The following is a 52,764-nucleotide window of genomic DNA, read 5'->3' as shown; positions in this document are numbered from 1 at the left end:
GGGATTTATTTTAATATTGAATGATTTTATACAATAATAATAGCTTAAACGTGCATTTTTTCAGAAAATGAAAACGTTTAGGACACTATTGATAATAAACATAATTATTATAAGATTTCATTGTATTTATCATTAATCAATTTGACTTATTCATCTAGTGTTATTTAACATTGCAACAAATAAATTTCGAAGGCTATAACGATTTCTAATTAAAGCTAACAAACCAATAGTCTACTTGAAGAAACTTTCAATATCAAAATGCAACTTTTTAAAGAACAACGTATTGAACTTGAAAAATTGATTGAAGCAAAACTTCCCAAAAAGATGATTGCTTTAGCTCTTGGTGTACATATTTCTACCATCTATAGAGAAATCAAAAGAAATAGTATGGACGGTAAATACGATGGCAAAAAAGCACATGAATTAGCATTGGCAAGAAAGAAAGTTATCGGAAGTTTTAGAAAGTATAAAAGGAAAAACACCCAAAAAAGGAAAAACGAATATGAGCTTTATGCTGATCGGAGATATATTTATTGGTACTCTGATACTCCTCGAAGAAGACAAAAATACTTCTTTTTGATCTATCCTAAAAAGTACTGGAAATTGAATCGGTACAAACTTAGATTAGGGTTGGAAAAGATATTTCATTATAAAAATGATATCGAACTTTTAGATCAGTTGGTGAGATTCGAAGAGAAACGTTGGGAATTGGAAAAGAAACAGATTCAACAACGAAAAGAGTTATCAAACACAAAACCTAATTTAAAAACAATCAAAATACATACACGTAAAAAGGTGGTGGCTTAATTCTCATACCCCATTTTTAGATTTACTGTAAAAATTTCAAAAAACAACTCTCCATAAGTAGTTACAAAAACTATTTTATGGAGAGTTTTTCATTTTGCCTGTTTTCATACATTCATTTTTTTGAAGATTTTGTTTAAAAATCCATTTTATCGACTGTTTTCGCATTTGCTCACGATTTCTCGCGTAATTTTTTTTCAGAATTATTTTTTTGAGTGTTGAAGAGAATTGCATTAAACATTTTCTTCATGATTTATACTCAATTCTGTCTTGGGTTAGTTTGAATATTTACTGATAATTAGGTTTTTACTCTATGAAAGGTTTGTAAATGAAACAAGCAAATCTATGTAAAAGTAGATTGGCTTTTTTTGTTGTTTTAAGTTGGAAATTTATTCAATGTGCTAGTTTGTAGTTACGCTTACCCCCACTGTTCTAAGTAACGCCTACGGCTTGATACTTAGATCAGTGGGGATCAATAAAGTTATTTCAGGACTTTACATTATACTTTTCTCTAAAGATATTAAATAAATCTTGTTGACTTTCTGGGTTAAAAATAATGTTTGCTATTTCTTCCTTTCGAAATTCGTTATATAAACCCTCAAAAACTTCATAGCCAAGTTCATAACAATATTTTTTGAATAATTTAAAGTCTATTTCGTCGTTTTCGTAAAAAAAATTTATAAGAATTTCTATTACCAAATCAGAAATATTTTTACTAAAAAATTGCTCCTCATCTCCAAGAGCAAGATAATTTATTGAATTATTATTTTTAGAATAAAAATAAAATAGATCAAAGTTAGAGTTTCTTGATATTAATATTTTGTCATTATTCATATTAACATACCCTTCTACTTCTTCAGTTTCTAAAACAGGGTAAAAATCCACCATATCATAGAAATCTGAGCTCATCCCTTTGAATTTTATTATAAAATCTGAAATTTCTTTTTCCATATTATTCTATTTTTTGGATCAATTTCCACCACTATTCTAAGTATGAAGCCGTAGGTGTTAGCTAGAACTGCGAGGGAGAAATTACATTGATATATCTTCTACTGACAACAAGGAATAGGTGGGGGAAAATGATCTGCCTTTTATTCTTTTGCCTTAATATTGTAATGTTTCTTTTTATCAACAGTTACATATTCAATATACCTTAGATAATCTAAATTACCATCTTCGAAATAAGATTTTCTAATCACAGTCAATGTGGTTAAATTAGGTAATTCTTTTACGAAAGAAGCTGATGGCACTATTGAACTATCTATAAATAGTAAAACTGTGTAATTTCTTGATAATCATCAGTACTTTCATGAACTCCAGATAAGTCATTTTTCATATCATGTTCAAGGCTTGAAGGCTCTACAGCTCTCCAAAAGATTATTTGTAATCTAGGATATGAATAAACATATGGATATTCATGATCATTCTTATCAATCTTTCCATATTGATTTAGATGGCTTTGTATCTCAGTATCTTTTAGATTAAATAAATTAAGTTTATCAATTATAATTTCTAGATCGGGGTCATTGGAGAATTGAATAAAACAGATTTTATTTTTACTATTCATTTCGATACTTAAACTATTATTCAAGTAATAATATGTATTATTAAGGCTATGAGAACATTCACCAAGTATATTATCTAATTCTGATTTATCCATACCTAATTTAATAGGTCCAAAGCCTTTTGTTAATTCAATTATAAATTTTTTCATGAAAATATATTCGATTTATTAAGGAAGTTTTTTTTTAAGAAAATTCTCCTTTCTTAAAATTCCAATCATTTGTTCCATTTGGTAAAGATTCATCATCAAAGTATTTTACGAAATCAAATCTCCCCATATTGTTAAGAGTAGTTTCTATTTTATCTAAAAATAACTCAAAATAATCTTCAAATGAATTTGATATAAAAGTTATCTGATCTTTTTCTCTGACTGCAATTTTAATATATTCATTATTTTCATCAATATGAAATCCATACTCTAAACCAATAGTTGTTGTAATAAAAGCAATGTATTTACCTTTTAAACTTGGATGTTCCTTCCACAGCGATAAATTGTATTGCAAAATATTAGCCATTTTCCTATTGTTAATCGACATAAAACAATAATCAATAAAGCTTATTCCATTACTATAGATAAAAATTTCTTTTAATAATCCATTAAATTTCATCCCTAGTATGTTTTCTATTTTTTCAAACAATTCAACATTATCTACCCCATTATAGGTCTTTATTCGATTCGCGTGAGTGAGATGAAGACTTTTAACCTTATTTATTAGTTTATTCATAAATAAAAATTTTATAAAGAATTGATACTATTACCATAATGTTCTATTATATCATCCAACAATTTAGTAAAACTTTGCACTTGTTTATGAGTTGGATTTGGATATTTTGAACTCCTCATATCCCAAATCAGTATGATAACAGATTGATGAAAATCTTTAGAAGGGAGCTAATCTTGAAAAAATTGAGGACTTATTTCCTTTAATTTATTAAATGAAGATCTTAAATCTTTAATAAATGTTGAAATATCTTCACTCCTCAAATCTAAAATTAGTTTTTCCCAATTATTGTCTCTTATTAAATAAACAATAAACCCACCATCAATATCAAAATCTGGTTTCCATCCAAAATCAATAATATATTCTTCTTCATTATATTCAATCCAACCCATATCTTCTCTAAGTATATCAATCTGAGAATCTATAGATTTATTAAGGTCAACAAAATCATAACACCTTACTATCCTTTCCCTACTTCAAAAAATTGTTTTATTATCTCTTCCTTATTTCTTTCCATATTTTGTAGAACAACTTTCTCTGAAACACTTCTAACTATTATTAATATCCAATAAAAATTCACAAAAAAGACACCAAAGAGATTTTCCTTAATGCCTAATTTGATCTTATTAGTGTATCTATAATGCTTTTTTTACATTGATATCACTTTTTACTCTTTTACCCCAGCCTCTTCCATCGAGTGGTAACACATTGTTTTGTATTGCCCATAAATCCCATTTCTTTTTAAGGTTTTTGACGATGTCAGGTTTTTCTTCTGAAAGATCATGTTCTTCTGTTCTATCTACGGATAAATCGTATAATCTCCATTTACCTTCATACGTAGGTTGTTTTCCTTTTAGGGCTACTAATTTCCATTGACCATCAATGATCGCTCTGTCTGCCTCGTGTTCAAAATACATTGGACCTCTTTCGAAAGTTTCCCCTTCAAAAGCTTTTGTAATACTTCTTCCTTGATAATCTTTGATCAAATGTCCATTAAATTTATCAGGATATGAAGCTCCTGTTAGTTCCATCAGCGTTGGCATAATATCCAATACATGCCCCTGTTGTGTTGAGATAGTAGAAGCTTTGATTTTAGCAGGCCAATGTACAATCAATGGTGTACTAATACCTCCCTCGTGGTTGGAACTTTTGTATAATCTAAATGGAGTGTTACTCACATTTGCCCAGTTACGTCTATAACTTTGCTTGAATGTCTTCCCTCCTATATCTGTCATTTCACTTGCCTTTGTCAGCTTTCCTTCTGGCTCTTTGTTACCACCGTTATCGGATAAGAACATCACAATTGTGTTGTCTAGATCTCCTTTTTCTTTTAAGAAATCAATAATTTGACCTACACCTTGATCCATTCTGTCAATCTGTGCTGCATAAACTTCCATGTAAACTTCCCACATTGCTTTTTCTTCATCTGTCAGAGTATCCCAAGCTGGTATATCTGCAGGTCTTTTACTTAAAGCCCAAGCATCAGCCAGGCCTTGTTTCTTCATTTCTTCATAACGTTGTTGTCTGAAATGATCCCAACCTTTGCTGAACTTTCCTTTGTACTTTTTAATATCTTCCTTTAAAGCATGTAGCGGACGGTGTGGTGCATAGTGCGCTACATAAAAGAAATATGGTTGATCTCTTTTTGTTTCATAATGTTCCTTTAAAATATCAATTGTAGAAGTATTGATTGCTTCTGTAAGGTAAAAATCATCGGCAGGCTCTACAATTGTGTTTCCAGAAGTCAATGTATTAGGGTCATAGTATCCTCCACCTCCAGCAAGAATACCTTCGAATTCATCGAAACCTCTTTGCATTGGCCAGTTTGTACTATCACCACCTTTTACCATTGTTCTGTCATAGGTCAAATGCCATTTACCTGTCATATAATTGGCATATCCTGCTGACTTCAAAACTTGAGGGATTGTTACGCTATTTTGGCTAATCGCTCCTCTGTATCCAGGACGACCAAAATCAGAAGCCGTCATCCAACCTAAATCAGCTGCATGTGCATACAATCCTGTCATCAATGTTGCTCTTGTTGGACAACATCGTCCTGCATTATAAAATTGATTGAAGGTCATCCCTCCTTTTGCCAATTGATCGATGTTAGGTGTGTTTATCCCTGAACCCATGAAACCAAGGTCAGAGAATCCCATATCATCGGCCATGATTAATATAATATTAGGTTTCTTTTCTTTCTGCTCTGTTTTTACTGTTTCAGTCTGTGAAGATTTACAAGAAAAAACAAACCATGATAGTAAAGTAAAAAATATAATTCTTTTCATTTCTATTTCGATTGAGTGAAATTTAATTCTCAATGTAATGATAGCGGTTTACTTCTTGAATTTTGTGTACAAATTCGTCATTTTATTGTCGAAAAAGAATAATTAAAAAAATAGTAGGTATTTCGATCATTTAAAAATGGTTTATTCTTGTAAGCATTTGTTGAAAAGCTATTATTAATAATAAAAACAATCCACAATAAACTTATCAATTAATTTGTTAATAAATATTTAATATTTTTTTGGGTTTTTCTTGCATAATAAAAATACATTTTCAATATTTGAATATGAATCGTTAAGCAGTGCATCCCCTGCGGGGGATGTTCTATTAGAATTTCACAATTTTTTTGTGAAATTCTTTTTTTTTTGCTCATTTTTAATGAGTTAACTTCTATCTATACCTTATGAATACGTAATTAATTTCGCTATGAAATTATCTATTAATATCGCATTACTATTTATTATTCTCATTCTTCAGACTTCTAATTCATTTGGGCAGAAGTTTAAAAAAATGGAAAAAAATATTAAAGAGAAAGAATCCATTCCAAATGCTTACAATAACGATAACGAAGCTGATAATTCTTCTATGGAAGTCATTACTGAATTGATCACTATGTTATTGTATAGTTTTCCCAATGAAGATGACCTAAGAGAAGTATATGGCACTCCTCTACGTTTGTCAAAATATACCTATTCTGGAGCTTCAGATGGTAGATATACAAGAAATCCAGAAGAGAAAAGTTTCTTCGCTTGGGATCTTCAAGCCAATTATTTTTATGAAAGTAATTCGATTCAAGGCTTTCAAGCATTTACTAGAATCCAATTTATTCCAAAATTTAGTTTTGATATCAACTACTCTCATCTACAAGAAAAAGTCGTTAATGAAGACCCCTATTATTTTGACTTTTTACATGCTGATATAAGTTTTCATCGTTTTGCATTCACACGTTTCGACCTTTGGATAGGCACAGGTTTAACGAGTTTATGGTTAGAAGACAATTATACAGGATGGAATTTTAATATAGGATCTGAAATTTTCATCAAGAAACCTGTCAGCATTTATACGCACTGGTATTTTGGTGGATTGGAAGAAGTCAACTTTACAGAAGGAGCTATTGACCTTAAGGTTTACTTAAATCGTTGTAATTTATTTATCGGTTATCAATATTTTGAAGTGGCAGGTGTTGTCGTCCAAGGAGGCAGGGCTGGTCTAGGTTTTACATTCTAATTATTCTCAAATTTGATTATTAAATGTAATAGAAATCTTTTATTTTTAATAAAGAACAATGTACAACCAAAAACGTAACTTATGACTATTCAAGAAATTGCAAGTAGACTTGTAGAACTTTGTAGAAAAGGTGAATTTGATAAGGCACATGAAGAGCTTTATGCAGATGATTGTGTGAGTATCGAACCTGATGGTGCGCCTGTGAAAGAAGTAAGAGGTCGTGAAGGTTTAGCTCAAAAAGGGCTACAATTTATGGAAATGATGGAACCACATGCTTATGAAGTGTCAGATCCTTTGGTAGCAGATGATTTTTTCTCTTGTTACATTATGATGGATGCTACTTTCAAACCCACAGGTCAACGTTCACAAAGCAGCGAAATTGCGGTCTATGAAGTGAAGGATGGTAAGATCGTAAAAGAAGAATTTTTCTTTAAACCCGGAGGTGATATGTAAGATAAATGGCTACTTTATTTTTGAGGATAAAGTAGTCATTTTTTATAGACTAATTCCCACTCCAAATGATAAAGGATTAGCACTAGAACAACCTAATTTAATAAGAAGGAATTGATACTTCATGATTAAATCACCACCAACATCTGCCTTGGTAGTAGAGCCATCTTCACTTGAAAAGCGTTCACTATGAACACCTACTTTTGGTGAGATGAAAAATGATTTTCCCTCTGTATCATTAAAGACAGGAAGATAAATTGCATACCCCAAATGAGTAGACCACATTTCACGTGCATCTCCAAATAAAAAAGTACCATCCAATACAAAGTTTCTATACAATAATGATAGCGTTGGACCATACCCTTTAGGTGCTACTCCATCAAGGTTTTGGTTATTAGTACTCACATAAGATCCTCCTAATATAAAACCATTTAATTTAGTATGTTTTCTTATCGGATTGCCATCTAAACTTTGTGCAGAAGACGACAATGATAGAACTACTGTGATAATTAACAGAACGTATTTCATTAGTTTACTTCATTGATTTACAATAAACAGTAGTCGGATAAATGGATCGAAAGTCGTTTGCTTAGTTAAAGGTAAAAATAAAATAAATTATTATTTCTGTTTTAAAATTTATTCACAAGAAATCAATTTGAAATAAAAAAAGGATTAGACTTTTGCCTAACCCTTCTTTGCTTTTATTTACTTAAAATTAATATCCTAAAGCATCTAATACTTTAGCATTTAATCGTCTATTTTCACCTTTATAAGGATAGCAATGTATATGAATTGCCGGATTAAAATTCATTTCGATAATGGCATAATTTGAATCATTTGCATCCTCATTTATATCATCAATCATCATGTCTAATCCTGTGATTTTAACGTCCATTGCTTTAGCTGCTTCTACTGCAATTTTCTTATATGAATCAGGTATATCATCCGTAAAATCAATACTATCACCTCCCGTAGAGATATTTGAATTTTCTCTTAGATAGACTATCTCGTCTTTTTTAGGTACATAATCAAAATCAAATCCTTGTGTTTTCAAGAACATTTCTTCTGCTTCGCCTAGAGCAATTTTTTCTAATGGAGTTTTATATCCTTTTCCTCTTAGAGGATCTTTATTTTTCTCGATTACTAATTCTCTAACACTTGATGTACCATCTCCTAACACATTAGCAGGAACACGATGTAAAATACCAACTACTTCATCATTAATAATAAAAATTCGATATTCTTTACCTGTTACAAACTCCTCCACAAGGATAGAATTGTCATGCTCAAAAGCAATTTCAACGGCTCTATTGTAAAGGTCTACATCGTTATTGTCTTTTAAAATACTTATCCCAAGACCAAAATTGGTTGATTTTGGTTTGATTACAACAGACTGACCTTCATAAAATAAGAAATCACTTTTTGCCCTTTCTGCAGTAGTATACTGCTCCCCTTTTGGTGTTCTAATACCCACTTTTTCAATTACTTTCTTGGTCATGACTTTGTTTTCCATCATCAAAACACTTACGTAATTATCCAAAGAAGTTCGAGTGGCCTGCATTACATATTCTTCCTTACCACTTTGTTCTAATCGAACAAAATTTTCAGTACGATCCATGATTTCAAAATTGATCCCTCTTAATACCGATTCTCTTAAAATCAGTTGAGTCGAAAGCTCCATATCTTCCTTACCATGGAATTTGAATTGTACACCATCAGATGCTTTTTTATATTCTTTTGCTTTGCCTAAATGCCATTCGATGTATTCATGCCCTCGGATTGCTTTTAGTGTTTCACAAGCAGGTCTACTTTTAATATCTTCAGATAAATCCATTAATTTCTTGAAAGCAGAGCCATACGATTTCGGAGCAATGGCAATAAATGCATCTAATAAGTCAGCCGTTAACGATTTGATTTCCTCCTGTAAGTTTACTTCTTTCCCATCTACTACAATCTTTGCTTCTTCCGATAGTCCCTCTGAAGCTACCACCTCTTGATTATCAATGGCAGTTTTTTGTTCTTCAGCAGATAAGCTATTGTTTTCTTTAAATAAACAGTACAACAAGAACAAGTGAATGATTTTGGCTGCATCAACACTAATTCCAATTTTTTCATGCGGATCAAGATCAATCAAACGTACTTCTACATATTGTAATTTACCTTTGATTTCTTTCATACGAATTGGTGTATAATTTTCTTTCCAACTCGTAATAACCCCCTCTTCAACAGCTTTATTGATACTTTCTTTATAGCTCTTGAACGAAGTATAATCTAAAACTAAATCTTCATTATTTTTATAACCACAAACAGTTGAACGCATTGAAGTGGCATTATCAAAATGATGACTATCTTTTGTTGCTTTAGGTAATTCATCAATACAGCACTTCAAATATGAATTGTGTAAAGCAGGACTATTCCCTAAAATTGCCACTAAAAACCATCTATATTTTAAGAAATTTCGAGTGAGTTTAAGGTATAATTCTTCCTTAAAATCTTCATAAGAGATACTTTCCCCATGTTGTTGATATAAGAATTGTATGTTCTTTTCTTCTAAAGAAAAATTATAATGAATTCCTGATAACAACTGTTTTTTCTTCCCGTATTTTTCTGCTAAATGATTTCTATAATCTTCATTTTCCTTACCTTCTTCACCATAATTCGCAATTTGAATATCATCATCATTTTCAGGTAATTCTGGAGGTGTACTTTGCGGCCATAATAATTCATCTCCTAAATTTTCAGTAACCACATCATGAATTGTCTCTAAAAACCCGAGTGCTTCATCAATTGTTGGTAAAGCTGGAGTAATCATTTCGATTTGGCTCTCTGAAAAATCAGTCGTGATGTAAGGGTGTGTTAATTTATTTCCAAAAATAGCAGGGTGAGGTGTTCTCGCCATTTTGCCATCTGCTGAAATTCTAACGTTTTCTTTTTCTAATCCGAAATTACCATCAAAAAGTCTTTCCGATTTATTGTCTTTTAATATTGATTGTATCTTGTTCATAATATTTTGATTTATATTACGGTTGTAAGTGTCATTTTATTTTTAATGATATGATAGGCGATGGTTAGGGATAGGCAACGTAAAAATGTACTAATTGCGATAGCCATCCATATTCCATCAATACCAAATAATTCTTCTTGTGATAGGTATATTGCCATAGGTACACGTATCACTGTCATGGTAATATTTATAGAAGCTGGAATTTTTGTTTTTCCTAAACCATTGATAATGCCTGAAGTGACCATCTCTATACACATCAACATTTGTGATAATCCAATAATCTTTAGATAACTCACACCAATGGCAATAGTTGTATCCTCTGTTACAAACCATCTGACAAAAATTTCAGGCAGCGTATAAAATAATATCGTCATTGTCGTCCCCAATATTACAGCAATCATCATTGCTTTTTGATATCCTTCATTGACTCTTTTATATGCTTTAGCACCATAGTTTTGGCCTGTAAAAGATAGCATAGCTCCAGATAATCCACCTGTGATCATAAAGGTCATTGACTCGATTTGTAAACCAATTTTCTGTGCTGCAATTGCATCACTTCCCCATTGAGCAACAATTCTTGCCATGATGATACCTATCATTGTGAAGATGATACGTTGGATAGACGGGGGAATGCCCAAACGGACGATATTTTTTATTTCATCAAAAGAAACTTTAAACGGTTCTTCCCCAAAAAAGGCTTTTGAAGATCTTCTATAAAATAAAACAAAGGATAAAAGTTGTGCTAAAACTGTAGAAATTGCAGCACCTAAAACACCAAATTTGAAGACAAAAATGAATAAAGGATCAATGATAATATTGACCAAAACTCCAATCATTGTAATCTTCATCGGCGTTTTACTATCTCCCCTACTATTACTTATAGATGTAAATAAAAATACGGTATGAGAGAAAAATACGCCAAGACCTGAAAATCTTAAATAGGAAATTGACAAGCTTTCAACTTCCGTATTATTCAGGTTAAAAAAGCCAATTAAATAGTTCGGTATCAACTCTATCATCGTCAACATTCCAAGGAATAAAATACCTATCCCGATGTAGGACTCTCTACTAATTTTTTCAGCTCGTTTAAAGTTTTTTGCTCCAATTTGTTGAGAAACATAAATCCCTGTCCCAAGTATAAATACAGAAGAAAAGGCCCAACATAATTGTAGGAAAAAAGCAGCCGTTCCAACAGCGGCTACGGAGTTACTTCCCAGTTTACCTACCCAAATCATATCGGTGAAATTATAGGCAAACTGTAAGAAAGAAGTAGTTATAATAGGCAAAGCTAAGGTAACAATATTTCGTAATACATTACCTTTCGTTAAATCTTTCTTCATTAAAATAAATGATACACAATAGCAGAAACACTATTGCATCAGTTATTGCACTCTGCTACATTTAAAAATATGCACAGAAATAGACTTTCAATATTATTAAAATACGAAGATTAAAAGCAATAACCTGCTAACTAGAAATTAAATATTGGAAATAGAAAACTAAAAGTAATATATGTACAATTAAACATATAAAACCCTAGTTATTTAGGAGATAAATAGATTTATAGCAGTAGTTGACAAATCCAAAAGAGATATCCTTGATACTTTTTGGAGAGGACTTTATGGAAATCATCAAAGTGGGAACATTGAGGTGAAATACACGATGTTAAATGTCCAAAATAGTCCCATGAAATACCATTTGTTTGAAAATTAGAAATGAAAAAGGATGACGTACTTGAATTGAAACCTAATTCTGCATTTCTAAAAGGTAGCGGGTTGTTAGGTTGACAACATTTAGTACTTCCTTCTTTAGAAATTAGGAGTAATTCCTTTTCGATTTTTTGAGTATTATTTATTTTACAAGTAGAAGCACATCCTTTCTTTTCTACTTTTTCTTGAGAAAGAAAAAATAGCAAACATGATAGGAATACAATAGCTGTACTTGCAATATGGAATACTCGTTTATTCATCATTTCTAAATTGAAACGAAAGTAGTGAAAATATGTTCAATTTTGAATCTCATTTACGATTATTAAGTCAATTTAAATCGCATATAAAACAAACTCATCAGAAGATAAAAGAGAGTGTTGTCTTACATAAAACTTATAATCATCTCTTAATGATTTAATGTATTCAAAGATACTCGTTAGATGATCCAATGTATGATAAATGCAAATGGCCAACTTTGGTTTGTTTTTCAAAATTGTCTTTTTTGCCCCTTGTAATGCCTCTAACTCTGCACCCTCAATATCCATTTTAACAAAGGTAGCGTCACTACATATTTTGTCTATTTTCACTACTTGAATGGTTGTGTTCCCCACTTTTCCAATATGAGACGATAAGCCATTCCCATCATCAAAATATAATGTATCACTCTTTGAATAAAGGCCAAATTGAAGACATTCTATATTTTTCAACTCTTGACTAAATACAAATTTCTTTAAAGCCCGATTATTTGCTGTATCAGGTTCAAATGCATAATATTTATTGTATTTTGAATTCACAGCTTCTAAAAATTGCTTTAAGGTATCACCTGTATAAGCTCCTCCATCTACCACAATTTCATCCTCATTTAACGTTAAAATTTCAGGATCAAAATATTCCTTTTCATTGTAAACTTTTTCCAAAAATGAAAGATCCGCTGTCAACCTAGTATTACATATCGCAAGCAATGAATCTTTAGACTGTTGATCTTCTAGACACTTGTAGAAGTTTTCAAAAATAGTTTGATGTTCTATTATGTATTCTTTAGAAAGTTTTGGAGAAGTAAAATGAACAGGCGCATTGTCCCAAATTACAATTTGCTTTACTTGATCATTCGTAATAATTTCTTGCTTTGTTTTTAATAAACGAATGGCTATACCAGAAGCAGCTATGACAATAAATTTGGGGTATTTATTTGTGATGTCATGAAAAGTGAGTACTCCATCAATTTTATTTTGTGGACTATCAACATAGGGATCATCTACAAAGTAATCAGCTACTTCAAGTTCATTTTTACGTAGAAAGTCAGTAATATTAATAGCAACTTGTGTGGCACCATACAACACAAGTGGCAATTTTTCATTACTCATCTTCATTTCTTCAATAAAGGTATCTTGAAGATTACTATTTGACGTTAATTGATCTAAAAAACTCATTTGTAGACAACTTAATCGATTACCACTTCTAAAGTACTTACACCTCCACTGTGTTTTGTTACTTCGACTTTGGTACCTAAACGGTCATTTAATGTTTTAACATGAGAAATAACTCCAATCATTTTACCACCCGTTTGAAGAGAATTCAATGCATACATGACATCTTCCAAAGTGGTTTCATCCAACGTTCCAAAGCCTTCGTCAATGAACAATGAATCTATTTTGACATTCTTACTGGATAAATCTGAAAGACCTAAAGCCAGAGATAAACTGATCATAAACTTCTCACCTCCACTTGCTGTATGTACTGATCTTACCATATCTGCCAAATGATGATCTATCATTTCGAAGGTTAAAAAAGACTTTGGTTGAGCATTCTGATCAAACTGAATGGGTTTAAGTTTCAAGGTATAGCGATTATTCATTTTATTCAAGTGTCTATTGGCTAAAATGATTAAATTTTTTAAAGTTAGGTGTTGTGCAAACTTATTAAAGGAGTCATTTGTTCCTCCAAGTGCTGATTTTAGACGTGTCCACTTCAAATATTCTTTCTCCTGAATATCAATTTGTTTCACTAATTCTTCTTGATCTTTTCTTAATTCAGCATCTTTTGCCAATGTGGCAACACCTTTTCCTTTTTCTTCTGATAAAAGAGATTTTTTCGTTTCTAATTCTTCAACATTTGAAATGTAAGTTTCTAAAGATTCTTCAAAACCTTCTCGCTTTTTAGCTAAAGCAATAAGTTGTTTCTCCAACTGATGTTTTCGGCCATCCAACTTCAACGCTTCATCTTTAATACTTTTATGTAACTTAGAAAGTTGTTCAAACTCTTCTTCAGGGATTAATTTATTTCTAATCTCATCCAGTGAAGTAAATTCACTTTCCTTAAGCCACATTTCAATTTCTTGCTGATCTTTATAAAGGTTTTCTTGCGTTAGTACTACATTTTCTAGCACTATTTTTTCTTCCCCTTTTAACTTTTCAAGTTCTTTTTCAATTTCATTTAATGCTTTTTGATGATTATCTCTCTGATTAGTAGCTGAAGTTAAGGCATCATTAATGACATTATTCTCATTATTAAGGTCTACCGACCAATCTAAAAGGCTATTTCTGTCGTTTTTCAACTGATCTACTTTTTGCTGAAGTACATCCTTTTCGTTTTGAAGCTTCAGTAAATTTTCTTTTTCTAAGGTCAATGATTCTTCTTTTTCTTGAATCAAGACATTCAAAGTTTTATAATCATTTTCTTGTTCAACCAAGTTTTTTTGCTCTTTATCATATTTAGAACACCTTGTTTTTAAATCTTCAAAAGCATTTTGCCAATGATTGAAATCTGTAATATTAATCGCAAATACTTTCGCCTCTTCTCGTATTAATGTTAGATATTCTTCTTTTTTTAAATCAAGGGAATTGACCTCGGATTCAAGATCAGTAACATCCTTTTTCACACCTTTATAGTGCTCTCTTAGTTCCGCTACTTTAATTTGTAATTGATTTAATTCTTCTTTGGTTTGATCAACGACCTTAATTAATTCATCTCTTTGATTTCTTTTCTTCCTTACATCCGATATTTTCTCTTCTAAAGACTTTATAACTTCTTTTAGTTGATTTACCTGATTTGAAAAATATTCAATATCATGGATTGCAATATCCAAAGAAAGACCATTAAACTCCGATTGTATAGTATCTAAACTTTTGGTGAAATTTTGAATCTCCCCTTTTTTGAATTTTAATCCTTCTTCTGCTTTTAAAGCAACAATTCTTTTTTCTTGAAGCGTTTTTGAATGATTTTCTAAGATCTCATCTCTTTCTTGCAGTTCTTTTTCTTCTTTTGAAGTATCTAACTTTTCTTTATAGGTTGTGACAAAAGGATGTTCAGTAGAACCACATAAATTACACGCTACCCCTTCTTGTAGATTCTCTCGTTCCTTTTTAAAATTTAAAATCTTTTCTTCAAGGCGAATAATTCTTTGTTGATCATCTACACTTTTTTTAGCTTGTTCAACTTGTTTTTCAATAGCTAGAATTTCTTTCGATAGTGTAGTTATTTCATTAAAATAAAGCTTCTCTTCCTTCTCACAAGATTGTTTTTTTTCAGTAGTTGTGCCAAAATCGTTTGACAGCCTAAGTGCATTTTCCATCAAAATTAATGCATCTTTATTTGCCTCAAGGTCAATATTCGTTTTCTCATATAGATCTTCAACTTCTTTGAATGCCTCTAACTTTTGTTGTTGATTTTCTAAAGCCTGTTGTTTGACCTTATCTGCATTGATACTGTCCTTTCCTTTTCTTTCGATCCCTACTAAATCGAGTTTTACGCTTTCAAGTTTCGCTTTCTTTTGTTCATTAAGAGTTTGAGTAGAAGTCCATTCAGTGGTTATTTTTGTCCAATCTTCAAGCTTTAACTGAACATTTTCTAAGAATTTCTCTTGCTCCAATTTATTTTTTAAAAGGTCTAAAGATTCTTTCTTCTTCGTTCTATTATCTATATATCCTTTTATCTCTTGGGCATTTGATTCAATAGCATTTTTCTGCTCAATTTCTTTCGTTCTTATTCTTAATAGACTATCATTTTCAACTTTTAATGTAGTTTCTATTGCTGATGCTTTTTGAAAGACAGGAATCCATTTATCTAGATTTTCTTGTGCACTAGTCAATAAACTCTGGCTTTTCGTAAGAATTTCTTTATTAATTTTTTCTTTCGCAGAAATGTCATTGAGTTGTTTCTCTGTCTCTTTTTGTTGTTTTAATTGATATTCAAGTGTGACCTTATTATTATCTAAAGAATAAACCTTATTAGCAATAGATGAAAGTTGGGTAGCATCTTCATATCGAATTAAATCCTCATTATGTTCCTCTTTTTTGTCATTAAGCTGATTGCTTAAAGTAGATAGTTCTAACTCTTCTTGATGTGCTTTTTCAGTTTCTTGAAATACTGAGATAATCGAATTTAATCCAAGAATTTTATTTTGTATCGTTTTTTCCTCTTGAGGGATATTCTTTAGTCTTTTTTCTAGTTCAATTTTATGTTCTTCTGAAAGCAAATGATCCTCATTAATTTTTGCTTTTAAGTTTTCTAATTTCCCTTTTTCTACTCCCAATCGATTTTGAACTTCATAACCGATTTGTTTGTAAATACTTTCCCCTGTTATTTCTTGTAGAAGCTCCCCTTTTTTCTTTTCATCAGCATTCAAAAAAGAAGCAAAATCACCTTGAGCAATTAAAACTGATTTACAAAACTGTTCAAAAGATAGTTTTACAATTCGCTTGACTTCTTTTGTCATTTCAGTTCTAGTTGACGCTAAAATTTTCCCAGTATCGGGGCCAGACTGAACACTTAGTTCATATTCATCGATTTTCGTTTTTCGTTCTTTCAGATTTTTTGTCAAGACAGACATTGATCTGTAGGCAATATATATTACCCCTTCATTCTCAAATGTTACTCTAGCATATCCTATTGGTGTTCCTTTGGAGACTACATCATAAATAGTGCTTCCTTTTTGTAATCTTGCTACACGACCATAAAGCGCAATTGTTATCGCATCTAAAATTGTCGACTTCCCTGCCCCTGTTTTACCAGTAATCGCAAATAAATTTGTATCAATAAATTCTGGTGAAGTAAAATCAACAATAATAGGTTGATCTGACTTTAAACTATTGATATTCTGAAGTTCAATTTTTAGAATTTTCATGGTTTTATATTGAAAAAAGGAAGTTGGAACCTGTGGGTATTAAAAAGCAAAATACTACCTAAAAAACATATTAAAGGTACATTATTTTAATGAAAAATAAATGGTTTTTAGACTACAAAAAATTCACTTTTGAAGACAATAATTATTAAGTTATCACACTAACAAGTTTACACAAACCATACTTTATACAATTCTCCTAACACAATCTTTATTTGTTTCAATTTATAACTATGACATTTAATTGAATTAGAGTAAATTATAGTTTAGAAAAACCCAATAACTAAAACCCATAGAAATGTCTACATTGTCACATGACCGATTTAGTAAAGCTGCCTTACTATTGCTAGTAATTGGAATCACAGCTTTGTTTGGATGGATGGTCAGAAGTTTTTTCATTTCAATTTTAATGGCTGCGATATTTGCTGGTCTTCTTGCTGAGTCCTATGATAAAGTGCTGAATAAGATGAATGGCAAAAAGGGGAATGCTGCTGCAGTTACTTTACTGATCTTTGTTTTTGCCATACTTATACCCTTTTTTGGTGTTAGTGCTTTAGTGGCCAATCAGGTAATAAGTATGAGTAAATCTGTTGGTCCAGAAATTAAAGCATTTTTAGATCACCCCGATGCATTAGCAAAAAGTTTTTCTGACAACCCTTTACTTCATGCTGTTTTTCCTGATACCCAGGAACTAGTCAAAGTAATAAAAGATTTACTTGATAAAGCCATGCACGGTTTTGTAACAGGTATTTCAACGTTTTCTACTGGTGCTGCAAATTTTATTTTTCAACTCTTCATTTTCTTATTTGCCTTATACTATTTTCTAATTCATGGGCAGACATATTTAAAAAGAATTCTTTTCTACTTACCCTTGAAAAATGAAGAAGAGAAAATACTACTATCCAAGTTTGTAAAAGTTACACGGGCTACTCTTAAAGGAACAATCTTTATTGGGATGATACAAGGTGGCCTTGGGGGATTATCTATGCTTGCCGCAGGGGTTCCAAATGCATTATTCTTCGGTTTAGTCATGATCGTTACATCCATTATTCCAACACTCGGAACTGCAATAGTATGGGTGCCAGGAATGATTTACTTATTAGTTTCAGACCAACAAATAGCTGCAATAGGTTTGGCATTATTCAATGTCGTGATTGTGGGTAATATTGATAATGTTTTAAGACCTAAACTTGTCGGTAAATCAGCAGAACTTCCAGATATTATGATACTATTTGGAACATTAGGAGGGTTAGCATTATTTGGAATCATCGGTATTGTTATTGGACCGATTATCGCTGCTTTATTTATAAGTTTATGGCAAATTTATGGTCATGTATTTGATGATCATCTAGAAAAAGTAGAGCCTGATGAAATTGTTGACGTTATCCAAAGTGCCACCGAGGCAGTTGATAATTCCATGCTTGATGATTATGAGCAAAAAAGAGATGATGATAAAAGTGAATAGCTCTATTAAGAGGGTAAATATTTTATTTCAGGATTAAGTTTTTGAAGTAATTCAATGAACTCTTCCTTCCTTTTAGGAGAGATTAATACCGTATTATATTTTCCATATTTCACTTCTAATCGATCTAATGATAAAGCAGGTGAACTTAGTATAGATCTTGAATCTTTTAAAGAAATAATCTTTTCTATATCGACCTTTTGATGAACTAGTAATCCACTATTAATCAAAAGGTCTTTTTTATTGACGACATAATATGTCTTGAGATACAAATGCAAAACAAAGAGAAAACAAGGAACCATAATTATACTTGCCATCCATTGTTGAGCTATCACCAAAATAACAGTTGGTATTCCTATACTTAAGAAGACAAAAATGGCGAGAGAATAGCTGATTTTGGACTTGAATTTTTGAGTTTTCATACTTAAAACATTAAAATTTGACAATTTCAATTTACAAAATACACCTCATACATTCTAATTCAGAAAAAGTCACAATAATCTTCTAAATAAAAATTATCACTTAAAAAAACACCCTCAGAGCTTGGAATCGACATTTCTTAAAATTTTCAATTCTATATAACACGTTGTTGAGAATACGTCTTTTAATACGACATTATCTCATTTACGATACGACATTATTACATTTTTAGGGAGATTCTATTCAAATCAACAATTCTAAATCACTTTTATCTGCTATACTAGGAGTATGAAATGAATTACGACATTTATAATTTTGACATGAATAAGCTAAAATTTTTTCTATTCTTTTTAATTGCTACTACTAGCATTGCTCTATTTGCTTATACTTCTTCACAAAACAAAACCAATGATGATAAAATAGAAGCGTTGATTAATCAAATGACGCTGGAAGAGAAAGTGGGACAAATGACACAGGTGACCATCGAGGTAGTCTCGAAAGGAAATGGTCCTTTTAATATGATAAAACCATGGTCACTAGATCAAGAAAAACTTAAAGATATTCTTCTCAATCACCATGTAGGGTCTATACTTAATACCGGAGGTATTGTAAGAACACCTGAAGAATGGAATAAAGTCATAAACCAAATACAAGAGATTGCTACAAAAGAATCAAGGCTTAAAATACCTGTGTTGTATGGTATTGATGCTATTCATGGTATGTATGGAGCGGGTGCAACAATGTACCCACAAGAAGTGAGTATGGCAGCAACATGGAACCCTGAAATGGTTATTAAAACTGCACAAATTGGAGCCTATGAAGCGCAAGCCTCAGGTATTCCTTGGACTTTTAACCCAACATTAGACTTAGGAATTGACCCTCGTTGGCCAAGAATGTGGGAAAGTTATGGAGAAGATCCATATGTTCAATCTGTAATGGGGCAAGCTGCTGTTAAAGGATTTGAAGGTGATGATATTAGTAGTCCAGTACATGTTGCCTCTTGTTTGAAACATTATGTAGGATATGGAGCTCCAAAAAGTGGGAAAGACCGAACTCCAGCCTGGATTCCTGAACCTTTTTTAAGAGAGTATTTCTTACCTCCTTTTGCTGCAGCAGTAAAAGCAGGCGCTAAAACAGTAATGGTCAATTCTGGAGAAGTGAATGGAATGCCCGTGCATGCTAGCAAAAAATTGCTTAAAGATATTCTACGTGGTGAGATGGGATTTGAAGGTGTTATTGTAACGGATTGGTATGACATCAATAACCTAGTGGAAAGACACCATGTAGCTGCGAATAAAAAAGAGGCTGTAAAACTCGCTATTGATGCTGGAATTGATATGTCGATGGTTCCTTATGATGTTGATTTTTGTAAAGATCTTATTGAGTTAGTGAATGAAGGTCAAATTTCAGAAAAGAGAATAGATGAATCTGTTCGACGTATTCTAAAATTAAAAGAAGAATTAAATCTGTTCGAAAAGCCAACAACTGATTACAAGGATTATCCAGAATATGGAGGAAAAAAGCATCATCAATTAGCGTATGAAGCAGCAACACAATCCATTACATTACTAAAAAATAATCAAGATATTTTGCCACTTAAGAAAGGTGCAAAATTATTAGTAACAGGTCCTAATGCTAATGCAATGCGACCGCTAAATGGTGGATGGACTTACACATGGCAAGGAGAAGAATCTAATAAACATGCTAAGGAGCATAATACGATATATGAAGCCTTACAAAAACACTCTGAAAATATCACTTTTGTGGAAGGTGTAAAATATCCAGAAGGAAGCGGTTCATATAAAGAAGATAAACTTGTAAATATTGAAAAAGCTGTTGCTGCTGCCAAAAATGTAGATTATATCATATTATGTATTGGTGAAAATTCATATACCGAAAAGCCTGGCGATTTAGATGATCTCACATTATCTGCAAATCAACTTCTACTAGCTGAAAAATTAATTGAGACAAAAAAACCTATCATACTTGTGTTAAATGAAGGTAGACCAAGAATTATTTCAAGTATCGAAGAAAAAATGGAAGCTGTAGTTCAACTCTACCTTCCAGGTAATGAAGGTGGTAATGCTTTTTCTGATATCCTTTTTGGTGATATTAATCCTTCTGGAAAACTACCTTATACCTATCCACGTTTTGTGAATGACTTGGTTCCTTATTACCATAAATTCTCTGCATCAACAGCCCATAATGATGGAAATATCAATAATAATCATGATATAAAATCACAATATCCATTTGGATTCGGACTAAGCTATACCACTTTTGAATATGCTGATTTAAAGCTGTCTGATGAGTTTATTTCAACAGATGAAAAATTAGAAGTTAGTATCAAAGTAACCAATACAGGAGATAGAGAGGGTGATGAAGTAGTGCATTTATATACAACTGATCTTGTTGCTTCATTAACGCCTTCTGTCAAAAGACTTAGACGCTTCGAAAGAGTACACTTGAAAGCAGGTGAATCAAAAACAATTTCATTTATGATAGATAAAGATGATTTATCATTTATAGGTCATGATAATAAACCAATTGTGGAAGCTGGTGAATTTATCATCAGTTGTGGACAACTATCAGGCAAATTCAATCTATCTGATACAAAACAACTTTAATAAAAACTTACAATGGAAACGAATAGCAAAACTACTAACCAAAAAATCTCGATTGGCGAAAAAATTGGCTATGCCCTAGGAGATGGGGCTGCCAATATTGCTTGGAGAGGTGTTGCAACCTTTTTATTTATTTTTTACACAGATGTATTTGGCATTGCGCCAGCTGCTGTAGCTATGCTGATGCTCGTCGCTCGTTTTAGTGACGGAGTCAGTGATATTTTTATGGGTGTCGTTGGTGACCAGACCAAATCTAAATATGGTAAATTCAGACCATGGATTCTATGGACTGCACTTCCACTAGCAGGTATTCTAGCATTGTTATTTACAACACCTGATTTCACGTATGAAGGGAAAATATTCTATGCTTATGTAACCTATATATTATTTACACTAATCTATACGGCTAATAATATCCCTTATGGTGCTTTAATGGCCGTAATGACGGGAGATGATAAAGAAAGAACTTCAATTGGAAGTTTTAGAATGGTGGGAGCATTTACTGGAGGCATGATAGTACAAGGTGCTTTATTGTATTTAGTGGCTAGTTTTGGTAATGTAAACCCTAACATACATTTAGAACAATTAACCTCTGATAGTTACTTGGTTACAGTGTCAGCTCCAACGGATGTCCCGAATGCAAATATCAAAACAGAAAATGGAATTGCTACATTCAAGTGGGAAGATTACAATCATGAAGATCAAACTGTAACGCATGGCAAAAGCTTTATGATGGAAGCTGATTTTGAATATACTTTTATGGTAGAAGGAGAAGAAAACTTAACGATAGAAAGTATTTCTGTAATCAATCAAAAGAAAGGATACAGTTCTTCTATTTACATAATGAGTGCTTTCCTCGCTTTATTCATGATCGTCACATTCGCGACCACTAAAGAAAGAGTTGCGCCTCCAAAAACACAGAAGACAGATATCAAGAAAGATTTTAAAGATTTGATAAATAATCGTCCTTGGTTGATTTTATTAGTGATTGGTTTATTGTTCAATATCTATAATTCTATCAAACAAGGAATCGTTGTGATCTATTTCACACATTATCTTAATGATCAATTATTAGCTGCTTCTTATATGGTAGCGTTAACTTTAGCATCAATTGGAGGAGCTATGATTACGTCTACTTTAGGTGAAAAGTTAGGGAAAAAGAAACTATTTATTTATGCCTTAATTTTCTCTGCAGCTGTTAATGCATTAATTGTATTCTGTGGAAAAACAGATATTGCTGCAATTTTCACTTTAGGTGTTATATCTGAATTTGCCTCTGCAATTTTCCCTACTTTATTCTTTACAATGTTGGGTGATGCTGCTGATTATTCAGAATATAAAAATGGCAGAAGGGCGACAGGTCTTGTTTACTCTGCAGGCTCATTTGCTACCAAATTTGGTGGTGGTATTGCTGCCGCAATTACTGGTTTTGTTTTAAGTTTTTACAATTATGATGGAACCGACTTAACTTCTATCGTAGGTGCTATTCCTGGTATTATTATGTTAATGAGTTGGGTACCTGCGATTGTAGCTATTGTTGCTGCCACTTTAATGAGCTTCTACCCATTAGATGATGCTTACTTGGCAAAAATGAATTCTGAATTAAATAACAGACGTCAAGAAGAAGAAGCTGTACCAGCTGAAGCTCTTTTAGAAGACGTATTATAATATAAACTACAACAACTATGTCTAAAACTGATAACAAAAAATTTGGCTATTTCGATGATGTAAACAGAGAATATGTCATCACGAGCCCAGCTACTCCATTTCCTTGGATCAATTATTTAGGTAATGAAGACTTCTTCTCTTTAGTATCCAATACTGCAGGTGGTTATTCTTTCTACAAGGATGCCAAGTTTAGAAGATTGAATAGATACAGATATAATAACGTCCCAATGGACAATGGTGGTCGCTATTTTTATATCAAAGAAGGTGATACAATATGGTCGCCAGGTTGGAAGCCTGTCAAAACCGAATTAGACCACTATGAATGTAGACATGGTCTCAGTTATACGACTATAAAAGGTGTAAAGAATGGCTTATCATCTGAAGTTACTTTCTTTATTCCACTTGGTCATTGGTGCGAAATTCAAAAGATGACCTTAAAAAATGAGAGTGCTGAAAAGAAAACTTTTAAGTTATTCTCATTTAATGAATGGTGTTTATGGAATGCTGAAGATGATCAAAACAACCTTCAACGAAACTTATCTACAGGTGAAGTTGAAATTGACGGCTCAACATTATATCATAAAACAGAGTATAAAGAAAGAAGAAACCATTATGCCTTTTATCATTTAAATAGTGAGATTGATGGTTTTGACACAAATAGAGAATCATTTATTGGATTATATAATGAATTCTCAAATCCTCAGGTAGTATTAGAGGGTACTCCTAGAAATTCCGAAGCACATGGATGGTCACCTATCGCTTCTCATTATAAAGAAATTACTTTAGAAGCTGGCGAAAGTACTGACTTAATTTTTGTATTAGGTTATATTGAAAATAAAGAAGAAGAAAAGTGGGAAAGTAAAGGAGTTATCAATAAAACAAAAGCAAAAGCGCTAATTGCTAAATTTGATACTGTTGAAAAAGTAGATAAAGCATTGGCTGAATTAGCAGATTATTGGTCTAATTTATTATCTATTATTTCGTTAGAACATGAAGATGATCGTTTGAATAGAATGGTTAATATTTGGAACCAATACCAATGTATGGTAACATTCAATATGTCAAGATCTGCATCTTTCTTTGAAGTAGGCATTGGTCGTGGAATGGGATTCAGAGATTCTAATCAAGATCTTATAGGTTTTGTACATCAAGTTCCAGAAAGAGCACGTGAAAGAATTATTGATATTGCTTCAACGCAATTCCCAGATGGTGGTTGTTATCATCAATACCAACCGCTGACAAAAAGAGGAAATGATGCGATTGGTGGTGGTTTCAATGATGACCCGATGTGGTTGATTTTAGGTACTGTAAGTTATATCAAGGAAACAGGAGATTTCTCAATCCTTGATGAGATGGTTCCTTTTGACAACAATCCTGATCTAGCACAAACCTTATTCGATCACTTGACGATTTCATTCAATCATGTGATTAATAATCTTGGACCAAATGGATTACCTTTGATTGGTCGAGCGGACTGGAATGATTGTCTTAATTTAAACTGTTTCTCTACAGATCCGAATGAATCATTCCAAACAACAGAAAACAATACAGAAGGGTCTAAAGCTGAATCATTGATGATTGCAGGATTATTTGTGGTGTATGGCAATGAGTATATTAAGTTATGTAATGAGTTAGACAAAACGGATGAAGCAATCCGTGCGACTTCATTTGTCAATGCAATGAAAGAAGCTGTTAAAACAAAAGGTTGGGATGGTGAATGGTTCCTTCGTGCTTATGATTATTATGGTAATAAAGTAGGTTCTGACGAAAATGAGGAAGGAAAGATCTTCATCGAATCACAAGGATGGTGCTCAATGGCTGAGATTGGATTGGAAGAAGGAATGGTAGAAAAATCTTTGAATAGTGTAAAAGAAAGACTGGACACACCTTATGGTATTGTCTTGAATAACCCTGCCTTTACTGAGTACAAGATTGAATATGGTGAGATTTCTACTTACCCTAAAGGTTACAAAGAAAACGCAGGAATATTCTGTCACAATAACCCTTGGATTATCATTGGTGAAACAAAATTAGGTCGTGGTGATCATGCTTTTGATTATTTCAAAAAGATCTGCCCTTCTTATTTGGAGGAAATTCAATCATTACATAAAGTAGAACCTTATGTGTATTGCCAAATGATTGCGGGAAAAGATGCATACATTCCTGGTGAAGGAAAAAACAGTTGGTTATCAGGAACTGCTGCTTGGAACTTTTATACTTTAATGCATTACATCTTAGGTGTACAGCCTGAATATAATGGTTTAATGGTCGATCCATGTATTCCAAAAGATTGGAAGAAATATACTGTCAATAGAAAATTCAGAGGAGGTAATTATCAAATCACGATTAATAATCCTCATGGTGTTTCTAAAGGTGTCAAAGAAATTTTGGTAAATGGAGAAACCATTGAAGGAAACATTATACCTCATCTTGGAGAAGGAGATCATGTCGTTGATGTGATTATGGGAATTGATGAATCTTTAAATGAATCCTCTCTATCATTAGAGCAATCAGAAATTTAATAAGAGACAAATATTCGATTTTATCATAGTCTTAGGTTACCTGTTTTTGACAGGTAGCCTTTTTCATTTTAAAAGAATTCATTTTCATTTAAAAAAGCCTAAATTTGCAACACACAACATTATACATACTATACCGATGCATATTTGGGAAAAGAAATCGAAAGAAGAAATTAGGCAACGTGTGTTTAAAGCCTTAGATGAAAATACTGACTACTTTGGAAATAACTCATTAGGTGTTCCTGGCTCTCACCTTGATAGTAAAGTTTTTCCAGAAGATGCTCCTTTTTTAAAAGAAACACCTTTTATAACTTCTCTACTTCATAATCCAAACCATATTGGATGTCATACGCAAGGAGAAAGTGAAAGTTTCTTCAAGGGTACTCAAGAAATTGAACGTGAATTGATTGAAATTTGTGGCGTTGATATATTAAATGCTGCTCCAAAATCTATCGATGGTTATGTTGCTGCAGGTGGAACTGAAGCAAATATGCAGGCAATTTGGATCTATAGAAATTACTTTAAAGAAGATCATCAAGCTAAAAATAATGAGATCGCAATCATTGGTTCTCAAGATAGTCATTATTCAATGGCAAAAGCTTCGAATATCCTTTCTTTATCGTACTATCAAGTTAATGTTTCTGATGATCAAAGAGCTTTACAAGCTGATTCAATGGAAGCAATTTTAGATAAAGCCATTGGGGAAGGGAAAAAATACTTTATTGTCATTGCCAATATGATGACCACTATGTTTGGCTCTGTAGATGATGTTGAAGTTTATACAAATGCTTTAAAGAGAAGAAATCTACCTTTTAAGCTACATGTAGATGGTGCATACGGTGGATTCATTTTTCCTTTTTTACATAAAGTTCATGCCTTAGATTTTAGAAATGAGGATGTTTCATCAGTGACTCTAGATGCACATAAGATGTTACAAGCACCTTATGGTACAGGTCTTTTCTTAATTCGTAAAGGATGGATGAATTATGCAAATACAAAAGCGGATTATGTACAAGGTGATGATTTTACCATGATTGGTAGTCGTTCTGGTGCTAATGCTATCGCAATTTGGATGATTTTATTGACGTATGGTCCTTATGGAATGCGTGAAAAAATCTTTATTTTAAGTAAAAGAGCTGATTGGTTCACCCATAAACTAGATGAAATTGGTGTCCAATATTTTAGAAGTAAAGATTCCAATATCATTACAATGAGATCTGATAAAATCCCTGCTATTATTGCTAAAAAATATGGATTAGTTCCTGATCGGCATGAAAATCCTTCTTGGTACAAAGTAGTAATCATGGAACATGTAACGATTGAGAAATTAGAGCCTTTAGTTAGAGATATTAAAGCATATATGAAATAAAAATTGGACCATTGTAATAGCGATTATAATGGTCTTTTTTTAAATAAATAGAAGTAATTAAGAATTACCGAGATAAACTGATCGAAAGGTAAGGTTTATTCTTGGGTCAGTTACTTTTTTTGTAACAGGTAGTGAGTGCACCCAATGTTTTTGTGTTTCTCCTTTCATCATTAAAAGAGATCCATGTTCCAACAAAACTTCGACCCTTTCTTTGGTCTCTCGATGTTTGAAATAAAATTTTCTTGGTGCACCTAAAGACAACGAAGCTATTGCTCCATATTCTTTCATTTCTGCTTCATCATCACTATGATACCCCATGCCTTCTTCCCCATTATGATAAAGATTTAAGAGACAAGAATTATATTTTTCTTTGGATTCTCTTTCGACTATTCTTTGTAATTCTAATAATTCAGGTGTAAGAATATTGGCTGTTCTTGTCACGCCTCCATATTTATAATCGTAGGCACTTGTTCCATACCATGCCATTTTTCTTTTCATGACAATTTCTTTCCCGTACATTTTGACTACATCCGATTGCCAATGAGCTGTTTTAATGAGTTTTTGAAAATACTCAAAAGCGATTGTAGGTTGTATTATTTTTCCATGATAAAAAACGGCTCCATCATAAGGAAGTAAATTCTTATTTTTATCTGTAGGTTGATCAAATAAGGATAGCATCGTTTAATTGTTTTAAGAAATTTTCAGCGGCATTCAAAAGTACTTCTTTTTTCTCCGCATTCATATTATTGTATGTCTTAAATAACATTCCTAATCGTGGATTTGATCCTAGTTTATCCTTTTGTTCGTGCATAAATCGCCAAAATAATCCATCCCAAACTTGTTGCCATTCTCCTTTTTTGTAGTCACTCATTTTTAATACATAATTACTACTACTAATGTAAGGTTTGGAAGCCATCAATCCTCCATCAGCAAATTGACTCATTCCATATACATTAGTGACCATAACCCAATCGTATGCATCAATAAATAATTCCATAAACCATTGATACACTTCATTTGGATCAAATTCACATAGCAACATAAAATTACCCAATACCATCAATCTCTCAATATGATGGCAATAACCTGTTGTCAATACCTTTTGGATTGTATTGTCTATTGGATGAATACCCGTTGTTCCATTATAAAATGACTTAGGGATTTTCCTTTTAAAATTAAAATAATTGCGTGTTCTTTCTTCTCTTCCTTTTGCTTCGTACAGCCCTCTAACAAATTCTCTCCATCCTATGATTTGTCTAATCAAACCCTCAGTTGAATTTAAAGGAATATTATCAAAAGTATAATGCTTGATAATTTGCTCGATCACATAATTAGGTGTCAATAAACCTACATTTAAAAGTGGAGAAAGTAAACTATGATTTAAGATTACTTCCTTTTCTAAAATCGCATCTTCATACAGACCAAATTCATTAAATCTAACTTCTAGAAATTCTTCCAACCAATTTTTAGCTTGTTTGAATGTAGTAGGGTAAACAAATAGGTTTTCTACACTACCATAATTGTTTGGATATTTCTCTTGTACATAATCTAAAGCTTCTTTATAAAAGGAATTTAATTTTAGCTTTGTGATTGTTGGAACTTCTTTATTTTTGGGATATTTTTTTCTATTGTCAGCATCAAAAGACCATTTTCCTCCAACAGGATTTTGTCCTCCTTCTAAGAGTAAATCAAGTGTAATTCTTTGTTTGGTATAAAAATTTGCATGGTGAAATTTCTTTTTATCTTTTTTAAAATAGGCTTCATTTTGTCCTTTAGTATTCAAAAACATAGGACTTTCGTAAACCTTTAACTTGATACCACAGTATTTAGCTGATTTATGGATACGTTGGTTTAGATAGTCATCTACAGGATCAATTAATACTATTTCATTGTGATGAAGTTGAATATAATCTTGAACTATATTTTCAATCTTTGAGGATTCTTTTTTCTTTTTACCCCAATAGATTACTTCATATCCTTTTTCCTCTAAAAATGATGCATATTGAAGCATAGATGCTCTATGAAAAATAAGTTTTTGTTTATGAAAAGGATATTGATTAAAAAATAAAAACTCTTCTATCAACATAAACTTATTACATCCTGATTTGAATAAAGGTGAGTCTTCAAAAAGTTGATGTGGAAAAATTAATGCAATCATTTATATAGCGGCTTTTGATGTTTTGTTTCTTGTATGCAATGTTAGGATCTTCTCTTTATGTTGTCTGACTTCTGGTGAGTTCTTGAAAGAATATATTCTAGTACGTGCTTCTTTACCACTTTCTTTTAAGTCTACAATGGGATCAGGATAATAAAACTCATGAATTCCTGCAAAAGCTTTGTCTAATCGTGTCATTTCCCAAGGTTCATGTATAAAACGATGGGGTATATCTTTTAATTCTGGCACCCATTTTTTTATAAAAATGCCATCAGGATCGTGGTCTTGAGACTGTTTCACTGGGTTGTAAATTCTTATAGTATTAATTCCCGTTGTACCTGCCTGCATCTGAAATTGGGTATAATGAATACCGGGTTCATAATCCAAAAATAATTTAGCTAAATGATACACACCTAGTCGCCAATCTTGATCTAAATGATGACACAAGAAACTAACTAGCATTGCACGCATTCTAAAATTGATCCAACCCGTTTGAGCAAGACAACGCATACAGGCATCTATCAAAGGAAAACCTGTTTCTCCTTTTTTCCATGCTTCTAGTTTGTGTTGATCGTTTTTATGCTTCAGAAGCTCAAATCCCTGATTTAAACATTTAGTTTCGTAAGTACACTCCACTTCAAATTTTTGAATAAAATGACAATGCCATTTTAATCGTGTTAAAATGCCGTTGAATGCTCTTTTATGATTTGCTCTATTAGGATGTTGACTTATATATTGATATGCCTGACGTACAGACAAGTTCCCCCATGCTAAATATGGAGAAAGTCTACCACAACTAATTCTACTTTCAGTTGGTTTTGAAATGTGATAGCTGTAATTCTTCCCTCTTTCATTGACAAATGACTCTAGATATCGCCAAGCGTACTTTTCACCAGCGGGCTGGAAATTATCACTATATTTACCAATCACATTTTTGAAAGATGCTGGAAGTTTAAATGGATGATTAATACTAATTTCATCCCTTAATGTATATTTATTCTTAATGATGCTACTCTTCATGTTTGCAGACCACTCTTTATCCCAACCTTCTCTGTTTGTTATACCACGGATTATACCATCCCTTTGAAATTCCTTCCAAGTAATAGAGTTTTGAGAGAAAAAATTATGCAAGAGCAGATCTCTTTTATAAGTTACAGCGATACCGCTTTCTTGATAGCTAAATATATTTTCAATTGTATATCGTTCTTGTAAAAAAGTAAACACGTTCAAAGCTTCTCCATAAAATAATTGTACCTTTTTGTTGTATCTACGTAATCTAATATTCATCTCCATGATGGAGTGTTGTATAAACTGTAAATGTCTTTGTGAGGTGTCTTTATAAGTTATGATTGAAGGCTCATAGATATAAATGATAAGGTAAGGTAAAGAGTCATTTTCGGCATGGTATAATGGTGCGTGATCTTGTGTTCTTAAATCACGTTTCAACCATACTAAGTTAATTTTTTGAGAAACAGTCATAATTAGTAGAATCTTTTGCTGATCTTGTTATTTGTAATCAAACGTTGTCTACTACATTTAAATCGAGTTACTTCAGGCAGTCTTTTGGCGGAATGTTTAAGGCTTTTTCCAGAATGAACGCGTTTTCTCCACCTTTTAAAACTTGTTAATCGTAGATTATTACGCATTAATTTTATCACTTCGGATTCTGAAATCCCAAATTGAATATTAATCGCTTCAAAAGGTGTTCTATCTTCCCAAGCCATTTCAATAATTCTGTCTAACTCTTCATCGTTTAAAGTAGTAATCATAATGTAGAAACTAGAAAGAATTAATTTTGTTTAATGTTTTTGTTCTTTAATTAAACAAACTATAATGTATGTAATGTTATCTGATGGCTTTTTCTTAATTGTTTTGGAGTAATCCCAAATTCTTTTTTAAATGAATTAGTAAAATGACTTGAATGAGTAAAACCTAATTCATCTACAATTTCAACTATTGATACATCACTATTTATCAGCATGTTATATGCTTTATCAATTCTTGCTTTTTTGACAAATTGATGTGGGCTGGTCCCAAAAACTTTCTTAAAATTTCGATGTAAATTGGCATGACTTACCCCGAATTTTTTTATTAACTCTTTTATTTCCACATTTTCTGATAAATCATTAATTAAAAAGTTTCGGATTTCTATCATCTGATTGTAATTATAGTCTGAAATACCATAATCAGACGTTTCTGTAAATCTATGTTTTACTTGAAGAAGAAATAAGGTAATGACTTCTAGAGACTTGGCAGTACTTAATCCTATTACTCCTTCATCTGAATCTTGATATTTAAAAATAGCGTCTATACAGGATTTAACATGCGGAAGCATTCTTTCATGGACAATTATTCGTTTGTTCTCATCATGAAGCTTCATTAATTGTAAATCTGAAAGTGTTGTATAATGGAATAGAACATCAAATCTTAATCTAACTGAAACTAATTCCACATACTGTCCTGCAGGTACAACAGTATCCAAAGAATATCCTGTATTGTATAGAACAACTTCATCTACCTCCCCAAATTCACCAAAAGTTAATGTCTTTTTTTCTGTATCAATTGTTGTTTTATTTTTTAGAAATTTAATAATAATCCACTTTTCATCTTTATATTCATCATAATAGATTTCTTGATTAAATACGGATTTCAATACTGAAACTTCAAACCCTGGAAGTAAATCATAATACCCTAAGTAGATCTTATTTTTTCCTTCATCATTTCTAAAACTATATTTATTATAAGCGGCTTTTGGGTAAAATTCTTTTAAACCTTCAAATACTTTTTCTATGTTTCCTTCCCTAGTATTCCATTTAAGTTGACTTTTCATTGAACAGTGATATTTTTATGCAATAGTTTCATATTTTCATGTAAATCTCTATTTAAGTTACATCATAAATTTGTAAAAGTAAGATAAAAGAAAAAGTAAGTGTAGAGTTTACACAACTCTATTTATCATTCTATAAGCAAATTTACGGAGTAAATATGATATATAAAGCAACAAACTATGCTATGTTATTGGTATGCAGTTTTCTGTATTCAATAACATCAGTAGCACAAGAGATTTTACCTTTCCCTCAAGAGGCATCTCAAAGCAAAGCAGGTGTAAATATTAAAACTTCAAGTTACGTAAGGTCAAAACCTACCAAACACCTTCCTGATGATGCACCTAATATTTTGGTCATCTTAATAGATGATGCCGGTCCAGGAACAGCTTCAGCTTTTGGTGGAGAAATCAATACTCCTGCCCTAACGAAGGTAGCTAATATGGGTATTTCCTACAACCGCTTTCATTCTACTGCGATGTGTTCACCGACAAGAGCCTCATTATTAACAGGACGTAATCATACTAAAATTGGCAATGGTCAAATTGCAGAATTTTCTAATAACTGGGATGGTTTTACAGGGGTAATTCCTAAAGAATCTGCTACAGTTGCAGAAGTATTAAAACAATATGGCTATAGTACAAGTGCTTTTGGTAAGTGGCACAATACTCCTACGGCAGAATCTTCGAGCATGGGACCATTTGACCGTTGGCCGTCTGGCTATGGGTTCGAATATTTCTATGGATTCTTAGGAGGAGAAGCATCTCAATATGAACCTCATTTAATTCGAAATAATTCTTATGTCGAACATCCTGAAACATCTGGTGGCCATGATTATTATCACTTAACAGAAGATATTGCTGATGATGCAATCCATTGGATCAGAGAACAAAAGGCTTTTGCTCCAGATAAACCTTTCTTTATGTACTGGTCTCCGGGTGCTGTTCATGGTCCTCATCATGTAACAAATGAATGGTCTGACAAATACAAAGGCAAATTTGATGATGGTTGGGATGAATACCGTAAACGTACTTTTGCAAGACAAAAAGAAATGGGTTGGATTCCTGAAAATACCATCCTTACAGAAAGAGATAGCACAATGGATGGTTGGGATGATATTCCAGAAAATCAAAAAGATTTCCAACGTAAATTGATGGAAGTATATGCTGGGTTTGCTGAGCATACTGATGTAAATGCTGGTAGAATTATCGACGAATTAGAACGTCTTGGAGAGTTAGATAATACCTTAATTTTCTATATCTGGGGAGACAATGGTTCTTCTTCTGAAGGACAAAAAGGTACAATCAGTGAAATTATTGCCTTAAATGGTATCCCTAGTGATATTGATGATCACATGAAAGCCTTAGACGATTTAGGTGGTTTGGATGTATTAGGCTCAAATAAAACAGATAATATGTACCATGCAGGATGGGCATGGGCTGGTAGTACACCTTATAAAGGCACTAAGTTACTTGGTTCTCACTTTGGTGGAACTAGAAACCCAATGGCAGTTGCTTGGCCTAAGAAAATCAAAGCTGATAAAACACCTCGTTCACAGTTTCATCATGTAAATGATATAGTACCTACCATTTATGAAGTTGTGGGTATTCAAGAGCCACTAGAAGTCAATGGTTACCATCAGATGGAAATTGATGGAGAAAGTTTAGCCTATTCTTTTAATGATCCTGAGGCTGAAGGACATTTAAAAACACAATTCTTTGATATCATGGGTAGTCGTGGTATTTATGCTGATGGTTGGTATGCATGTACAATTGGACCAAGAAAACCATGGCAACAAGGTATTCCAAAAGGTATTGCTACATGGACTCCAGAAAATGATATTTGGGAATTATACAACCTAAATGAAGATTGGTCACAAGCCAATGATTTAGCTGCTCAGAATCCTGAGAAGTTAGCTGAAATGAAAGATTTATTCTTAGTAGAAGCAACGAAAAATAAGGATTTACCAATTGGTGGTGGTTTATGGTCTGTCATTTATCATCCAGAAGACGCTCCTCGTTCAAATTATACGGAATGGAATTTTGAAGGAAATATGACGGGAATGCCAGAATTTAATGCCCCAAGATTAGGAGCTGCATCAAATATTGTTACTGTAGATTTAGAAGCTCCCAAAAAAGCAGAAGGTGTGGTGTATGCACTTGGTGGTTTCTCTGGAGGAATCTCATGTTTTATCCAAAATGGCTTCTTGATCTACGAACAAAATTTATTTGAGATTAAAAGAACAAGAATCAAATCAAACATTAAAGTTCCTAAAGGAAAAGTAAAAATAGAGGTGATTACCAAGATGGAATCTCGCAGACCAAGAGCTCCCTATTCTGTTACCTTAAAAATTAATGGAAAAGAAGTAGGACAAGGAAGAATTGAAACTTCTGCTCCTATTGGTTTCACTGCTAATGACTGTTTTGATATTGGGTCAGACCACTTCAGCCCTGTATCCACTCTTTATTTTGATAAAGCGCCATATACTTTTAATGGTGAAATTATCAAAACGAATGTCAAATACGTTCAATAGTTATCCATTTAACCCTTCCAAACATAGTTTTGGAGGGGTTATTTCTATTCTGATACTTTTATACAATAACTCTATATTTTATTGCAAATAATCCCATAAAACACACTGTACATTTGTAATGTAATCAATAAATAGGTCGACACTTTAGACCAAATATGAGACCTCTCATACACAAAAAATTACATTAGAAATGAAAAAAAACATTACTAAACTCGAATTGCTAGTTGCTTTCTTATTCACTTTAAACTTGAATGGATTTGCACAAGAAATTTTACCTTTTCCAGAAAAAAAATCTGGAAGTAAAGCAGGAGTTAATCTAAAGACTTCTACGTATGTCAATACAAAACCTGAAAAACATATTAAAGAGAATGCTCCCAATATATTAGTCATCTTGATTGATGATATTGGAGGAGCAACTACTTCAACTTTTGGTGGAGAAATTAATACACCTAACCTTTCTAGAGTAGCAGACATGGGTGTTTCTTACAATAGATTCCATACCACAGCCATGTGTTCACCAACGAGAGCATCAATCCTTACTGGTAGAAACCATACAAAAGTTGGTTCTGGTCAAGTAGCTGAATTTGCAAACAATTGGGATGGTTATACAAGTGTTATCCCTAAAGAATCAGCAATGATGGCTGAAGTATTAAAAGATTATGGTTATAACACTTCAGCATTTGGTAAGTGGCACAACACTCCAGTAGAAGAAACGTCAAGCGTAGGTCCTTTTAATCATTGGCCAAATGCTTATGGTTTTGAATATTTTTATGGATTCTTAGGTGGTGAAGCCAACCAATATGAACCACACTTAGTAAGAAATAATACCTATGTTGAACATCCAGAAACTTCAGGTGGTCACGATTACTATCACTTAACAGAGGATTTAGCAGACGATGCCATCAAATGGTTGAGAGAGCAAAAAGCATACTCTCCAGATAAGCCTTTCTTTATGTATTGGTCTCCAGGAGCTGTGCATGGTCCTCATCATGTAACAAGAGAATGGAGCAAGAAATACGAAGGTAAATTTGACGATGGTTGGGATAACTACCGCAAGAGAGTTTTCGAAAGACAAAAAGAAATCGGTTGGGTGCCTGAAAATGCAGTATTGACAGAAAGAGATTCAACTATGGATGCTTGGGAGGATATTCCCGAAAATCAAAGAGAATTCCAATCTCAATTAATGGAAGTATTTGCTGGTTTTACAGAACATACAGATTATAATGTCGGTAGAATTATTGACGAATTAGAAGCTCAAGGTGAATTAGACAATACATTAATTTTTTATATCTGGGGTGATAATGGTTCATCTTCAGAAGGACAGAAAGGAACTATTAGTGAATTATTAGCTTTAAATGGTATCGAGAGTAATATTGATGATCATATCAAAGCATTAGATGAACTTGGTGGATTAGAAGTATTAGGTACAGACAAAACACATAACATGTATCATGCAGGATGGGCATGGGCTGGAAGTGCTCCTTACAAAGGAACAAAATTAGTAGCTTCGCACTTTGGTGGAACTAGAAACCCAATGGTAGTGGCCTGGCCTGAAGGAATTAAACATGATAGTATTCCTCACGCACAATTCCACCACGTAAACGACATTGTTCCTACAGTCTATGATGTAGTGGGTATAGAAGCTCCACAAGTAGTCAATGGTCATACTCAAACAGAAATTGATGGTGTAAGTATGGCTTACTCTTTCAATGATGCTAAAGCAGAAGGTCAATTAAAAACACAATTCTTTGATGTGATGGCTAGTAGAAGTGTCTATTCTGACGGTTGGGTAGCTTGTACATTTGGACCAAGGAAACCATGGCTTCAAGGCTATCCAAAAGGAATAGCTACTTGGACTCCTGAACAAGACCAATGGGAATTATATAACATCAACGAAGATTGGACAGAGTCAAATAACTTAGCGGATAAATACCCTGAGAAATTAGAAGAAATGAAAGAGCTTTTCTTAGTAGAAGCAACTAAATATGATGATTTACCAATCGGTGGCGGTATGTGGTCAGTGATCTATCATCCAGAAGACAGACCTAGAACACCATACAACGAGTGGGATTTTACAGGACCAATGGTAAGAATGCCTGAGGGTATCGCCCCAAGATTAGGTAGTATGACAACTAAAGTAGACATGGACGTGGAAATGCCGAAAAATGGTAATGGTGTATTGTATGCTTTAGGTGATTTCTCTGGTGGTATTTCAGTCTTTATGAAAAACGGTTACTTATACTATGAGTTTAACTTGTTTGAAGTTCACCGTTACAGATTCAAGTCTGCACAGAAGATCAAAACAGGTAATGTTAAGGTAGAAGTTGTTTCTACAATGACTTCAATGAAACCGAAAGCACCAATGAATGTTGTGATTAAAGTAGATGGTGTGGAAGTAGCTTCAGGTAATGTTCCAATCACTGCTCCTGTAGGATTTACAGCTAATGATTGTTTAGACCTTGGAACAGATTTAGGTAGCCCAGTATCAACAATGTATTATGATAAGGCTCCTTACAAATTCAATGGTAAGATTATAAAAACTCATATTGAGTATACAAAATAATAATTTGATAAAACTTCATTTAAATAGATAATATAACCCACTTATCAAATTGGTAAGTGGGTTATTTTATTTCAAAATTTCTCATTGATATTTTTATGCTTTTGTTACATATTTTTAAGCAAAAGATACCATGATAATTACCTTATTTTTGGATTAGTGAAAAAGAAGAAATCATAAGATGGTTTAATGTAAATAGGTGATTTATTTAAAGTGAGCTATTTCAATTAGTGATACTAACCATATTATATAAAAGCCTAATTTCATTCATCACTATGAGTTATAGTTTTTTATATAATTCTTACTCCACTGACAAAAACTTTATAAGTACAAAAGCAACTAAGCTTTAACTAACATAATCGACAATCAAAAAAGTATGTATGAAAATGAAAGAAATTAAATTAATAATTCTAGTTACCTTATTGATTGGTATTGGGTATCTTATGTATAAACAAAACTATAAAAAGATACCAGAAGACAACTATACCATAAAAACATCTTTTATGGATAATCTTTTAGATACTCGTTATCTAGAAATTTATGTAATTGGAGGGAATAGATTAAATAGCACTTTTACAGCAAATTGTTATAATTCCACACATTTTAATCTAGATAAAGATGTTGATAATTCAGCACCACAAAGTCTAATGAATAAGTTAGATATCTCTAAAATTACTGAAGAGTTTAATGCTTTTAATACATATATCAATGGTCCGAGGGCATGGTGTATTGATTGGTTAAAATCAGATTCAGGGAAAACTAGAAATTTTAATGGATTAAAAGCAAAATGGATTGCCTCTCTAGAAATGGTAGATCCTTTTCAATTTAATAAAGAAAAAAAACCTTTCAATACATTTACTTTCGATAGTAATGCCTATATAGGTTTCAGAAAAGGCACAAAAGTATTCTTACTCAATGATTCATTGGGTAATACATGGATAATGCAATCATTCAACTTGAAAAGTAATCCATCATTAAACCATAGTGATATTTCAAAAGCAATGAAAGAATTAAATTTACCTAAAGGGTGGAATTATAGCGTTACTCAATTGGATAAAGAACTTATTCTACACTCTGAATCAGGTTTCTCTAAAGCAATCCTAGATGACCACGAAAATATATATGAGTTAACAGGAAAGGGATATAGTAATTATGTCCCAAAATAGAAACATTTTATTGATATTTTCATGCAATTAAAACGTATTTTTATATATTAATATCACTTTAATAACACTCATATTTGTAATATCATTAAAACAAAAAACACAAATATGAAAAAGTTAGTCTTATTTATTAGTTCTTTACTAATCCTTATTATTGGTTATTTTACTTATCATAAATTGGTAAAAGAAATCCCTAATGATGGGCAAAAAACAGAATTACTTCAATTAAAAAATATATTAGATTATAGATACTTAGAGGTTTTAGTTATTGGAGGAGACGCGGCAACTGAAGATTTGCATGGTGCATGTTATAATACAACTACTTATAATGGTGAAACTCCTAAAAATAAAAACTCAGCACCTCAAAATTTAGTTGATCAATTAAACACAAAAGAAATTGCGAAAGAAATGGGAGGTTTCACTTCTTTCATCAATGGACCTAGAGTTTGGTGTTTAGATTGGATTAATGTTCAAGCAGGTAAAGTAAGAGAGTTTAATGGTTTAAAAGCACGATGGGTTGCTTCTTTGAATTTAAAGCATCCAAACACATTTAGCCATGGGAAACCACCTTACCTTATTTCCTCTATTAAAAGAAATAATTCATTTGGAATTAATAAGGGAACAACCGTTTTTCTATTAGATGACGATAAAGGAAATACATGGGTCATGAAATCTTATAGTTTAAAGTATGATCCGACAATGAATCGAGAAAAAGTACCAGCAATGATGTCTCTACTGAAGTTACCAAAAGGCTGGAACTATAGAGTCGTAAAGTTAGAAAAAGATTTAGTTTTAAAACCTGAAACGGGAGTAGCAATGATTGTTTCTGATGATAAAGATAATGTATATGACAGAACAGGTGTCGGTTATAGTAATTACAGACCATAGGCAATTCATATCTAAAATATATTTCAAATCTAATCAAATACTAATCGATGGTCTAATATTCAAACTGATTTGATAGTATTATGTAAAAGTATGGCTCTTTTTTACAAAAATAAATCATTACATTTTAAGATTTTTGTAATAGAGAATTTAGAGATTCTTTAATAAAGTTTGAAATATGAAAATACCTCTCATTTATAATGGGAGGTATTTTTTTTGAACATAAATGTTATTGACCTACAAAAATATTGATAGCTCATGTCTAAAAGAAAGAGAGTATCATTATGATATTTTTATGCAAAAAGTGGAGAAAAACAAGCAATAAAAGATAGCAATTTTGAAATATCTTTGTAGTGTAATCAAAATAGAGAAACATTTTGAATAGAATTAAGAAAGCTTTTTATATTTACACCTTTCATTTATTAAATGGAAGGTGTTTTTTTTAATGCAATAATAAATACTCTATGTGCTTTATAGAGTTATCAGGGAAAATTTTACTTTTTTTTTAAAATAACATGAAATTATACTATTCGAATACAAACATATGTTTAAACAAATAATAATTGTAATATTCCGATAAATAATAGTTTTATTCATTCTTTTTAATCAGAATAATCCAAAATTTTATTAAAATAAATTTAGAATTATTGATCAGATTTTATAGATTAGCATTATTAATCAAAACAAGCTTTTCTTAAGCACTTACTTTATTTAAATTTATTTTATCAATCTATATTAATTAAACTATGAATATTTTAACACATAAGAACATTCATCAAAATTGCAGCTAATCATTTGTTTAAACATTAATTGTTTAATAAAATACGCTATTTAATTGCTTTTAGAATCTTCACTAGATTCTAGTTATAATTTTAATTATTCCACTTTCAATTAATTTAAATTAATAGAGTTAGTTAGAACTTAACTTTCTCATAAAAACTAATTTATTATACTCTCTTGAAGGGAAATAAATAAAAGACTTGTTATAATACACAACGTATTAATAATATTTATTTTCGTATTACTCAATAAACCAGCATTTGAGTAACTCTCACTTTTATGTCTTTTTTTTAATCCTTTTCAACAAGTTTCTCTTCTCGTACACTTAATTCCGCTTTGAGGATGTAATTATATTCATTTTCTAATGTTATAATCTACATTACTAACTGGTATATATAAGCGTTATCCAAAAGAGGCAAATAAATATAAGAGATCATCATTGTATTCTAATTCTATATCCGTATAGAAATTTTAATATTTTTTTTAAACCATTAATTTATTCATAAAGGTAATTTTAATTTACTTTTTAGACGCATATAACAAAGTCTAAACAACAATTTTAATTTCCAATTCAATTTATTTTATTATGAGAAGAGCACTATTGCTTATTTCTTTCCTAATAGGTATGTCCTTTTTTGCATACGCTCAGGAGAGAACAATTTCCGGTGTTATCAACAATGAAAATGGCGAACCATTACCGGGAGTTGCCGTTATTATCAAAGGTACAACAAATGGTACTGTGTCAGGAATTGACGGTATGTATCGTCTAAAAGTGACAGAAGAATCTCCTACACTTTTATTTAAGCTAGTAGGCTTTGTAGAAGTAGAAAGAGTTGTAAGTGCAGGTTCTACTTCAGTAGATATTTCCTTACAGGAAGACTTAAAACAACTTGACGAAATTGTCGTTATTGGTTATGGTACTCAAGAGGACCGTTATATGACGCAGGTTGTTGATGTTGTTAATCCAACAGATTTTGAAGGAATGCCTTTTGCATCAACACAAGAACTTTTACAAGGTCAAGCTGCTGGTGTTCAGATGGTTTCAACTTCAGGAGTTGCTGGTTCAGCTGCTACAGTAAGAGTTAGAGGAGTGTCATCAATTTCAGGCGGTACTCAACCTTTATATGTAGTTGATGGAGTTCCATTAAATGATGGTACATACTCACTTGCAAACGGTGGTGTAGCCCTTAACCCAATCTCTGATATCAACCCTAATGAAATTGAGTCAATTTCGGTATTAAAGGATGCTGCCGCTGCTGCAATTTATGGATCTAGAGGTGCAAATGGTGTAATTATCATCACCACCAAAAAAGGTGGAACTGGTAAAACAAACATCAATTTTGATTACTACACAGGTTGGTCTGAGCCTACAAATATGGTAGATATGATGAGTGGTGAAGAGTTCTCTCAAATCAAAAGAGATCATGCAATTGCTCAAGGAAATCCAGAACCAACTTATCCAAATGAGTCACATGATTGGGTAGAAAGTGTATTAAGAACAGGTAGAGTTTCATCATACAACTTGTCTGCTTCTGGCGGTAACGAAAAGACAAAATTCTTCATGGGTGGTACTTATTTTGAACAATCTACTTTCGCTATTGGTAACGAATTACAACGTTTAAATGGTCGTTTGAATGTTACACATAGTGTTAATGACAAGATAAATACTGGTGTCAATATTTCAATCTCAAGATCATTAAATGATAGAATTAGTTCAGATAACTCTACTTTTGCCCCTCTTACATCTGCATTATTACAGAATCCTACAGTAACTCCTTATAACCCTGATGGTTCATATAGAGACACTGGATTTATCGAAAACGTAATTGCTTTAGAAGATTTGGCACAAAGTGACCTAGTAACAAATCGTATCATTGCGAATGCCATTGCTAGTGTAGATTTATACAAAGGGATCACTTTAAAAACTGATTTTGGTATCGACTTATTAAACACTGTTGAAACACAAAGATTCCCTGAGTTAATTCAACCAGATGGGTCAGGATATAAAAGAGATATCAAAGATTATAAGTGGTTAAATACTACGACTCTATCGTATGATAAAAAATTAGGTGATCACACATTTGGTGTAATAGGTGGTATTAGTTTTGAAACTTCATCTTTAGATGCAATTGCTGTTGAAGGTAATGGTTTTGTTAGTGATGATTTACCAAACGTTGGATCAGCTTCAAACCCAACTTTAACAAGTGCTACAGGTTCTGAGTGGGCATTATATTCTCAGTTTATCCGTGCTAACTACAGATATAAAGATAAATATCTTTTGGAAGTTTCAGCAAGACGTGATGGTTCATCAAGATTTGGTGAAAACAAAAGATATGGTAATTTCTGGGCCGTTTCAGGCGGTTGGGTAATTTCAGAAGAAGCATTCTTAGACGGTGTGACTTGGTTAGATAACCTTAAGCTATCTGCTTCATATGGTCTTTCTGGTAATGATAGAATTGGTACTTTCCCTTCTTTAGCTTTATATGAAGGTGGTACTGCATCAGATTACAACGGTGCTGCTGGTTTAAGACCTACAACACCTGCAAATCCAGATTTAGGATGGGAAACTTCAGGAATGTTTGATGTTACTTTAAATGTTTCTGCATTGAATTCAAGAATTAATTTAGAAGCAAGTGTATGGCAAAAAACAACAACAGACTTACTTTTAAATACTCCTTTAGCACTAACTACAGGTTTTGCTAGTAGAACTGAGAATGCTGGTGAAATGCAAAACAGAGGTGTTGATTTGACATTGTCTGGTGATATTATTAGAACAAGTGATTTTATTTGGTCTTCTAGCTTCAACATTGGTTTCTTACAAAATGAAATCATCTCTTTGCCAGGCGCTGCTGAAGATAGCGAAGGTAGACAATTTATTGAAGGTACAGCTTCTCAGAGAGCAGTTGTTGGTGAATCGATTAGTGAATTTTACTTAATCCGTTACAAGGGTGTTAACCCTCAAACAGGAGATGCAGAATGGTACACAAAAGACGGTGAAATTACTACAGCTCCAACTCCAGACGATAGAGTAATGGTAGGTTCTGCTTTACCTAACTTTACAGGTGGATTTAGAAATACATTATCATACAAAGGTTTTGATCTGAATGCATTCTTTACTTTCTCTGAAGGAAATATGATCTACCATGGAGATATGAGATTCTCTGAAAACTTAGCTTCAGGTTTCAATAAGAGTACTGCAATTCTAGATTACTGGCAACAGCCGGGTGACAATGCTTACTTCCCAAGCTTAGCAAGCCCGACTTCAAATACATTTGCACAAAGATCAACAAAGCAATTATCAGATGCGTCATTCATACGTCTTAGAACATTAGCTTTAGGGTACACTTTACCATCAAGCCTACTTCAAAAGACAAAATATGTATCTAGTGCAAGAGTTTATGTTCAAGGAACAAACTTATGGACAATTACAAATTATGAGGGATGGGATCCTGAAGCAAATGGTAATGGTACAAACCCATTAGCTCAAGGAGAAACTTTCTTTACTCCTCCTCAACCAAGAGTTATCCAAGTAGGTGTAAGTTTAGGCTTATAATCAGAAATGTCATTACATAAACGAATACAATCAAAGAAATAACAATGAAACAAAATATAATAAAGACCTTTGCTATTTTATCACTTGGTGCAGCTTCGCTATCCTCTTGTGATGATCAGCTAGACTTAGTACCTCAAGATCAAATTACAGCAGATTTTGCATTTGCTGATGAAAGATCAGCGAGAGGTTCATTAATGGGTGCTTACAGTAGAATGCAAGACTTAGATGTGTTTGGATCTATGCCTGCTGTAATCAACGAATACATGGCAGATAATGTAAACTTTGCCGGTTCATTTGTAACATTACAAGATATCAATAATTATGTTACTCGTGCAGATAATGGATCTCTAGAAGCTATTTGGAGAGATCACTACAGAGTATTCTTAGCTGCCAATGCAGTAATCGCGAATACTATGGAAGTAGCAGATGTTGGATTTACGGATGAAGAAAAAAATCAAGTTGTTGCTGAAGCAAAATTTGTAAGAGCAATTACTTATTTCCAATTGGTAAACCTATTCGCTCAAACATATACTTTTGACAATGGTGCTAGTTTAGGTGTTCCATTAGTTACAACTCCTTTTAATGGAGAAATTGAATTACCTGCAAGGTCTACAGTAGCTGAAGTTTATGCTCAAATCATCAAAGATTTAGATGAAGCAGCTCCACATTTATCTACAGGTACTGGGCCAGAGTTAGCAACATTAGGTGCTGCAAATGCCTTAAGATCTCGTGTCTATTTATACATGGGTGATTGGGCAATGGCAAATCAATATGCTGATGATGTAATCGGAAGTGGATATACTTTAGCAACAGATTATTCTTTCTTTGGTGATAATAACACTGCTGAACATATCTTTAACCTTCAGAACTCTGCTATTGATAATGGTAGAACAGGTTCCGGTGGTTGGGCATCATATTATAATGCTGCAACTGAAGGAGGTAGAGGTGATGCACCTATTCACTCAGATCTTATTAATGCTTATGAAGCTGGAGATTTGAGATATTCTAGTCTTGTTCAAGAAGGAAAAGTGGATGCTCAAGCACAACCTGCTGTATTTACATTAAAATTCCCTGATGCTGTTGGTAATGCTGATAATGCTCCATTATTAAGATTAACAGAAGTACATCTTAATAAAGCTGAAGCTTTAGCTGAATTAAATGGTAGAAATGCAGCTTCATTAGACATCATCAATGAATTAAGAACAAGAGCTGGCGTAAGTACTTATGCCTTAGGTGATTTTGCTTCAGATCAAGCTTTTATTGATATGATTCTTGAGGAAAGAAGAAAAGAGTTAGCTTTTGAAGGACATAGAAGACCTGACCTTTTAAGAAGAGGTTTAGATCTTAGAGCTGGCAATCCAGATGCAGCTTACGGAGCCAACAAAACAATTATGCCAATTCCACAATCTGAATTGGATATCAACCCTAATCTACAACAGAATAGTGGTTATTAATCGAAAATAATTGAATTTGGAAGTGGTTTCTTCCATATATATTAAACGGGATGGAACATATTAATTAAACATCCCTTATACCTTTGTTTAACGCAAACACCTCTCAATTTTTAAATGAGAGGTGTTTTTTATTTTAGTAAATACTTTTTTCTGGATAATGAGGATTTGGAACGAATATATCGTTTTCATAATGATCTGATCTGTTCGCTAACTCCCATATTAATGCCAACCCTAAAAGAGTTCTTTTATACACTAAATCAAAGTTTACATTTTCATAATCATCCAAAGGTTGTCTAATAAACTTTTCTGATTGATCTCCTAATATTGTAGTAGGAATACCTGAGTAGACCAAAGGTCCTCTAGCTGATTTTTGATATCCATACCCAGATTCAATGATATTGTAAGCTAATTCCTGGTTATCAGCTACTTTTTTAATAATGTTAGAATATTTAGTGGAATGACCATCTAATCCGAATAGAGAAATATAATTAGGTTCTTGTTCTGCACCTTCTTTTATTCCACCTAATTGATTAAATGAAATGTTTGCAATAATTTTTTCTTTTGGAAAACCAGACCTTTCACAGAAATATAATTCTCCTGTTTTCACAAAACTACTCGCTGCAAAATTGACGAATAAGATAGACCTTTTAGGTCCCATTCCTAATTTCTTTGCCTGCATCATTATATTGGCTAATTCCATGACCGCTGCAGTTCCTGTTGCATTCGAATTTGCTCCGTTAAAAACTACCCCTTTTTGCATTCCAATATTATCATAATTAGCATGCACTAAAATTATTTCGTCTTTTAATTCACTTCCTTCGACATAGGCTAGAATGTTTTCATTTTCATATTCCACATTTTTAATCTCAATATCAGCGTGAACAGTTGTTCTAAGAAGTTTTTGATCTTTTTTCTTTAAACGATTAAATTTACTTATCATTTTTTGCTGTTCTTCTGAAAATAGAGATAGAAAATTTATCCAATTACTAAATACATAGAGATTATCTTTACCAGTACTTTTAACTTTTGCAGGATCAAGAGTTGAAAATTGAAAGGAATTATTTACTCCTTTAAAATCATTATTTTTAGTATGGTATTCATCATCATTAATAGAAAGAAATATTTTTGCTGGTATATCCTCTATTTTAATATCATTTTCCTTATTAAAAGGATTATATCGTTCTGAATAGGCTACTATTTGGTTTTTCACTTTTCTTCTATAAACATTTTCCATCGAAAGCTTATCCATATAGACGATATCGATATCTCCTTTAAAAGAAAACTCTCTACTTAAAACATCAAAATTAGTTTTGTTTAGAATAGCATTTTTATTAGAAATAGTAAATTTGACAGGTTGAAGAATAAAAGTGAAAAAGGATTGACTTCTACTATCACCATACTTTTCTATGCCTGAAATAGTATAATAGTTTGAAATATAATCTGCAGCCATTTTCTCTCCACCTGTTAAAGGACTTCTTCCTTTCATTTTATCTGAAGAAAGCGTCTTAACATGTTTTTTGAGATTCTCTACAGTAACAAGGTTCTCAAGTCTATTAAGCATTGTAGAGTCAGTGACTAATATTTCATCAGTCTGACCATAGAGTATAGAAGTACAAAAAAGTAATAAAATAATTGAATAAGTTAGTTTCATTATTGAAAATAGATTGGTTGAATAAATAAAAGTACTAATCTAAGTTATCAATAATAAATAGCATTACAAAAATTAGAAAGCTTCACGGCTTGTTAACCAAACTCCTTGTTGATCGTAATTTCCAAAACCAAAGTCCATTCTAAAATTTAATTTCATATCTTCCACCAATTGGAATCTTAAGCCCATACCTAGTGAATACTTTACATTTTCAAAAGCATTCGTGCCATTGGATCCATAGACATTACCTACACTTGCAAAAGCCACAACACCCACTCTCCACCATAAATGTCTACGGTATTCGGCTTGTGCCATATAAAAGTTTTTATCAATAAAACGATTGGGCTGAGCAATACTTCTCAGACGCTTTGATCCTCCCAATGTATTTAAATAATAAAAAGGAATATCACCACTCTTCATATGAAAAGCAGCAAAGAGACCAATAATATTTTTCTCATTTCTAATTTTAAAAAATTGGCTAGCTTCTGTGTAAAAATGCCAAAAGATATAATCATTACCGAAAGCTTGTGGATAAGTGGTAAATGAAGTTTGAATAAAAACTCCTTTTGATGGATAAACAATATCGTCTCTTGTATCAAATTTTAAAATGGGCCCTAAACCTAAATTAAATCCACCTTGTATACCTTCAGTTGTTTCCCTAAGATGAGGTTCGCTTTCAATTTCTTCGATTGTATTACTTTGAATATCATAATGTAACCCTAGAAAGAGGGTTTGTGTTAACTCATAACTCACTTCTCCAAAACTTGAAAATCTACGGTTGAAATAGGAAGTGGTATCTTGAGGCACTTCTTCATTTATCCCATAATAAGTATTCGGAACATATTGATACACACCAGTGAAATACATATTCCATTTTCCTTTACCAAACATAATTAAACTAGCATCAACATTGAAAAGGCCTTTTGTAGATACTAAAAAGGAAGGTATTAAGGTTGTAGGACGGTTGAAACGGGCGTGTTCATTTTTCTTTTTATTTTTATCATGAAAAGTAATCACTGGCATCAAGCCAACAGAGAGTCCTTCTTGCTCACTATAACCTCCCATAGGATAAAATACGGACGTAAATACTTTATTTTTATAGGTGATGATATCTAATAATTTATCAACCGTATTTTTGTTTTTTAGTGAATCAGATTCCTCTATTTTATCCTGTCCTAGAGTCAAATGACTAAACAATAGAAACAGTACAAGACATTTAAATGTTCTCATTAATTTAGGGGATGCAGAAATGGGTTAATTGATATTGAATGGTTATTAATTAAGTGGTATAATTAGTATACTTGTAATATAGTATTTTTCTTCATTCAATGATAAAAGAACTATTTTTTTCTAAAACTAAAACTATAATTCATGGTAAAAGTATTATTTTTTGTGTTACTATTTATAACAAATACTTACTTTTTGTTAGCTCAAGATTACAAACAAAGCATCTTAATTTATCAAGAAAAGTTAAATGAAGAATATAAAAATCCTAAGAAATCCCCATTGTCGTTAGAGCAAAGAAGAAAATTTAAAGGGCATAAATTTTTTAAAATTGATTCTACATATCGTGTTATCGCTCATTTTGAAAGAGTTAAAGATGCTAAGCCTTCTGGCATGCAGACTTCATCTTCTAAAACTCCTATTTATGAAAAGTATGGTGTAGCTACATTTTCTTTAGATGGAAAGGAATATCAATTGAGTATTTATCAAAGTCATCGACTAAGAGAAATCCCTAAATACAAAGACTATCTTTTCTTACCTTTTATGGATAAGACAAATGGCAAAACTACCTACGGAGGAGGACGTTATCTAGAGGCTACAATTCCTGATGGCGATTCTATTATTATTGACTTCAATAAAGCATATAACCCATATTGTGCTTATGCAGAAGGTTATGCCTGCCCTATACCTCCTCTTGAAAACAGGTTGCCCATTGAAATAAAAGCTGGTATAAAATTAAAGAAATAATAAGTAACAGCTCACAACTCTTGTTACGGATATATCATTTGGTTAAACCATAGTTTTAATTAATAATTACAAACAACAACATGTAGTATTTTTAGTATTTACATTTGTTTTTTATAAGTCCTTAAACTTTGCTAAATCCAATTTTTCGTGATGTTAATACAATACAATCATGTAGTAGAACTCAATTTTCATAGTACTTTTGCATCAGCAAATTTATAATAACTAATAACATACTTACCTATTATCATATCTATGAAAAAAGTAATACTTCTACTTATCCCATTCTTCGGATTAATGGGATGTGCTAACAATTTCGATTCTGAAATTTCTTTGGATTCAGGTTTTAAATCTGTTGTGGATTTAGAGAATCCGAATACAATTTATGTAACAAAAGATTCTACTATTAATGTAATTGTTTCTTCTTGGGATAATCATAATATAATTGTATTAGAAAATGCTACATTAACTGTCCAATCAGTATGGACAATGAGTGGTGGTAGTATTACAATAAAAGATAATGCAGGTATTTATGTTAATGCAGGCGGTACAGTAGCAATTCAAGGTACAGATTTTGTTTTAGAGACTGCTAATAGTTCAGTTTGTGCGAATAAAGATGCTAATTCAGTTTTCATTAATGATGATGATATTACACCTTCTGATGATGCTACAGGTGATGTTTGTTTTAACGAAGCAGATCTTCCAGTAGAAATGATCTCATTCAATACAAAATTAGAAGGTCAATCTGCTCAATTAACTTGGGCTACAGCAACAGAGTTAAACAGTGCTTCATTTATTGTAGAGAGATCTATCGACCAAAGAAACTGGGAAGCTATCGGTGAAGTAGAAGCTGCTGGTAATTCAAATACACGTATCGATTACTCGTTCACTGATGTACAAGTACCTTCAGCAACAATTGCTTACTATAGATTAAAGCAAGTTGATTTAGATGGTGTTTATGCTTTCTACGGTCCAAATGCGGTTCGTTTAACAAACACTGATGTTGCTGTGACTGTTTACCCTAACCCGGTTCAATTCGGAGAGAGTGTAAATATCCTTTCTAACTTTGATGAGATGGAAGTTCGTATGTATGATGCTTCTGGTAGAACTTACTTCCAAGAGAAGTCTGATCTTAATCACGTGAAAGTTCCAATGATCTACGGTACAGGTATGTTGTTCGTAGAAGTAAAAAATGGTAAAAATGTAATTACACAAAAACTAATCGTAAACTAGTTTTTGACCTTATATATACACATTTAAAACCCAATGCTGATGTACTTCGGCATTGGGTTTTATATTTTCTAAAGGTTTTTATATAAAATCCGTTTAATGGGCATTTTATAAAATTTTTTAGTTATAATATTAAAAGAGTTCGTTGTCTTGTAATCGTTATACATACCAAACACAGTATAACACACTACATATAACAATGAAAAAAATATCACTATACCTCATTTCGCTACTAATGTTTTCTGCGTGCTCTAATAGTTTAGAGACTGAACTTTCGTCTTTCTCAGCAGTAACATTTAATGAAGATTCTGCCATTGATCCTTATACTTTCGGTAAAGACACTGTACTCCATGATCAATACAATACTTGGAATAATCAAGATATTGTGATCAAAAAAGGTGTTATCGTTGAAGTTGACAATTTGATCATGGTAGACGGTTCAATTACTGTTGAAGAAGGAGGACAATTGTTAATCTCTACCATGGCGACAGTAGTAAATGTTGATTTCAATCTAATCAATGGTGGTAGTGTTTGTTCAGTACCTGATGTTGAAAATATGGGTATTTATATCAATGGCAAACCTCTTGGCAATGGAGAATGTTATTCTGAAGCTGATCTGCCCGTTGAAATGATCTCATTCAATACTAAATTAGAAGGACAAAATGCTCAATTGAATTGGGCTACAGCATCTGAAGTAAATAGTGCTTCATTTATTGTAGAAAGAAGTATTGATCAAAGAAATTGGACAGCAATAAAAGAAATTAAAGCTGCAGGAAATTCAAATACACGTATTGACTATACATATACTGATGAAAATGTACCAAGTGCATCAATCGTCTATTATAGATTGAAACAAATAGATATGGATGGTGCTTTTGCTTACTATGGTCCTAACGCTGTAAAAGTTCAAGCTTCTAACACTACACTTACCGTTTACCCTAATCCTGTAACTTTTGGAGAAAATGTAAACATCCTAACTAACTTCGATAAAATGTCAGTTAGAATATACGATGCTTCTGGTAGAACATACTTTGAGACACAAACGGAATTAAATCACATCCAACTTCCAATGAATTTTGGTAAAGGAATGCTTTTCGTTGAAGTTAAAGACGGTAGTAAAAAAGCAACACAAAAATTGATCGTTAACTAAGATTCGATTAAATCATATAAAAATAGAAGCCTTTAACATCTTGAATTTGTTAAAGGCTTTTTTGTATATAAATACATATAATTTCAAATATTTGTAATACTCTACACTTCAGCTACTTAAATATAACTTTCATAATCGTAATTTATATATCAATAACCAATTATTGTCTTTTTTTTAAGAATAGCATCTCGTTTATAGAAAATGTAACAATTATCAATCATACAATAATGAAAAAACTTACATACCTTATATTTCCAATATTTGCTATTCTAATGGGCTGTTCTAACGATTTCGAAACAGAGACTGGAACATTCTCTAAAGCAAAAATGGCTGATCTTCAAGACGATCCAAATACAATTGTTTATAATTATTCAACAACTATTGACAATCTTATTTTAGGTGGTGTCGATAATGAAACTGACCTTTGGGATCATAAAACAGTAATCATTACAGATTCAGGTATTCCTGGTGACACAACAATCATTACAGTTAAAAAAGGTGTAGCTGAAGATGCTACAATCATCTTAGAAGGAAATGCTGTTCTTTATTTTGATGCTGGTAAGAACCCTGATACTGGTAGAACAAGAACTGTATCTGTTGAAGATTATTCAAAAATCTATTTCAATGGTGGTTATAACAAAGTTTGTGTATTATCAGGAGCTTTAACATTCAATGGTGAATTATATCTTGAAGGATGTTATTTAGAAGATGACTTCCCTGGTTTCAACCCTGACCAACCTGTTGATATGATTGCTTTCACTTCTGAAATTTCTAATGAAACGACAGCCACTTTAAAATGGGCGACTGCAACAGAAGAAAACAGTGATAAATTTGTAATCGAAAGAAGTACAGATAATAGAATCTGGACGAAAGTTGGTGAAGTAAAAGCGAATGGTAACACTAATCACAGAATTGATTATTCTTTTGTAGATGAAACATTACCTTCAAACAATGTTGTTTATTATAGATTAAAACAAATTGATCTTGATAACCAATATGCTTTATATGGTCCTAATGCTATCAAAAAATCAAATTCATCTTCAGACGTTACCATCTACCCTAACCCAGTAGTATTTGGTGAGAAAATGAATATTCTTACGAACTATGATAACATGACGGTAAGACTTTATGATGCAAGTGGTAAAACGCATTTCGAAGGTGGATCACACACTAACTTCACTTCTATTCCAATGATCTTTGGTAGAGGTATGATGTTCGTTGAGGTGAAAAGCGGTAAAGATAAAATCGTTCAAAAAGTAATTATCAAATAAATAATTACAATTAGAGATATAAAAAATCCTTTCTTGGTCAAACAGGAAAGGATTTTTTGTATTCTTGAATCACATTAGCTATATATACAACTCTCATTAACTGATATATATATCACTCTTTTATAGTTACTTATATCACCTGTAAAATCGAATATTATAAGTTTATAACTGTTTTTTATATTTTTTTACACTTAGACCTCCCGTTATTAAAGCTATCATCATTATCATTCAAACAATTATGAAAAACCTTAAGTACCTTATTTTCCCGTTTATTGCTCTTTTAGTTAGCTGTTCAAATGATTTCGAAACTGAAACTGGAACGTTTACTAAAGCTAGAATGTCTGATTTAGAAGCTGACCCAAATACAATCGTATATAATTACTCAACAGTTATTGAAAACTTGATCTTAGATGGTATTGATAACGATACTGACCTTTGGGATCATAAAACAATTATTATTACAGATTCTGGTATTCCTGGTGATACAACAACTGTTACCATTAAAAAAGGTGTTGCTGAAGATGCAACAATCATCTTAGAAGGTAACTCTAAATTACATTTTGATGCTGGTGTAGCTGAAAGTGGGCGTTTAAAAACAGTTTCTATTGAAGATAATTCAAAAATATTCTTTAATGGTGGATAT

General features: G+C 32.2%; 39 protein-coding genes. 19 read left to right on the top strand and 20 right to left on the bottom strand.

Annotated elements, in window-relative coordinates; all coding sequences use genetic code 11:
• Positions 1–258: 258 nt before the first annotated feature.
• Complete coding sequence (locus ACXAHM_RS20490; RefSeq protein ID WP_474964072.1) at positions 259–807, top strand: helix-turn-helix domain-containing protein; 549 nt, start codon at positions 259–261, stop codon at positions 805–807.
• Between the two features lie 483 nt (positions 808–1,290).
• On the opposite strand, the gene ACXAHM_RS20485 is transcribed toward ACXAHM_RS20490, so the two are convergent.
• The 6 genes from ACXAHM_RS20485 to ACXAHM_RS20460 form a co-directional block, all read right to left on the bottom strand.
• On the bottom strand, positions 1,291–1,755 hold the full coding sequence (locus ACXAHM_RS20485; RefSeq protein WP_474964070.1) for a hypothetical protein: 465 nt from the start codon (positions 1,753–1,755) through the stop codon (positions 1,291–1,293).
• 140 nt (positions 1,756–1,895) lie between these two features.
• Positions 1,896–2,054, bottom strand: coding sequence for a hypothetical protein (locus ACXAHM_RS20480; protein WP_474964068.1), 159 nt, complete (start codon positions 2,052–2,054; stop codon positions 1,896–1,898).
• Between the two features lie 11 nt (positions 2,055–2,065).
• Positions 2,066–2,518, bottom strand: a complete 453-nt coding sequence (locus ACXAHM_RS20475) for a hypothetical protein (RefSeq protein WP_474964066.1) — start codon at positions 2,516–2,518, stop codon at positions 2,066–2,068.
• A 34-nt stretch (positions 2,519–2,552) separates the two neighbouring features.
• Entirely contained in the window at positions 2,553–3,092 is a 540-nt protein-coding gene (locus tag ACXAHM_RS20470) for a hypothetical protein (RefSeq protein ID WP_474964064.1), read from the bottom strand.
• A 167-nt stretch (positions 3,093–3,259) separates the two neighbouring features.
• Positions 3,260–3,481: a hypothetical protein gene (locus ACXAHM_RS20465; protein WP_474964062.1), complete on the bottom strand. Its 222-nt coding sequence runs from the start codon at positions 3,479–3,481 to the stop codon at positions 3,260–3,262.
• A gap of 243 nt (positions 3,482–3,724) precedes the next feature.
• Entirely contained in the window at positions 3,725–5,377 is a 1,653-nt protein-coding gene (locus tag ACXAHM_RS20460) for an arylsulfatase (protein WP_474964060.1), read from the bottom strand.
• Between the two features lie 424 nt (positions 5,378–5,801).
• Between ACXAHM_RS20460 and ACXAHM_RS20455 the strand changes: the two genes are divergently transcribed.
• Together ACXAHM_RS20455 and ACXAHM_RS20450 are read left to right on the top strand one after the other, a co-directional pair.
• Entirely contained in the window at positions 5,802–6,602 is an 801-nt protein-coding gene (locus ACXAHM_RS20455; protein ID WP_474964057.1) for a hypothetical protein, read from the top strand.
• An 81-nt stretch (positions 6,603–6,683) separates the two neighbouring features.
• Positions 6,684–7,055 (top strand): SnoaL-like domain-containing protein, encoded by a 372-nt coding sequence (locus ACXAHM_RS20450; protein ID WP_474964055.1) that lies wholly within the window; start codon positions 6,684–6,686, stop codon positions 7,053–7,055.
• A 42-nt stretch (positions 7,056–7,097) separates the two neighbouring features.
• On the opposite strand, the gene ACXAHM_RS20445 is transcribed toward ACXAHM_RS20450, so the two are convergent.
• The 6 genes from ACXAHM_RS20445 to ACXAHM_RS20420 form a co-directional block, all read right to left on the bottom strand.
• The gene (locus tag ACXAHM_RS20445) at positions 7,098–7,580 is read right to left on the bottom strand and encodes a hypothetical protein (RefSeq protein WP_474964053.1); all 483 of its coding nucleotides are present in this window, start codon (positions 7,578–7,580) and stop codon (positions 7,098–7,100) included.
• Positions 7,581–7,767: 187 nt separating this feature from the next.
• Entirely contained in the window at positions 7,768–10,056 is a 2,289-nt protein-coding gene (gshAB, locus tag ACXAHM_RS20440) for a bifunctional glutamate--cysteine ligase GshA/glutathione synthetase GshB (RefSeq protein ID WP_474964051.1), read from the bottom strand.
• Between the two features lie 11 nt (positions 10,057–10,067).
• Positions 10,068–11,396 carry an MATE family efflux transporter gene (locus ACXAHM_RS20435; protein ID WP_474964049.1) on the bottom strand — a complete coding sequence of 443 codons (1,329 nt, stop codon included), beginning with the start codon at positions 11,394–11,396 and terminating at the stop codon, positions 10,068–10,070.
• A 221-nt stretch (positions 11,397–11,617) separates the two neighbouring features.
• Positions 11,618–12,028 carry a hypothetical protein gene (locus ACXAHM_RS20430; protein ID WP_474964047.1) on the bottom strand — a complete coding sequence of 137 codons (411 nt, stop codon included), beginning with the start codon at positions 12,026–12,028 and terminating at the stop codon, positions 11,618–11,620.
• Positions 12,029–12,097: 69 nt separating this feature from the next.
• Complete coding sequence (locus ACXAHM_RS20425) at positions 12,098–13,195, bottom strand: FkbM family methyltransferase (protein WP_474964045.1); 1,098 nt, start codon at positions 13,193–13,195, stop codon at positions 12,098–12,100.
• An 11-nt stretch (positions 13,196–13,206) separates the two neighbouring features.
• Entirely contained in the window at positions 13,207–16,887 is a 3,681-nt protein-coding gene (locus ACXAHM_RS20420) for an AAA family ATPase (RefSeq protein ID WP_474964041.1), read from the bottom strand.
• A gap of 295 nt (positions 16,888–17,182) precedes the next feature.
• Between ACXAHM_RS20420 and ACXAHM_RS20415 the strand changes: the two genes are divergently transcribed.
• Positions 17,183–18,349, top strand: coding sequence for an AI-2E family transporter (locus ACXAHM_RS20415; RefSeq protein ID WP_474964039.1), 1,167 nt, complete (start codon positions 17,183–17,185; stop codon positions 18,347–18,349).
• 5 nt (positions 18,350–18,354) lie between these two features.
• Here the strand turns inward: ACXAHM_RS20415 and ACXAHM_RS20410 are convergent, their stop codons facing one another.
• The gene (locus ACXAHM_RS20410; protein ID WP_474964036.1) at positions 18,355–18,768 is read right to left on the bottom strand and encodes a PH domain-containing protein; all 414 of its coding nucleotides are present in this window, start codon (positions 18,766–18,768) and stop codon (positions 18,355–18,357) included.
• Between the two features lie 318 nt (positions 18,769–19,086).
• Between ACXAHM_RS20410 and ACXAHM_RS20405 the strand changes: the two genes are divergently transcribed.
• The 4 genes from ACXAHM_RS20405 (at position 19,087) to ACXAHM_RS20390 (ending at position 26,946) form a co-directional block, all read left to right on the top strand.
• A complete protein-coding gene (locus ACXAHM_RS20405; RefSeq protein ID WP_474964034.1) occupies positions 19,087–21,393 on the top strand; it encodes a glycoside hydrolase family 3 N-terminal domain-containing protein in 2,307 nt (768 codons plus the stop codon).
• 12 nt (positions 21,394–21,405) lie between these two features.
• Complete coding sequence (locus tag ACXAHM_RS20400) at positions 21,406–23,058, top strand: MFS transporter (protein WP_474964032.1); 1,653 nt, start codon at positions 21,406–21,408, stop codon at positions 23,056–23,058.
• A gap of 17 nt (positions 23,059–23,075) precedes the next feature.
• Complete coding sequence (locus ACXAHM_RS20395) at positions 23,076–25,580, top strand: glycoside hydrolase family 94 protein (RefSeq protein ID WP_474964030.1); 2,505 nt, start codon at positions 23,076–23,078, stop codon at positions 25,578–25,580.
• 136 nt (positions 25,581–25,716) lie between these two features.
• Positions 25,717–26,946, top strand: coding sequence for a pyridoxal phosphate-dependent decarboxylase family protein (locus tag ACXAHM_RS20390; protein ID WP_474964028.1), 1,230 nt, complete (start codon positions 25,717–25,719; stop codon positions 26,944–26,946).
• A 57-nt stretch (positions 26,947–27,003) separates the two neighbouring features.
• Here ACXAHM_RS20390 and ACXAHM_RS20385 read toward each other — a convergent pair whose 3' ends face one another.
• Genes ACXAHM_RS20385 through ACXAHM_RS20365 form a run of 5 tightly spaced genes read right to left on the bottom strand, consistent with a single transcriptional unit; the run spans position 27,004 to position 31,931 of the window.
• Positions 27,004–27,624, bottom strand: a complete 621-nt coding sequence (locus ACXAHM_RS20385) for an alpha-ketoglutarate-dependent dioxygenase AlkB family protein (RefSeq protein WP_474964025.1) — start codon at positions 27,622–27,624, stop codon at positions 27,004–27,006.
• Entirely contained in the window at positions 27,608–29,104 is a 1,497-nt protein-coding gene (locus ACXAHM_RS20380; RefSeq protein ID WP_474964022.1) for a cryptochrome/photolyase family protein, read from the bottom strand. The genes ACXAHM_RS20385 and ACXAHM_RS20380 overlap by 17 nt, the downstream gene beginning before the upstream one ends.
• A complete protein-coding gene (locus ACXAHM_RS20375) occupies positions 29,105–30,580 on the bottom strand; it encodes a cryptochrome/deoxyribodipyrimidine photo-lyase family protein (RefSeq protein WP_474964019.1) in 1,476 nt (491 codons plus the stop codon).
• Positions 30,581–30,582: 2 nt separating this feature from the next.
• Entirely contained in the window at positions 30,583–30,870 is a 288-nt protein-coding gene (locus tag ACXAHM_RS20370) for a TIGR03643 family protein (RefSeq protein WP_474964017.1), read from the bottom strand.
• 59 nt (positions 30,871–30,929) lie between these two features.
• Positions 30,930–31,931: a helix-turn-helix domain-containing protein gene (locus tag ACXAHM_RS20365; RefSeq protein ID WP_474964015.1), complete on the bottom strand. Its 1,002-nt coding sequence runs from the start codon at positions 31,929–31,931 to the stop codon at positions 30,930–30,932.
• 155 nt (positions 31,932–32,086) lie between these two features.
• Here ACXAHM_RS20365 and ACXAHM_RS20360 point away from each other — a divergent pair, with 155 nt between their 5' ends.
• From ACXAHM_RS20360 to ACXAHM_RS20335, 6 genes are all read left to right on the top strand, one after another.
• The gene (locus ACXAHM_RS20360; RefSeq protein ID WP_474964013.1) at positions 32,087–34,459 is read left to right on the top strand and encodes an arylsulfatase; all 2,373 of its coding nucleotides are present in this window, start codon (positions 32,087–32,089) and stop codon (positions 34,457–34,459) included.
• 190 nt (positions 34,460–34,649) lie between these two features.
• Entirely contained in the window at positions 34,650–37,022 is a 2,373-nt protein-coding gene (locus tag ACXAHM_RS20355) for an arylsulfatase (RefSeq protein WP_474964010.1), read from the top strand.
• 383 nt (positions 37,023–37,405) lie between these two features.
• Complete coding sequence (locus ACXAHM_RS20350) at positions 37,406–38,185, top strand: hypothetical protein (protein ID WP_474964007.1); 780 nt, start codon at positions 37,406–37,408, stop codon at positions 38,183–38,185.
• Positions 38,186–38,290: 105 nt separating this feature from the next.
• Positions 38,291–39,070: a hypothetical protein gene (locus ACXAHM_RS20345; RefSeq protein WP_474964003.1), complete on the top strand. Its 780-nt coding sequence runs from the start codon at positions 38,291–38,293 to the stop codon at positions 39,068–39,070.
• Positions 39,071–40,433: 1,363 nt separating this feature from the next.
• Complete coding sequence (locus tag ACXAHM_RS20340) at positions 40,434–43,400, top strand: SusC/RagA family TonB-linked outer membrane protein (RefSeq protein WP_474964000.1); 2,967 nt, start codon at positions 40,434–40,436, stop codon at positions 43,398–43,400.
• Between the two features lie 44 nt (positions 43,401–43,444).
• Positions 43,445–44,854, top strand: a complete 1,410-nt coding sequence (locus ACXAHM_RS20335) for a RagB/SusD family nutrient uptake outer membrane protein (RefSeq protein ID WP_474963997.1) — start codon at positions 43,445–43,447, stop codon at positions 44,852–44,854.
• Positions 44,855–44,987: 133 nt separating this feature from the next.
• On the opposite strand, the gene ACXAHM_RS20330 is transcribed toward ACXAHM_RS20335, so the two are convergent.
• Both ACXAHM_RS20330 and ACXAHM_RS20325 read right to left on the bottom strand, forming a co-directional pair.
• On the bottom strand, positions 44,988–46,505 hold the full coding sequence (locus ACXAHM_RS20330) for a M28 family metallopeptidase (RefSeq protein WP_474963994.1): 1,518 nt from the start codon (positions 46,503–46,505) through the stop codon (positions 44,988–44,990).
• A gap of 72 nt (positions 46,506–46,577) precedes the next feature.
• Complete coding sequence (locus ACXAHM_RS20325) at positions 46,578–47,732, bottom strand: BamA/TamA family outer membrane protein (protein WP_474963990.1); 1,155 nt, start codon at positions 47,730–47,732, stop codon at positions 46,578–46,580.
• A gap of 141 nt (positions 47,733–47,873) precedes the next feature.
• On the opposite strand from ACXAHM_RS20325, the gene ACXAHM_RS20320 reads away from it, so the two are divergent.
• The 5 genes from ACXAHM_RS20320 to ACXAHM_RS20300 form a co-directional block, all read left to right on the top strand.
• Positions 47,874–48,473 carry a DUF1684 domain-containing protein gene (locus ACXAHM_RS20320; RefSeq protein WP_474963987.1) on the top strand — a complete coding sequence of 200 codons (600 nt, stop codon included), beginning with the start codon at positions 47,874–47,876 and terminating at the stop codon, positions 48,471–48,473.
• 252 nt (positions 48,474–48,725) lie between these two features.
• The gene (locus ACXAHM_RS20315; RefSeq protein WP_474963984.1) at positions 48,726–49,703 is read left to right on the top strand and encodes a T9SS type A sorting domain-containing protein; all 978 of its coding nucleotides are present in this window, start codon (positions 48,726–48,728) and stop codon (positions 49,701–49,703) included.
• A gap of 196 nt (positions 49,704–49,899) precedes the next feature.
• A complete protein-coding gene (locus ACXAHM_RS20310) occupies positions 49,900–50,850 on the top strand; it encodes a T9SS type A sorting domain-containing protein (RefSeq protein WP_474963982.1) in 951 nt (316 codons plus the stop codon).
• 227 nt (positions 50,851–51,077) lie between these two features.
• Positions 51,078–52,121: a T9SS type A sorting domain-containing protein gene (locus ACXAHM_RS20305; protein ID WP_474963980.1), complete on the top strand. Its 1,044-nt coding sequence runs from the start codon at positions 51,078–51,080 to the stop codon at positions 52,119–52,121.
• A gap of 238 nt (positions 52,122–52,359) precedes the next feature.
• The coding region (locus tag ACXAHM_RS20300; protein WP_474963976.1) for a hypothetical protein at positions 52,360–52,764 on the top strand (405 nt) is incomplete at its 3' end.

Source organism: Flammeovirga sp. AWQ4_249 (genome assembly GCF_056161045.1).
Note: the sequence above shows the minus strand (reverse complement) of the source record. Positions and strands in the feature narration are given on the sequence as shown.

Coding starts and splice junctions, on each gene's coding strand:
- ACXAHM_RS20365 (WP_474964015.1), bottom strand. CDS start 31,931: ATGAAAAGTCAACTTAAATGGAATACTAGGGAAGGAAACATAGAAAAA.
- ACXAHM_RS20425 (WP_474964045.1), bottom strand. CDS start 13,195: ATGAGTTTTTTAGATCAATTAACGTCAAATAGTAATCTTCAAGATACC.
- ACXAHM_RS20360 (WP_474964013.1), top strand. CDS start 32,087: ATGATATATAAAGCAACAAACTATGCTATGTTATTGGTATGCAGTTTT.
- ACXAHM_RS20470 (WP_474964064.1), bottom strand. CDS start 3,092: ATGAATAAACTAATAAATAAGGTTAAAAGTCTTCATCTCACTCACGCG.
- ACXAHM_RS20410 (WP_474964036.1), bottom strand. CDS start 18,768: ATGAAAACTCAAAAATTCAAGTCCAAAATCAGCTATTCTCTCGCCATT.
- ACXAHM_RS20345 (WP_474964003.1), top strand. CDS start 38,291: ATGAAAAAGTTAGTCTTATTTATTAGTTCTTTACTAATCCTTATTATT.
- ACXAHM_RS20385 (WP_474964025.1), bottom strand. CDS start 27,624: ATGCTATCCTTATTTGATCAACCTACAGATAAAAATAAGAATTTACTT.
- ACXAHM_RS20310 (WP_474963982.1), top strand. CDS start 49,900: ATGAAAAAAATATCACTATACCTCATTTCGCTACTAATGTTTTCTGCG.
- ACXAHM_RS20475 (WP_474964066.1), bottom strand. CDS start 2,518: ATGAAAAAATTTATAATTGAATTAACAAAAGGCTTTGGACCTATTAAA.
- ACXAHM_RS20325 (WP_474963990.1), bottom strand. CDS start 47,732: ATGAGAACATTTAAATGTCTTGTACTGTTTCTATTGTTTAGTCATTTG.
- ACXAHM_RS20430 (WP_474964047.1), bottom strand. CDS start 12,028: ATGATGAATAAACGAGTATTCCATATTGCAAGTACAGCTATTGTATTC.
- gshAB (WP_474964051.1), bottom strand. CDS start 10,056: ATGAACAAGATACAATCAATATTAAAAGACAATAAATCGGAAAGACTT.
- ACXAHM_RS20315 (WP_474963984.1), top strand. CDS start 48,726: ATGAAAAAAGTAATACTTCTACTTATCCCATTCTTCGGATTAATGGGA.
- ACXAHM_RS20395 (WP_474964030.1), top strand. CDS start 23,076: ATGTCTAAAACTGATAACAAAAAATTTGGCTATTTCGATGATGTAAAC.
- ACXAHM_RS20405 (WP_474964034.1), top strand. CDS start 19,087: ATGAATAAGCTAAAATTTTTTCTATTCTTTTTAATTGCTACTACTAGC.
- ACXAHM_RS20335 (WP_474963997.1), top strand. CDS start 43,445: ATGAAACAAAATATAATAAAGACCTTTGCTATTTTATCACTTGGTGCA.
- ACXAHM_RS20465 (WP_474964062.1), bottom strand. CDS start 3,481: ATGGGTTGGATTGAATATAATGAAGAAGAATATATTATTGATTTTGGA.
- ACXAHM_RS20490 (WP_474964072.1), top strand. CDS start 259: ATGCAACTTTTTAAAGAACAACGTATTGAACTTGAAAAATTGATTGAA.
- ACXAHM_RS20415 (WP_474964039.1), top strand. CDS start 17,183: ATGTCTACATTGTCACATGACCGATTTAGTAAAGCTGCCTTACTATTG.
- ACXAHM_RS20355 (WP_474964010.1), top strand. CDS start 34,650: ATGAAAAAAAACATTACTAAACTCGAATTGCTAGTTGCTTTCTTATTC.
- ACXAHM_RS20400 (WP_474964032.1), top strand. CDS start 21,406: ATGGAAACGAATAGCAAAACTACTAACCAAAAAATCTCGATTGGCGAA.
- ACXAHM_RS20330 (WP_474963994.1), bottom strand. CDS start 46,505: ATGAAACTAACTTATTCAATTATTTTATTACTTTTTTGTACTTCTATA.
- ACXAHM_RS20390 (WP_474964028.1), top strand. CDS start 25,717: ATGCATATTTGGGAAAAGAAATCGAAAGAAGAAATTAGGCAACGTGTG.
- ACXAHM_RS20450 (WP_474964055.1), top strand. CDS start 6,684: ATGACTATTCAAGAAATTGCAAGTAGACTTGTAGAACTTTGTAGAAAA.
- ACXAHM_RS20350 (WP_474964007.1), top strand. CDS start 37,406: ATGAAAGAAATTAAATTAATAATTCTAGTTACCTTATTGATTGGTATT.
- ACXAHM_RS20485 (WP_474964070.1), bottom strand. CDS start 1,755: ATGGAAAAAGAAATTTCAGATTTTATAATAAAATTCAAAGGGATGAGC.
- ACXAHM_RS20455 (WP_474964057.1), top strand. CDS start 5,802: ATGAAATTATCTATTAATATCGCATTACTATTTATTATTCTCATTCTT.
- ACXAHM_RS20460 (WP_474964060.1), bottom strand. CDS start 5,377: ATGAAAAGAATTATATTTTTTACTTTACTATCATGGTTTGTTTTTTCT.
- ACXAHM_RS20340 (WP_474964000.1), top strand. CDS start 40,434: ATGAGAAGAGCACTATTGCTTATTTCTTTCCTAATAGGTATGTCCTTT.
- ACXAHM_RS20370 (WP_474964017.1), bottom strand. CDS start 30,870: ATGATTACTACTTTAAACGATGAAGAGTTAGACAGAATTATTGAAATG.
- ACXAHM_RS20445 (WP_474964053.1), bottom strand. CDS start 7,580: ATGAAATACGTTCTGTTAATTATCACAGTAGTTCTATCATTGTCGTCT.
- ACXAHM_RS20380 (WP_474964022.1), bottom strand. CDS start 29,104: ATGATTGCATTAATTTTTCCACATCAACTTTTTGAAGACTCACCTTTA.
- ACXAHM_RS20320 (WP_474963987.1), top strand. CDS start 47,874: ATGGTAAAAGTATTATTTTTTGTGTTACTATTTATAACAAATACTTAC.
- ACXAHM_RS20375 (WP_474964019.1), bottom strand. CDS start 30,580: ATGACTGTTTCTCAAAAAATTAACTTAGTATGGTTGAAACGTGATTTA.
- ACXAHM_RS20435 (WP_474964049.1), bottom strand. CDS start 11,396: ATGAAGAAAGATTTAACGAAAGGTAATGTATTACGAAATATTGTTACC.
- ACXAHM_RS20420 (WP_474964041.1), bottom strand. CDS start 16,887: ATGAAAATTCTAAAAATTGAACTTCAGAATATCAATAGTTTAAAGTCA.
- ACXAHM_RS20305 (WP_474963980.1), top strand. CDS start 51,078: ATGAAAAAACTTACATACCTTATATTTCCAATATTTGCTATTCTAATG.